The organism is Mesorhizobium norvegicum, from assembly GCF_004919685.1.
In the GTDB taxonomy this organism is placed as follows: domain Bacteria; phylum Pseudomonadota; class Alphaproteobacteria; order Rhizobiales; family Rhizobiaceae; genus Mesorhizobium; species Mesorhizobium norvegicum.
The window spans coordinates 1-57,671 of the sequence record NZ_SMYZ01000038.1 but is presented as its reverse complement, the minus strand read 5'-3'; the positions used below and the strand labels follow the sequence as shown (position 1 = coordinate 57,671).

Genomic DNA, 57,671 nt, shown 5'->3' with positions numbered 1-57,671 from the left:
CGACAGGCTGCCGGACTTCACGTGGAGATGACCGAGATCAAAGCTCCAACCATAGGTCTGACGGCCACCGTGCTTGCGAACGAGACGGTAAAGCCAGCGCTCCAGGCCGCCCGTTAGCCCGAAATATTGGCGGTCGATCGTTAGAATAAGTGCATCGTCGATGACGCCGGCATAGAACCAGTCCGGCAGGATGAGCTCGATGCCAAGTGGGCGCCCGCTGACGTCCATTCGCTCCTTCCATTCGTTGATCCAGGAGAATCGATGTCGCCGCCGCTCGGACGACTGGCGGATAGAAGTGGCAACCGTCGTCGATTGCAGGCGGTCCAGCGCGGCCTTCAGTCGGTCGTAGCTATGGGCGGAATCGCCCCGCTCGATGAAGGCAAGGATCTCATACGGCGTGGCCGCCATCAGACGCGACGTGCGAAGGCCTTTGTCACGTGCATCGACAATTTGACTGGCCGCCCAAATCAGGATGTCGGCGTCCCAGATCGTTGCCATGCCATGTTCGGTCGTCGCCTCGACGCGGATCGAAACCTCGCCCATGCGAAAGTCGATCGGTGTCACGCGGCGGGATTTGGCGAGTGAGAAAAACGGCCACGACATCAGGTCTTGCGCATCGCGTGGCGTGATCACACTGGAGCGCGCGCGGAACAGATCAAGCTGCCCCTGATCGGTCGAGCGAAGCTGCATTCTCTTTGCCCCGCAGTATCAGGAGACGCGATGGCGCCGGCCGGCATAGGCCGGCGCGCGGGCGGCATGCGGCTTGGCAGGCGGAACAAAGGTCGCGTTGACATCGCTCGTGGACATGCGCGCACCAAGCTCGATCCAGGCGTGCAGGTCGTCAATGTCATAGAGGACGCGACCACCGACCTTTCGGTATTTTGGTCCGGTGCCGTACGTCCGGTGCTTTTCCAGCGTGCGAGCGCAAAGGCCGACGATTGGTGCCGCCTCCTTCGTTCGCAGGTATTTTTGGGGCGCGTCCGCGGGACCCTTCGACATCGCTCGATCTCCGTTCGGTTTTGCTGTCGTCCTGGCCTGCCGGGACGCGCGAAACGGACGATGGTCGAATTGAAGAAAAGCGAGGGAGGGCAAACATCGGGGGATGTGTTTTCGCTGCCCATGCGAGAAGGGTTTCAGCGATCTGATTTTCGGCTGCGGCTGTGCGGATAGACGAGAAGGTCGCGGTAGCCGCCGGCCACAAGGCGATCCGCCCTTCGCAGGATCGCCCTAACCTTGTGCCGGAGATGATGATCGCGCCAGTCTCGAGGCGCGATCGGCTCTCGTGACAACAGCACCTGCGCGATCTCGCGGTAGGTGGCCCCTACGCGGCGGGCGTCATGAGCGCGCAGATTGAGAGTGTGCCTCGCCTTCGTCTGCTTCGGCAACGCGCCATAGACAGGACCGGGAGATCGGCCGTTCAGTTCACGCCAGAACCTACGCGCTGCGTCGAGCCGCGACTCGAAGGCGTCGTCGAGCGGCAGGACGATCGCGTTGAATTCGGTCGCGCCGTTGCCGAGGTCTGTGACGAGATTATTTGTCGCGGTCGATGCCGGCCAAAGAATATGCAGCTCGTCGTCGGCGGCGGCGCCGCTGAGTCTGGAAAGTTTAACAGTCTGATGCGAAGGGCTGACTAACGATCGGATTTGCGTGGCTCGCAACACGCGCGGCGAGGCCTGTTCCGTCCAGACGATGTTCTCAGCTAACGGAAGCCGGTCACCGGTGACTCTGAAATCGCGCGCCCCAACGAGCGATGAAGTCGGGTGGACCAACAAGTTCTACGGCACCTGGGAGATGTGACGAAAGCTGACCGCACTCGGCGACGAACTCGTCGTTCCGGATCAGATATTCGGCAGCGAACTCTGCAGGCTCGTAGCCTTGCATGTGCGCGTAGGCTGCCGGATCGGTCCAATCGCCTCGCAATGCGCCAAGTCCTCTCCCGGTACCCGCATCAGGCTGCGAGTTTCGGAATGAGCATCCCTGCCGATACGCAAATCGGGTAGTTGGAGAGTCGGCAAACCGCTGTGCTGATTCAGCAAAGCATGGCTTAGGACCTCAGTGTGGCGCGCCGCCTGCAAGGAGATATCGATAGCCGCTCGTGGTCATCCAGCGGGCGCGGGCAAGATGCGTCTGCCATGATCGGAACGCCCGCTCTGGTTCCTGGTCAGGATCTATGTGGAGGACGATCCTGGCCACCTCGCGCCAATCCGCATCTTCAGCCGCCGCGTCGAGCAGGCGGATGTAGGTGAGCAGCCGCTCCTCATCATAGCCGGTCAGGACCGGGGCATTCGGCGCGACGTCGGCGACATCGGGATCGAGCAGCGGCTTAAGCATCGTATCGAATCGCTAATGTTTTGGCGGCGATCCCGAAGGAACTATTATCCAGGTCGAGTTCTGATCATAACGAATAGGAACGATCATTCCTAGAACGATAGTTCCCTTTCTGATCCCTAATCCGCCATGGATCTCAAGGAGATCATGGCGGTCAACATGCGTCGTCTGCGCCATGACCAGAACGTGACGCAGGAGGAACTGGCCGCCCGCTCTGGACTGAGCATGCGCTACGTTGGGTCGATCGAGCGCGCCCGGGTTTCGGCAAGCGTTAGCGTTCTTGGTAGGATCGCAAAGGCGCTAAATGTGGACCCATGCGAGTTGATCAGAAAAACGACACGGTGAACTGATTGGCGGAATGGCGCACCGGGCCCGAAGTGCACCAGTCGCGAACATGACAGCAGTTGCATCGCGAGCCGGGCGGAGCCCGGCGAGCGGCCGCCGTGTTCAAAGACGGTGGCATGCGCCGACCCCGATCACCTGGTCGCAAGATATTCTTATGCTATGACGGTTTCGTTGATACGGCGGACCTGATAGGCCGCGCGGCGAGACGTTCGCTGCGCGGCCTTTCGTTTGCTCACGCCGCCCGTTCCAACAAGGCCTTCGCCCTGCCTTCCAGTTCAAGCCGGCTATCCTGATGCGCCTTGCTGCGGGCGTGTGCCGTCATGCCCTGCACGAAATCGAAGATGCTTTCGGGCGGGCGGCCTTCCTCCTGCAAAACTGCCTCGATGATCTTGCCTGTTTCGCTCTTGGAGAAACCGCGCTTGCGCAGGAAGTTTTCGCGCTCTTCGTCGCTACGGGCGACGATCTTCTCACGCGCGGCTTTAATGCCGGCGATGAACGGCGCGGCGCTTGAGTTGGCAAAGCTCGTCAAAGCGGGCGCTGCTTCGTACGCAAAACGCTGCGCGGCAAACTTCGAATGGCGGATCGTGATTTCCTCGAAGCCTTCCACGCCCCATAGATTTCGGTTCATGCACACGCCACGGAGATAGAAACTCGCGATGCCCAGCGTCTTGCTGCCGACTTCCGAATTCCAGCAATAGAAGCCACGAAAATACAAATCCGGTTCGCCATTCGGGAGCCTTCCGGCTTCGATCGGATGTGTATCGTCCACCAGAAACAGGAACACGTCGCGGTCGCTGGCGTAAAGCGTGGTGGTGTCCTTGGTGACATCAACGAAAGGATTGTGGGTCATGGTCGCCCAATCCAGAACGCCCGGCACTTTCCACATGGTGTCGCCGGTGCCCTTGCCCGCGATTTTCATCACGGCGGCGACAAGCTCATAATCCCAGATACGTCCATAATCCGGACCCGTGACGGCGCGAAGCTCAACGCGTCCGTCCTCCGTCTCGAGGGTCTTCATCAGCTCCGCCCGATGGCTCAAAAGGCCATGCTGCAAATTGATGCCTGCCAGCGGCGCGGGCAGCTGGCGCATGTAGGTCGCCGGCGCGCTGACAAGGCTGCAAAGCTGGCCGAAACTCCAATGCGTTGGCGCGATTGGCTGCTCCTGTCCGGGGACGAAAAGCGACAGCCGCTCTGCATTGTCGCGGGTAGCTTCCACGCGCACGGCGCGACTCTCGACGGTGCGGGTGGTGGCGCGGTCCGCTCGCTGCTTTACGGCATCATAAAGCTCGGTGAGGCTCAGAAAGCGCTCGTCATCGGGACGCGAAAACCATTCCGAGGAAACTCGTCCGATCCTCTCGCCGCGCGAGATATCGACGCGAAAGCCGCTGGAAATCGCCTGCTCCTGGCGGCTGCTCTCGCCATCGATGATCGTGGTCATGTTCATTTCGCTCACTCCTTTTCATCAATGCCGAAGGCATGTCCCCCGGCATGCCTTCCGGGGGCGCGAGAGCGCGCGGGAGTGATGGGGGCCAGTGCCGGCGCGCGGAGCCGGGTTGCATGGTCGAGCGAAGCGGATTGAAAACAATTAGCCAATTGCTGTGGCGGGCCGCTTTGCGAGCCAGCGGCCCTGCTCTGCACAGCCGGAACTGGCGGGGAAGCGAGGGGAAGCTCCTCGCTTCCCATGGGATCGGCAAGGGCATCCGCAGCCGATAGGGACGATAAAAGCGAAGCTTACTCTTATAATGTCGCGTAAGAGACGTGGATTTTACGAAGAAACGTACTATTTGCCTCGTGGGCAGGCTGGGAAAATCAAACGTCGCTCAATTCATCCGATGAAAAAAGGAAATTATATGACCACTGCTCTCGAACAAGACAACCAACTGGATACCGTGTCGATAACGGCTGACATTGTCGCCGCCTATGTATCGAACAATCCAGTACCGGTTGGCGAGTTGCCGAAGCTGATCGGCGACATCCATGCCGCTCTGAACGGCATCGGAACGCCCGCGGTAGAATCGGTGGTCAAGCAGGACCCGGCAGTATCGATCAAGAAGTCGGTGACGCCGGACTTCATCATCTGTCTGGAAGATGGAAAGAAATTCAAATCACTCAAGCGTCATCTTCAGCACTTTAACCTGACCCCCGATCAATATCGGCAGAAGTGGAACCTGCCGGCCGACTATCCGATGGTCGCGCCGAACTATGCGGCGACCCGGTCGGCCTTGGCGAAATCGATTGGACTCGGGCGCAAAGCGCCCGTGGCCACATCCTCCGTTGCAGGAAAGTCGAAACCCGCCGTACGAGCGGCGGCGGCAAGAACAACTGCTGCTGCAATCAAGTCCCCGGTGAAGAAGCCGCGCAAGACGACTGCCAAGGCTTAACCTGGCACGTCTGACAAAAGGTCGGGCGTCGGCGGACATGGACATGACGAAGCCCCGCCTCGCGGCGGGGCTTCGTGTCAAGTCGGATCACTCTGCGGTGCGGCGGGACCAGATGAGCGAGAAGTCGCCCTCGGTGTCGGTCTCGACTAGGCTCGCATAGATCGGAGCGGGGAAGCTGGGATCGTCGAGCTTGACGGAGTGGTAGTCGCGTCCCTCGCGCGAGGTCTTCTTCCATGCCGCCCCGAACTCGGTGGTGCCGGCGAAGATGCGGAAGTCGGGACCCTTTTCATTTTCGCCGTCGGCCGGGGCGAACGTCACCGTCTTAACGTTGAGGTTGAGGGTCTTGACCGAGCCGGAGAAGCCGTGCGCGGTGCGGGAGAAAGTGCCGATCGTAGCCATTGTGGTGTTCCTTTGTGTCTTCTCGGGCCGCGCCAATCGCGGCCTCGATGGTGGTCGTGAGACCGGAGACGATCGGTCTGCATCCCGAAGGGGCTGAAACGAAGTGAAAGACGGCGGCGCGAGGCTTTCTTGGACCGCGAGGAATGGACGCGCAGCGGACAGGGGAAGAAAACGCATCGACGTCGTTGCGGCAAGACGATCGAGACTGAGCGCAGCGAAGGCGGTCTTCGGTCAGACCCAATCCATTCGAGGACGCCGTGGGCGTGGCTTGGAAAGAATACGCGGAAGGAACGCCACAGTGGCTAAGGTCAGTCACGGCCATTGTCTCTTGCGCCGCTGCGCTTCTCTATTTCGGTCAAAGACGCTTCCTCACGCGCCAGCGCGGTGTTGGTCCTATTCCAACCGGTGAAGAAGGGACGTCCGATTTCCCTAATCTTTGGGCTGAATCGTCATCGCGTTCGGGGCAGCTCCGAAGGCGACCAATTGATTGCTGAGGGCAGCGGCTTCCAAGCCGCCAAATGCCGTGACGATTTCCTGTCTCACGTCGATTCGATGCAAGTCTGATTTGAGATCGAAGGCGAGGATAGCTGCGTCACACCTGATCCTCCACCGCATGGCCGAATGATGCCGCTGCGGTCACGCCTCACGCACGGTGAGGCATTGCTGGGAAAGGGTCGCCTCCATACCGGCGTCTGATGCCGAGGTGATGCGCTGCGTGACTTATCGCGATAAGTGTGGTGGAAATTCCCGGTTCGAGCGTTGGTTTGCACCGGATTCCGTTCCTTGACGCGATGACAGTGTGGAATTGCCTGTGCCATAAGGCCAATCGTTGAACCAACTCAGAAGGGATGGAAACAATGGCTGTAAACACGATCGATATTGCCGAACGCCTTGCAGACGCTCACGGCCTGTCGAAAACCCAAGCGAAATCCGTGGTCGAGGATGTGTTGAAGGGCATTGCGGAAGCCGCTGCTAAGGGCGAGGAAATCAGCCTCAATGGCTTCGGCAAGTTCAAGGTACAGAACAAACCAGCACGTGATGGCCGCAATCCGTCGACTGGCGCCACGATCAAGATCGCCGCATCGAAGAAGATCGTCTTCCAGCCGGCAAAGGCTCTCAAGGACTCGGTGAACGGCTGATCATTTAATGACGATACATCTCGTCTGATGGTAACGCGCTGTCCTGTTGGGCGATGGTGTCTCATGCCAAGATCATCTGCTTCTCATTGCTGCCGTTCTTAGGTCGAGGTCCCCGGCCGCGCCAATGGCGCGGCCGGAAAATTCTCCAACAGAAAGCTGGCCGGAACCGCGCGGCGGCTCCGGCCGTCGCGCTTATTCGGCGGCGATGGTGAAGGGTTCGCCCCCCTCGGCCAGGGCGCTGCTGTCGGCGAGCGCAGCGTTCGTCGTGTCCGGCTCGGGGGCTTCCGGCTCCAGTTCAGCAACGTCCGCCGATCTGGCGTCCGCACCTTCCTCGTCTTGCCCCTCAGCGAACACCGCAGGTTCCGGGGTCCGCAAGACTGCAGGCAGCCATCCAGTCCCGGCGAGCAACTGCTCGGCGGCTTCCGCCATTGGCTGCTTGTTCAGGTCCGACAGCCTCTCTGCCGCCTCTTCACTGGCAGCATCGCGCACGGCGTCGAGGATATGTGCCTTGGTGATGCGCCCGAGGTACGTCCGGACGGTCGGCGTCCAATGTGCCGCCATATCGAGGTTGACGGCTGTCGCCAGCCTGTCCGCTGTCTCGTGGGCGCGAGGCTTGCGCTCCCAAGGCTGCTTTACGGCATTGACGGTAAGCGAGGCGCAATGGGCGAACAACGCCATGACGCTGGCATGGTCGAGTGAGGCGATGAAGCCCCACAGGTCAGCCACATCGCGAGGCATGTCCGCAGCCCACTCCGTATGTCGATCTGCCAGTGCCTTGCCTGCCGCCGTATCCTCGATGCCGTCCGCGTGACCGGCGAGATAGACGCTGGTTGGGCGGATTTCGAGGCAGTGGGCCTCAGCACCCTGATAGAAGGTCTGCGCGGCAAGCGTATGGGTCACCGCGACAAGGGCGATTTCCGGCTGTTCGCCAAGCGCAAGGCGAAGCCCAAGCGTCCGATGAGCGGTCAAGTCGCGAATGAGAAGGTCCGACAACGGCTTGCCGTCATCCTCCGCTTCTTCGTCGCTGCCACCATCGGAATCCGGACCGCTGCCATCTTCGATGATCTCGCCATCGTCGTTGACGTCCTCGCCGTGTGGCCGCGTTTCCGCTTCCGGTCCCGCCTGCTCATCCTCGGCGCGGATGAAGCCACGTTCGATGCGCGCCGCTCCGTCATGGGAAAGCACGACGAACACGCCACCACGCGAAACAATATCAGGATCGTAGGCGTGGCGAAGAGCGTCGATGCGCTCGATCTCGGCCTCAAGCTTCCCGAAACGCTGATCGACATCGTTCGGCAGTTCCTCGGCGCTATCCCATTCTTCGGTCAGCCGGTTGAACTCCTCGGATGCCGTCGCGTAGGCGGCTTGATCTTCCGCCGACAAATCCACCGGCTGCGGGTAAGTGCGGCGCAAGCCGTTTGCGTGGGGGAAGTCGATATGGACATCCGCCCATTTCCAGCCCTCGGCCTGCCTGACAGTTTCGGCGATGCCTTGCAGCTTCGCGATCACCAACTGGTCGAGCAACGCGGCATCCTCGTAGAAGCCACCACGATCCTCGGTGAACAGATCGCGCAGGATACCGCCACCGGCTTCCATGTAGGCCTTCGCGCCGACGAAGATGGCTCGCCGGTCGCTCGCTGCAATGTGCGTCCGCGTCAGTTCCCGGCGGATGACGTAGGGATCGCGATTGTAGGTGAGGTTTTCGAAAACCTGCTCCTGCCGGGTGTGATCGTCGGTGATGGCAAAGGCCATCAACTGGTCGAGCGTCAGCCCAGCCTCGCGATAGACCTGCATCAGCTTGGGGCTGACCGCGCCCAGCCGCAAGCGCTGCCGCACGACATGCGCGGTGATGCCGAAGCGGGCGGCGATTTCCTCCGCACCCCATCCCTTTTTCTCGTGAAGGTCGCGGAACGCTTCAAACTGATCGGCGGGATGCATCGCCTCGCGGGTGATGTTTTCGTCCAGGCTGATCTCATGCGCATCATTGACCGTGTCGATGACGCAGCGGATAGGCTCGGTCTTCTTGATCTGCTTGCGCTTCACGCGCAGCAATTGCGCCAGCCGGCGGCCTTCGCCGATGCTGACGAAGTAGAAGCCGGTTTCTGCGCCCTCGCCGTCAAGCTCCGGCTCAACCACAGGGTATTGCAGCATGCCCTTGGCGGCGATGCTGGCCGCATAGGCCTCGATGATCGCCTCGCTGTGCGGCGTCATGCGTGCATTGCGGGGCGACTTCTTCAGCTTGTTCAGCGGAATGAAAACGACCGTGCCGCTCACGCTGGCGGTTCCGGTCTTCGCGCACCTGTCATTGGTCGTCATGATTCTGATCCTTTCCCGTTAGATGCCGAAGGCATGCCCCTCGGCATGCCTTCCGGGGGCGCGTGAGCGCGCGGCAGAGAGGGGGGCTAATGCCGGCGAGCGGAGCTGGGCTGCGCGTCGAGCGAGGCAGGTCGGATCAGTTTAGAGCGCGACGGTTTCTGCGCCGCCTTGCGAGCGGGCAGCCCCGCTCTGCGCAGGCGGCGTTTGCGGGGGAGAGATGGCAAGACCATCTTTCCCATCTACCTCGGACAGGTTCCCGTTCAAACTGTCGGTTTCAATCTGTATTTGCACAGCTTGAGACGGTATGCGGTGCTGCTATGCCTTCGGAGCCAGATAAGCGATGCCGGAATTCTATCCTCCGCGCCGACAACATCGTGTGGTCTGCCGCGGCGTCTGACACCATCTGCATCTATTCAAGGACGCCGCTTGACTTAAGCGGCCCGAGGAGCTTCGCTTCTTTGCTCCTGGCTTTCCTACGACGTGGCGAAATGGTCGAAACATCGATGCATACGACGATAGGCTGTGGCCCATCTGGCGACAGGGAACGGATCTCGGTCGCCTTTTCGTTTAGATGTTTCAATACGGTCTCGAGGGATGCAAACCTAGAATGCCCAGGTAGAATCCATCCTTGCGATTTTGGTTTCTGGTGCACCAAGAGCAAAATGCCGTGTCGCGCTCCATCGTGACGAAGATATTGCCCGCACAGCTGAGTTTCGAGCGCAGCTTCCATCTCGGGAGCGCTCATGCCGTCGATGACTTTAATTTCGATCGGAAGCGTAACGCCGCTGATACGGCTCGTCAGTGTGATATCCGGTTCTTTTTCGTCTGCAACGTGGCTTTCGCGCACAACCGTATAGGCATTCCCTTGCAAGCTTTCGAACCGGTCGGCAAACCACCGTTGTACGGCATTTTCGTCAGGAAGCGCCTGGACCGTGTCTGCTTGCGAGAATCTGTCATGGCGAAGATCATGGTCGATGCGCTCCGCGCGCCGGCGGGCGAGAAGCTGCAGGTCCGCCGTTGTCGAGGGCGGGCGGTCGAACGCCGTCTCGAACATCACTACGTCCTCGGGCCGCCATGCCGCCAGGATGGCATCATTTTCGGCGTGGCGCCGCGCGAGCGTGTGCAGTCTGTCCGGTGGTATGGCAAAGCCCTCTTTCCGCGACAGGCGCATCAACGCGGCATGGGTGGCCTCGCCGGGCGTGCTCTCCAGCCGGTTAAACACGGTATTTCGAGCGTCTTGGGCACTGTCGCGCCAATCAGGGGAGAAGACCTCGCCGCTAGGTCTCCTAATGTCGTTCTCAGGGCGAATGCCATCGAAAGCGAGTAAAACCAATTCCTCGAGCTTAGGGAAAGATATGTGGTGAGCGACTCCCGTATCCTGGTGGTAGCGATCACCGTACAGTCGAGGCAGTAGGACACTGCACATCATCATGCGCGATTGTTCGTCGAATTGATCAAACCTTTCGCGCAGCACGTCTATGGCCAGGTCCGCATTAATCGCCGCGAGAATCGAGAGCATGTACGCCACTGTCTTCGGATCTTGCGCCGCGGCTGCTCGGCTCCGCACTAAATCGGAGAGGGAAGTCGTGTCGACAGGTAGGCCGCGGATGATGACATCCAATACCTTGGGCAGCAGAGGTGTGGGAAAGGTCGCCTCGTCGGACATTGCGTGTTCAAGATCAGGCACCACCAATCGAGCAAGCTTGGCGTCGCTATAGGCTAGGCGGTCCAGAATCCCATGTTCCGACGGGTCGCCCATCGCAAGTTGTGAATTCACTTCGGCCACAAGAACCTTGCGCACGATCGCGGGTTTTGCCTCGGCGACCCGCACTAGGTAGTCAGGGAAACCGTTCAATTCCAGGATGGCATAACGCGCGGCTTTCGCAGCACGGTCGTCGTCGATTGACTGCGCCCAATTTGAGGTTCGCGCGGCTTCGAGCGCCATGCCTGCCAAGCCCATACTCTCGAAGCTGAAAATCTTCCGCTGCTCTTCAGGCGGTCGTTCGCTCGGCAGCAGGGGCTTCCAGGCGTTGGCGAAATTGATCAATACCGTGGCAAACTTCTCCGTAACCTCAGCCCCAAAGATCGGTTCGACCGACGAGAGATCGTCGATCGCGTAACGAGATCGGCCTCGGATCCGCGAGGACAGAAACCGCCAAAGATCAACTAGCCGGCTGTCAGCCGTAGTGTCGGTGGTTGGATGAAGCATATCCAAGATCGTTGGGTCCGAGCGCAGTTCCTCGATGAATTTTATCCAACTGCCGTCTCGCTTTTCGCGTGCGATCTTGTTCTTTTCCTCCGTTGCTCGGAGCCGTTCCATCGTAGCCAAACGCTCTGGAGGCTCGGGCGACGGCGATTGCCATGCTGCAAGAAGCTCCCCAAGGCTGGAGTCCTCCTTCCCAATCTTCTCTAAGGCTCCAGCTACCGTCGGATCTTGGCCCTGGTCGCGCCAGATCGCGTGGAGAGCATTAAACGCCAGCCGACGGTCACGCTCTTCTGTCTTTCCTGTAGCGTCGTCAGCCAACCAGCTTACGTCATCACTGGACAATTGGCCTTGCCACCCAAACATCGCCAAATGCCCAATCGAGATGTCGTTGTTTCTGATCCAAGGGTGATCGCGAAGCACATGCACGGCACGCCAAAATGACTGACGGCGCCGGCCAGGCGTGCTGCAGATTGCTCGCTCAAGCTCCAGTTCTTCTGGATCGCGCCCGCGATACGAGGAATCGTTATGCAGTCGCAGCACAAGATCGACGACAATATTCGGAACGCTATCGGGATGCATCTGTAACAGGCGTGCAGCCGCTGTTACGGCCGCCGAAGCGAATGCGCTGGCAAAGACGGATTCCTCGTGTTCGTCGTTGATCGGGCCTATGCGCTGCAGAACGGCAGCCAGGAAAGCAGACAGATCGGTCTCGCTCGGCAGCGCCTCGCCCAGCTTTTGCCCCAACGGATAGAGCGTCGCCATACCCCCTTCGTCGGTGACACCGATTGCATCGATGACCTCAAAGAAACGCTCGACCGAAAGCCACTTTGGAAAGAGAACATCAAGGGCGCCAAGCACTACCGTCCGCGCCAATGCTCCTGCCTGATCGACGATGTAGTCGGCATATGTGATGGCATCTGCAGCTGTTCCCACCGCAAGCAGCGCTCTGCCCGCCAAAAGTTGTGATGTGGTGTCGGTCGCTGTATCGAATGCCTGCGTGCGAGCGATATCCAAGCCGCCGGCCTGCTTGCCCAGCCAAATCAATCTTAGAAGTAGGTGACGTGCGTCGCGACCGCCTCCATATCTGGTCCACCAGGCAGGGATCAAAGGATCAAAGGCCGGGTGCGCCAGTCGGCGAACTGAATCTTGCTCGAGCCAGACGTTTCGCCGGTCGACATGTTCTCCATCCTGTAGAGCGCCTTCGATTGCCTTGCTGCGTGTGGCAACTGGCAGTGCCCCAGGATCGCCAAGCGTCAAGAGTGCAAGTGGGTTTCTTGCTATGAGCTTCTCCGCCACTCTTGGGTTCCAGATTGACAGCCATGCCGCTGTGGCGAGCATGTCGGGACGGGCGAGTTGAAATCCATAAATATCAGCGAAAAGCAGGTCATCTATCTGCTGCGGAGGACAATTGGCGGCAAGACGGCCGGCAAGCCATCGTCCGGTAAAATAGCTCCGGACCGTTCCCTCGTTGTCGTTGTGCAGCCGCACGCGCCCCAAGGTAGCAGGGTCGAACACCGGTCTGCCAAGCAACCGCATCATCGCGTCGGGTTGCCAATCTGGGAGAAGCCGATCAAGAGCCAAGGCATTGTCGGCCGTTGTCGTGCTGAAGCCTTCTGCAGGAACGCGCAAGGCATCCTTGCCGCACAGAAGAAGACCCGCCCCAATGCGTTCGAGCGCACTCTTGGCCGCTGCCGTGCTAAGTGTGTCGTTTCGTTTTCTCGCCGGCTTGGGGTCTATAAGCCGCGCATCGATACTCGCCTCCAGCATCGCCGCAAGTGTCCCGAACCGACCATGATCGTGCCAATAGTCCACCATCCATTCGAGATCGAGCGGACGGCTTGCAAAATGCCAAAGGTTGCCGTCGTCGAGCGCTGTCATGAAAGAATCGAGGTCGCCAATGCCGGCGCTTTTGGCAAAGAGCCGAATGCGTGCCTCATCGAGCCCGATCATTAAGAAGACTGACACGTCGTCTTCGTGCTCGGGCGGCTTCTCGGGCGCCTTGTGTTGGAGCGTGGCGCGGATTTCATCTTGATAGCTGGGTTCAGGCGGCGGCGGCATGCGCGGGATCGAAAGCCACTCATCCATCGAATGGCGATCCGCGATGAAATCCCAGTCGGTAAAGCGACCGGAAATGACCACGCGGGCACGGTCCTCGAATCCTGTGATAGCTTTGGAGAACTTACGTAGGGCGGTTTCGAATCCCACACCCTCATCTTTCGCTTCGTCGACGGAATCGATGAAAAACCAACAAATCGATCCTGCTTCCGCCTTCCAGGTTTCGAACCTTCGAAGATCATCGGCGCCCAGAGCGTCCTCAAGGCCGCTTCGGCCGAGATCTTGTACCGTGGCATAACAGGCAAATTCGTCAGATTTCACCGCAGCCTGCCACTGCGATTTGAGCTCGTAGCTTTTGCCGCTGCCGGCTTCCGCCAGAAGGACTACTCGGTTTCGTTTCTTGAGGTCCGGCCAGCTCAAGGGGCCGCCGAGACGAGGGTCGAATAGAAGTGACGGTGTTTTCGCCTCCTCACGCGAGACGATACGAAATCTACGGTCTAGATCGACAAAATTACCCCTCATGGCGCAACGATAAGTGCTGCAGTATAACCTGCAAGCTCTAATACTGCGCTTCGAAGGAGGCGAGGCACATCCACCACTGTTTGGAACGGGAGCACCCATAGATGACTGCGGAAGAGCAGGTAATCCACATCAGCGTCCACGACGGAGAGACCAACATCCATGTAACCGTGACCGGGCGGGAAAACCCACTCGGCTACTATTATTGGGGCGATGGGGATAGAGAGGCAGAAATCGCCAAAGCGCGGGCCGATGCAAAAGAGTGGGCCCTATATTATGACGCAGCGATTGTGGAACATTACAGGTAGATGGGCGGCCTTGCGGTTGACGTTCATTGGGAGCGATTGGTTCTCCCGTCCGTTCGCGGATTCATCGACAGCGAGGATTCACTGCAGAACATTATTGCGGGGGATAACGCCAAGCTGGCGCGGGACGTTAGCTATGAGACCCTGCGTCTCGGTATGGTAGGGGCTATTTTCCTCTACCATTTCGCCGAGGTTGCATTAGAGCGCGGAGCTCTCGCGACTATCAAGCCGCTAGCTACGGACAAAGCAGCTGCGCGCCATCTGATATCAAACGCTACGGTGGCGGCCAATGGCGACCCGAGACCTGACGATCACAAGGTTCTGGGCGAAGTCGCGGATGCCATCAAGCACGCCGAGTTGAACTCGCCGACCATCCTGCACGTGCCTAAAAGAAACCGTGTCATCGAGATTTCCCACGCCGCCCCTTCGATTTTTGCGGAAGGGCTGTCGACAGGCGTGCCGCAGATTGTCATTGCCACGCACGCGGGCACTCGGTCGCTTAGTGCCATCATGGGCAATGTTGGTCGAGGATGGACAAACTTGCTCGGCCTTGAGCCCGTCTAATCGACGCCACTTGCAGCAACGGCCAGCGAAATAGCGAAGCCTCGCCTTCCGCACGTTAGGTAGCTTCGTAGTTAAATTCGGCCAAATTGTTCATTCCTTCTTCGACGCAGACAAGTGCCTTGGCCTTTGCCTCCTCGAGGGAGTCGAGCCAGCGGCCGAACGGCGGACTGTAATCCTTGGGACTTGGCCCATGGCTGCAGACAAGAACCCAGCGACCGCGCGTCTGGGGCGAAATATAGACGTACCAGTCCTCGACCTGCGCCCAATAGGCGCCGTGCGGATTCCGCTCCCATTTGAGATCGGGGTAGCGCGCCTTCAGACGGCGATGCTGGCGCAATAGCATGTTCACAATGACCATCATCTCGCCCGAGACGCGGGTTTCTCCCGACACCATCCGTTGGATACCCCGGATCGTCGCCGACCCTTCGCGATAGTCGCGGTTCTTATCCATGAAGGTTGCAAGGTCGCCCGGTGTGAGCATCAGTTCCTTGAGCGCAGCGTTGAATTTTTGCGTCAGCTCTTCCGGGGTCGGCTTACGATCGAAAATGTCTTCGGGTGCTTGCAGTCCGGTCATCAGAATTTCCTGTCGTCAAATGCGCGACATAATGTCGTATATTTCACGACCTTATGTCAATGCCTTAGCGCCCTCGCCTCCGGCGACGTGGTGCTCGTGAGATTCATGACGGTTTGTTGGACGACATGCCTATGCAAATGATGGCTCAGGCCGCTCTCACTTTTGCAATATCTCTGATGGAGCCGATGCGAACCGTAATCTCGTCAGCCTCCAATTTACCAATGTCGGCGTTGCGCTCATAAAGCCTGTTCACGATAACCTGATTGAGTTCGTAACCTCCCCGCTTGGCAAAGACATATTGTATTCCTGCTCCGCAGCGTAGGTATCGCGCTTCAAAAAAGGAAGGTGTGTCGGGTTCTTGATATCGACCCCTTCGGCCACGGCGGCATCAGTTCGGTAGTAGGTAATCCGATCCGCTCGCAACAATGGTCGATCGAGCCGGGTAAGACGGCTTCGGCGCAATAAGGCGCCAGCGATGCGGTCGTGCAATGCCTGCTCATCGGCAATTTCTATGCAGGCTCCCCCGAATTTTCGCAAACCGGCACCAGAAGCCATAGAGAGGCAAAAGCAGAAAATAAGCTCCGGCCGTTTCAGCTCGTTGTGGTAGGCGAAGCGGCCAACAATCTTCTGCCCCGTCGTCACGTTAGTGATGGTTACATCGCTATTCGGCGCGTCCACATGCATGCCCTCGTAGGCATCGACGCGCGGGTCGCCTTCGATCTTCATGAAGTACGGCAGGTTACGAAACAGGAGGTTCCCATCAAGGACGCTGCTGGCATACTGCTCTGGTAGAAATTTGAACAGTCTCAGGTTGGCAGTTCCTTGTGTTCTCCGCCAGGGCAAATGCCCGATGCTTCTGCACCACAGCGAGCCAGTCGGCTGGCCGATAGTTAGTAAGATTGATGTCGGCTTGTCTAAAAAACTGGCTCACCGCCCCCGAATCTCAGAACGGGCTTCCGAACTGGTTCTCCCATTGCGTCAGTCTCGCACAGGCCTTCTGAAACGTCCTTTCGTCTTTGACGTATTGCAGCGGGGCTCCGATATCGTCTTCGCGTGCCTTCAGAAACGCAATCGCGTCCGCGGGGGAAAGTCGCGCTTCCGCCAGCTCGCGGATCTTGTCCTGATAGGCTGCTTTCTCGGCCGCGGCCTCGGCTTCCCTACGGCGCTGCCTAACGAAGACCGAGAGAGCCTCCCGCGCGCGGGTCAATCCAGACTCGCTGTCTTCCGCTAGTTCCACTGGCGTCATACCGTTCATGTCCGCTCGTTTGGTGTGCAGGAATGCGCTTCGATCCTCGCCGTTCAATTCCGTTTCCGCATCGACGCATAAACGATCACGCCGCGAGTGACGAAGTCGACTTGCTTCCAGCAGCTGCCGTTGGCGCCGTACTTCGCCCTGTTCTTCCATCTTGGCTTTGCGGCGGGAGATCGCATTGCCGATAGGCAGCCCTGCGCTCCCATAGAAAAGAGGACCGTTTCCTTCCAGCATCGCCACAATGGTTTCGATTTCGCCGATGATCTTGGGCGCCTCGACCTCTGAGCGCAGTGCCTTGTCATAGGTCAAACCGGATTCCTGGTGGATCGATTGCAGCCACCGCTCGACTGTTGTGCCTGCGCGTTCGTCTTCGGGAAGCTCGCCAAGTATCCACCCTACCCGCTGCACGGTCTCCTGAATCAAAGCGGTTCTTTGGTTTTCAGCCAGGGTCCTCGCGTTCCATGGTTTGGCGAACGCCGGGGCGAGCACGACACCGAAGCCTTGCCGGATAAGGACACCCTCGCCGAGCAGATATTTCAGATAATTGTCGACCGCTTTCCAAGCCGGGGCGAAGCGGGCATCGATCGTGGTGACGTCGTCTGCCACCTCGCCGGACACACGCAGAAAGGCATTTTGGACCAGCCGGCGTTTTTCCAAATGGTTGACGATTGGTATGGGTTTGCACTGGGCGTTGCCGAGGCAGCGATCATGAAAGACCTCGGCCAGGATGATGGCTTGCCATACGGCCGGCGGTTCGGAAAAACAGGCGAAGCCCGGAACGTCGCGGCCGACAAACTTTGCAAGACCGATCGCTTGAAGCTCGACCTCGCGTGGGGCGACGAAGTCTCGGCCGACCAGTTTCGCCAAGGCCTGTCTGTATGCTCCTGCCGTTTGCTCGACCCGGCTTCGGTACTTGGCCGTCGCGGCTGCCTGGCGCCTGCCCCGTTCTTGCTGCCATTCGAGCTCATCCGCGTCTTGCTTGGCCCGCGCAGCTTCGATGCCTGGATGATAAAGCCACCGACGCGTTGCGGTTTTCAGTACCGCTTCGTTGATCGCATTCCTTAGCGAGTCACGCGGAAGCTTCGACAGATCGATTTCGACGGCGGGGATCTTGTGTTCCCTGAGGCGCTGTATCTTGGCGGCGTCCGCGAAATGGGTGACGGCAACCTCGACGAACAAGTCATACCCAAGAGCCCGCACATAGAGGTCCGGAATGATCTTCTTCGGGTCTGTGTATTCGAGTCGGAGGAATTCTGTTTGCACCTCCTGTGCAGGCTTCGTCACAACGCGCTTGTTTTCGAGCCCAGGCCGCTGGGGCAGCACCATCGTCGGACTGCTGCGAAACACGTCCTTCGCCAGCAAATGCAAAACCGTCTCCGGACCACCGCCACAGGCCTCGCAATCGTGGTGGGCGAAATGCGCCACCCGGTAATCCTCCTTCAGCCGGGCCACTAATTGCCTGTCGCAGGTCGGGCAGACACAGCCGCAAGCAAGCCCACGCGCAACCTCGCCTATATGGGCGAATGTCCCGTCGGGGCGCTTTCCGTAGACGAGTTGCGCTCGATCGGTGCCAAAGGACTTGTGCGTTTGCTCGTGATCACCCCCACCGGCCATATCCTAGAAGTCCGCCCCCATCTCTGACAATGACAGGATCATCCCATCCATCGCCTCGTTCCACCAGTCGTGCTGAATAGCTTGATCGGCTCACGCTGATTGCTCGCGGTTGTTGATACCAAAGTGACCCACAGAAGGCCGCGTCGTCCACTGAGCGACGCCGGTCGATTGATGTTTGAACTCTGTAGGCGCTCCAACGCCTATTTCCGTGCGGAACGAAAAACACCCGCCGCAATTATCGATGCAAACCAAGCGTTGGCCTTTGCATGCCTAAGGTCCATGAAACATGGCAAGTCGAGCCGCATGGCCGTTTGGAAACGGTCGCTGATGGGCTCATGACGGTCAGCGGCGAGATCCAGATGCCGCCCGGCCATTTTCCGCGGAGAATGACGGTGATCGGCCTGACGGGAAACCGTACGGCGATCTGGAGCTGCATCCCCCTGGCAGAACCGGAAATGCGGAAGATCGAAGGGATCGGCGATCCAGCCTTTCTCATCGTGCCAGGGGCCAGGCACCGGCTCGACATCAAGCCTTGGAAGCTCCGCTATCCCCAGGCGAAAATCGTCTGCCCACTAGGCGCGCGGGAAGCCGTGGAGAAAGTCGTCAAAGTCGATTCGACTGCGAATATCTTTGATGACCCTTCCGTTTGGATGGAGACTGTACCGGGTGCGGTGGAAAAGGAGGCGGCGCTGTTCGTGCGCCGCGACGGCGGTACAACCCTTATCGTCAACGACATCCTCGCCAATGTGCGCCACCCCCATGGGATTGGCGCGCATATCATGGCGCGTGTGCTTGGCTTTGGCGTCGACCGGCCGAGCATGCCGCGCGTCGGCAGGTGGTTTTTTGTGAAGGACGGCAGGGCGCAGGGTGCGGCTTTCCGCAAATGGTCCGATGAGCCGGACCTTGAACGCATCATTGTAAGTCACGGCGATGTTATCACCGACAAGCCGCGCAAAGTGCTCGAGCGGGTTGCGCAGGATTTCGGGGCATAGCAGAAAATTTCTAGACGGTGGCGCTGCGGCCAGGCCGCGCTATTTTGCGTACTCTGCAATAGACCGAACCTATGGGGCAGCTATGTGCAATGACTACGAGCAGCATATCGCCTGGGCCGAATATTGCCGGATGATACAATCGCTGGCCCTCGACATTCCCACTCATCAGACGGAACTGGATTTGCCGCAGGCGGATGACATCCGCATCAGTGACCCCGCCCCGATCATGCGCGCCGCCGGCGACACGATCGAACTCACTCGGATGACCTTTGCCTTTCCGCCTTCCGGGCCCAAAGGCGGGCCGGTCTTCAACTTCCGCTCGGATGGACGGAGTTTCGCCAACAGCAAGCGTTGCCTTATTCCGGCATCGGCTTTCTTCGAATTCACCGGAAAGAAGTCGCCAAAGGCGAAGCATCGTTTTACGCTCAACGGCGCCCCGTTCATGACGATCGCCGGGCTGTGGCGCGATGGCGAAGGCAACAAGCCGCCCACGTTCGCCATGCTGACGACAGAGCCAGGGCCGGATGTGGCGCCCATCCACAATCGCCAGATTGTGGTGCTGCGCCCGGAGGACTGGGCAGCATGGATCCATCTCACGAAACCCGAGGCAGAGCTTTTGAAGGCCCTTCCGGCCGGGTCGTTAGCGGTAGAAACAGTGCGAGAAGGAAGCGACTGACTCCAACGCCCGGCGCGCTTTGCACCAACGCCGCACTCGTCGACTAAGGGGGAATGCTGGTCAGTTTGATGGGGTCTGAATGTTTCGAAGTGATTGCCGGCTATTGACGGATTTCGCGACGGCGGTAGGTCAAGTAAGGTAATTCGAGAGCGCCTCGACACTTCAATAGCAGTATTCAGAAATGCCGAGGGATCGTCGGCATCGACTTGAACCACAAGTCCATTGCGTTGCGCCGAGAATGCAATACAGCTTGCGCCATACAGTATCGCCAATAAGAAAACACCGGCCGTCTAGGCGCGAGGTTGGCCATATTGCGAAGAGTGCTTTGGGGGCGAGTAGGGTGCCGACTGCGAGTGAGATTTCTGTTCGAGAGGTGCTCGAGAAGCTCGACGGGCCGTTTGCCAAGGTGGCCGAAGCCGTCGCCAGTGGCGAATTCGCCCTTTGGATTGGTTCAGGCATATCGCGGAAGGCACCGAACCTCGGTAACCTGATTGACTCGGCCGTGAACTACTTGCGTGTACGGGCACTCGATCCCGCCACGGCGGCCAAGTTCCTCCCAAAACTGCGAGAGGCGCTGGTGCTTGGCGAGGCAAATCTCGCCGAGCTGGAAATGCAGTACCCAACACCCTTTGAAGATTGGCCACAGCACGCCGCGATACAAAACAGGCTGTGGAACAAGTACTCGAGATTGCTCGACATCCGTATCAAGGGCGAGCCGGCCGATTTTATGCTCTGGGAGGCGGTTGATATCCGAGCGGCTTTTGCCCATCCAGCCGCGCCCGCGGCGGAGCACCTTTGCGTTGCTATTCTTGTGTTGGAAGGCGCTGTTCGCGAGATGGCGTCGGCAAATTGGGACGGCTTCATCGAGGCTGCCATCGTGCTCCTGAGCGGCGGCGCCAACGGCGTGCTCCAGGTAGTGGTCGATCCCAACCAGTTGAGGAGTGCGGGCGGCACTGCACGATTGCTGAAGTTCCACGGCTGCATCGTCTATGCGGCCAAGGAGAAAGACCCGTTCAGAGCCTATCTGACCGGCAGCCACACACAGATCGTCGAGTGGCCGAACAATCCGCTCTTCGCGGCCATGGTCGACACAGTGCGAGGCATCGCGACGACACATAAATCCCTAGTGATGGGCCTTTCGATCCAAGACGCGAACCTCCAGGGGGTCTTCTCCGCTGCCAAAAAAGCGAACCCGTGGCCGTGGCCTCCGGATCCAAACGCTCCCGGCCACGTGTTCTGCGAAGACCAAATCAAGGAAGGCCAGCAGGACGTTCTGAAAATCGTCTACGGTGACGCCTACAATGACAACATGGACGCGATTCAGGCATCCTCGCACCTCCAGGCGTGGGCAGAGCAGGTATTGATTGCGCTCGTGATCCAGGTCATCGAGAAGAAACTTATCCTTCTGATGACCAAGAGCCTGCAGGCGGCGGGAAGAGATGGTTCGGTCGCCGGCCTTGCTTCGCTGCTGACGGGACTCCGGAATGACGTGGCGGAGATGGCTCTTGTGGATCCGGACGACGAAAGCCGGACGAACTTCGTTTACAAGGCAATCGCGGTTTGGTCGCGGCTTCTTGGGATTTTTCGAACTGGGTCGCTTCCCACCAACCCCGATGGATACGAACCGATCAGTTCGTCAGGGCTCCAGCAACTGGCTTTGGATGCTAATGCCGTATCCGCTGGGCTTGGCAATTTCGCTGCCGCTCTTTCCATGCTTCAGCATGGGAGAGCGTCGGGCCTTTGGTCACTGCAACTCCCCGGTGCGGGAGCACTAGCCGACGGAGCGATTGGGGCCAAAGGTCTATGGGACGGCGCGGATCTGAGGCCAATATTTGTCGTCAAGGGCGCGGCTGAGGCCCTTAGTCTCGAGAAGGCTGGCGCTTTCGCAAACAACAACGCAATAGTACTCCATGCCGACGACACTTGGAATCAAGTGATGGGATCGGGCTTAGGCTCCCGCCGCGTACGCGGGGCTCCTGGTCGGAATGGTCGTGTAATCACACGGCACCTGAGCATCCAAAGTCTCGTCGATCGCTGCCCGGATGTTGAAACGATGAAGACGGAGTTCGTTTCAGAGGTGTCCCTATGAACTCGCCTCTCGTTGTCGCGATAGGGAACCGGCTGCGCACGGCAGGCTACGATGACGTAGCTACGCCGTTCAGGGTTGCTTCCGTGAGCTTTGATTTCACCAAGGCGATGCGCGGCAGCGAAGGGCGTGGGCTTGACCTGGTCATCGTTGTCGATACCACCACCGGGTCGTTTGGTGATACTGACTCAACGCAAGTAAGGAGACGCATCGAGGCGCTTAGCCGAGCCTTGGATGTAGCCAGATCGAGCCTTGTGCTGACGGTGGTGCTGGCAGGAGCGGCGCTCGCGGGAGATATTGAGGCGCTTTCAGAGACTTGTCGCGTTCTTATCGTTGAACCGATTAGCGTCGACTTAGATGGCAATCCGCAGGATGATAAGGCCAGGCGCCAACTCGAGGATCGCATCCGTTTGCTTTTACCCTTGGAGATTCCTCCGAGGGACGATGGGCAGGGTAATGAACCTACAGCAATTGAATCGCTAGTCGCTGGTGTGCCGGACGACGTCAACAAGGACTTTCTAAAGGCGCTAATGGCGAGTTCGCGTCTAGGAGACGAAGCGGTTACTCAGGAGCTCGCAGCCTTTATAGGTAGCCGCTTGTATGTTGAAGGCGACGAATGAAATACGCTCAACTGTGCAGCATAGACGTTGCTAACTTTCGTAGCATTCGCGGCCATATTCACGCACCGTTGGACGCAAAAGTGGTCCTTGTGCATGGCGAGAACGGCGCCGGGAAGACGAGCTTACTTTCCGCCATCGAGCTTGCGCTGACGGGAAGGGTTGACGCCCTCCGCCGTGCCGATCCTGACTATCAGCTGCAATTGCTACATAAGAGAGCCTTGAGCGGTTATGCGGAGGTATCTGTATCCACCGAAGAAGGTATCGAGAGGTTCCGAACCGAACTGGCCGAGGGCAAAGTATCTCCCGGCAGAGTGTTAGATGACGAAATTGCTGAGTTCTTCGGAGAGCGAGCGTATCTTCCGCAATCGCTCCTGGGCCAGTTGCTGCAAATCTACCAAGACGCGGGATCGGACTCGGCGTCTCCGCTCGCTCGTTTTGTCAGCAGCCTGCTCGGGCTCGATCGACTGGATGCGCTCGAGGCGGGGCTGAAGCCACTGGCCGATGTTCGAAACGTGCGCAAAGTAATTGATGGTTGGTCTACGGTCGAAATCGAAAAGGGCAGGTTGGAGCCCTTGATCAAGGACCAATGGGACGCGCGAAAATCGTTAGAGCATGGAGTTCTGGCGAAGCGCGGTGAGCTCCGCGTCGCTATCGAGGCACTTGGTATCGTGCCAAACCCAGAAATCCCGGAACAAGTCTCGATCCTTGCGACTGATCGCGAGGAAGACGATGCGGCGCTGGCTCGGCTGACCGACCAGCTCCGTGTTCTCGCGTCCATTCGTCGGGACATGGCGGACCAGTCTGACAGTGATGCCAGTATGGTCGAGAGCGAACTTTCTGATGGCGCTGAACGGTCGACTGCGGCTCTGCGTGCTTGGCAGGAATCGTATGGCGATCGTTCGTCTGACCTCCGAGCGCGCGTCGAGACACTGATACCCCACGTGGCGTTTTCTCCGGATCTGAATCTCTTCCGCGCGGAGGCCCTTCGTCTTCTGGCTGGGGAGCTGGCGCAATCCGCAGATAAGGCAAGTCGCGGACGGGTGGATGCAAGACAGCTTGCTGAGGCGCAGGACCAGCTAGTAGTCGCGAACGAGCAATTGATGACAATCGACCGAGAGCTGTCGGCGATTGCGTCCAACTCTGGATCTTTGAGCGCCGCCCTGGCAGAGATTTCGAGCTTCATTATTGATGATGTTTGTCCAGTCTGCGACCGCAACTACGCGGAACTCGATCACGGCGCATTGTCGGATCATGTTCATGCAAAAACGCGATCGCTGTCGAGTTCGGCTGACCGCCTCATTGCGTTGGGTCGCTCTCGCAGCGACCAGCAGGCATCTATTGAACGTCTTCAACAGTCGATTGGCGGCCTAGCGTCCCGTCAGATTGACGAGGAATCATTGGCAGCAATTGATAGGCGGACTACAGAGGTTGTCGATGTCCAACGGGCGCTAGATGCCCTGGGACCGGCGCTGGAATCAGGGCAACGCCTCATAGAGGCCGACGTTGCCGCACGGCAAAGGCTTACGAAGACTCAACAGAGCAGCGGTCGGCGGCTTGCAATCCGAGGAAATTTGAACGAGCTAGCAAACAGCATCAGTCAGATTCTTCCAGGTGAAGGAGAGACCATAGAGGCCTTCGCTGACCGCATTGAACTAGCGCTTACCAAAGAACGTGATCGACTGACAGTGCGCATCCGCAACCGGGCCGCGGCGCTGGAGGCGATAACCGCAATTCGGACCGCCAAGTCGCAAATGGAGCAAATCGATTCCGTCGTCTCTGGATACCAAGCCGCATGGGATCGGAACGAAGCTGCCTTGCAACGAGCACAGGCACTGCGAAGTGATGGCTTGAAGATTCGGGATGCCGTTGATGCGGTCCGGTCGAGTATTATCCGGCGAGAGTTCAACGATCGTCTCAATCGTCTATGGCGGGACCTTTTTGTTCGGTTGGCGCCGGGCGAGGAGTTTGTTCCTGCGTTTCGTATTCCCGAGGCTAGTACGCAACGCCTTCAGCCTAAGCTATACACGCCCCACAGAGATCTTGGCGACGACGTGGCCGGTGGCACTCCCGGAGCAATGCTCAGTGCTGGTAACCTCAACACCGCTGCACTGACGCTTTTTATCGCCTTACATCTATCTGTGCCAGTACAGCTTCCTTGGCTGATACTCGACGATCCAGTCCAATCGATGGACGACATCCACATTGCACACTTCGCTGCCTTGCTTCGAACGCTTTCGAAAGAGCATTCCCGGCAGGTGATGATTGCTGTGCATGATCGGCAGTTGTTCGAGTACCTGCGTCTGGAACTGAGTCCAGCGTTTTCTGACGACAGCCTTATCACATTAGAACTAAATCGCTCCAGTCGGCGCGATAGTCAGTGCATTGCTACGCGACACGGTTTTCGAGAGGAAACGGCATTGCGCGTGGCATAACTCTCGCGATGCCAGCGTCCGATTCTGGCGTAGAGCGGCATAGGCAGGTGTCCCACATGACTCAGTCCCGGTCATTCCTCCTGCAAGCCGATTCCTCCTCAGACTTATTTGAAATCCCGCGTCTTCACCTTGATCTGGTCGATGTGCAGATAGGGATCAATGATATTCCGCGGTCTCGGTCCCTTCGGCAGCCCGCGTGGGTCGGGCGTTGGACTGCCGTGGTGGAATTCGTCGCCACGGCCATGCGGCAGCGGAAAGGCGGCATCCCGATCACCGACGCTTGCAAGTTCAGCGGAGAGATCGCTCAGCCGATGGGCGACGAGATGGACCACCTCACCTTCGCGCTGGATGCGCCCATAGACGCCGATCATGCCGGCGCCGAGCACGACCCTGCGATATTTCTCGAAGACCTTCACCCAAACCACCAGATTGGCAATGCCGGTCTCGTCCTCAAGCGTGATGAACATCACGCCCTTGGCCGAGCCGGGGCGTTGACGGACCAGCACGAGGCCAGCCGCCTCAAGCCATTGTCCGTCGCGCGCCTGCATTGCTTCTCGACAAGAGACGATGCGCTTGCGGCGCAGGTCAGCGCGCAGGAAGGAAACAGGATGTTCGCGCAGGGTCAGCCCGACATGCCCGTAGTCTTCAACGACCTCACCGCCTGATGTCATGGCACGCAATGTGACTGCGGGCTCATGAATCTCCGGCACCGTCTGTTGCGCGCGAGCCGAGGCCGCCGCAAACAGCGGCAGCGGCTCGTCGAGCAATGCCTTGATCGCCCATAGTGCCTCACGCCTCGCCAGCGATAAGGACGGTTGGAACGCGTCGGCCTGGGCGAGCTCAACCAGAGAGGCAGCGGGAACACCGGCCCGGTGCCAGAGGTCAGCCACCGACGCGAAGGGCTGGTCGGCACGTGTGGTGACGATCGTTGCCGCGTTGGCATTGGCCAGGCCGCGGACCATTCGCAGGCCGAGGCGAACGGCGAACCCACTCTCGTCATCCACGGGCTCGAGTGTGCAATCCCAACGTGAAGCGTTGACGCAGACAGGGCGCACTTCGACACCATGGTCACGGGCATCGCGAACGATCTGCGCCGGTGCGTAGAAGCCCATCGGCTGAGCATTGAGAAGGGCCGCGCAGAAGACATCGGGGTGATGGCATTTCAGCCAGGAGGAGGCGTAGGCGATCAGCGCGAAGCTCGCCGCATGGCTTTCGGGAAAGCCATAGCTTCCGAAGCCTTCCAGCTGCTTGAAGGTCTTTTCGGCGAATTCGCGTTCATAGCCGTTCTTCACCATGCCCCCGATCAGCTTGGCACCGAAGCTGGAGACGCCGCCCGTGTGTTTGAAGGTAGCCATGGCACGGCGAAGCTGATCGGCCTCACCGGGTGTGAAGCCTGCGCATTCGATCGCCACCCGCATCGCCTGCTCCTGAAACAGCGGCACGCCCAGTGTCTTTCCGAGCACCTTTTCGAGCTCGGGCTTAGGATAGACGACGTCCTCCTTGCCTTCGCGCCGGCGCAGATATGGGTGCACCATGTCGCCTTGGATCGGCCCCGGCCGCACGATCGCGACCTCGATGACGAGGTCATAGAAGGTCCGCGGCTTGATGCGTGGCAGCATCGACATCTGGGCGCGGGATTCGATCTGGAAGGTGCCGAGCGTATCAGCCTTGCGGATCATCGCGTAGGTGCGCGGATCCTCGGCCGGGATGCTGGCGAGATCGAGAGTGATCTCCTTGTGTTTGGACAGGAGATCGAAGCCCCGTTTCATGCAGGACAACATGCCAAGCGCCAGCACGTCGACCTTCATGAACTTCAGTGCGTCGATGTCGTCCTTGTCCCATTCGATGACCTGACGATCCTTCATCGCAGCGGGTTCAATGGGAACCAGATCATCGAGCCTGTCGCGCGTCAGCACGAAGCCACCGGGATGTTGCGACAGATGGCGCGGCGCGCCGATCAATTGCCTGGCCAGGTCGAGCGCCAGCCGCAGGCGGCGATCGCCGAGATTGAGGTTCAACTCCTCGGCATGTTTCGGCTGGACGCCTTCGTCCGACCAGCCCCACACCTGCGACGACAGCATCTTGATCAAATCTTCGGGCAGACCCAGAGCCTTGCCGACATCGCGCAAGGCGCCTTTGGAGCGGTAGCGGATGACGGTTGAGCACAAGGCCGCGTGTTCGCGGCCATAGGTGTCGAACACCCATTGCATGACGATTTCGCGCCGCTCATGTTCGAAATCGACATCGATGTCGGGCGGCTCGCGGCGCTCTTCCGAAACGAAGCGTTCGAACAGAAGATCATTGCGGTCGGGGTCGATCGAGGTGATGCCAAGCACATAGCAGACGGCGCTGTTTGCCGCCGATCCCCTGCCCTGGCAGAGAATGTCCTGGCTGCCGGCAAAGCGCACGATCGAATTGACCGTCAGAAAATACGGCGCGTATTGCAGCTTCTCGATGAGCTGCAATTCATGCTTGAGCGTGCCAACGACCTTGTCCGGCACGCCTTCGGGAAAACGCTCGGTTGCGCCTTCCCAAGTGAGTTTCTCCAAGGCCTGCTGCGGTGTCAGGCCCGGCAGCATCCGCTCCTCGGGATATTGATAGGCAAGCTCGTCCAATGAGAACCGGCAACGCTCGGCGATCTCAAGCGTCCGAGTGAGCGCCTCGGGGTAGCGACCAAAAAGCCGTGCCATTTCATCGGGCGATTTCAGGTAGCGGTCGGCGTGCCGCTCGCGCCGAAACCCGGCGTCATCGATCGTGACATTGTGCCGGATGCAGGTGACGACGTCCTGCAGGATGCGTCGTGACGGCTCGTGGAACAGAACATCATTGGTAACGACTGTTGGCACGCCGGCCTGTCCGGCAAGGTTGGACAGATCGTGCAGCCGCAGCGCATCGTTCGGACGCCGCCGCAGCGTCAGCGCCATGTAAGCCCGATCGCCAAAAGCCTCGCGCAGCCGCCGAAGCCACATCGAGCATGTGTCGTCGGCCTGGTCGGGAATGAACACCGCAATGAGGCCGTCGCCATAAGCGACAAGGTCGGCCCAATGCAGCACGCATTTCGCCTTGCCCCCACGCTTCTTGCCCAGAGACAGCAAGCGACAAAGGCGTGAGTAGGCCGCGCGGTCGCTCGGATAGACCAGGATCGAAATCTCTTCCGCCAGATCCAGCCGGCAGCCGACGATCAGCCTGACGCCGGTCGCCTTTGCCGCCTCGTGCGCCCGGACGATGCCGGCCAGGCTGTTGCGGTCGCAGATGCCGAGTGCTGGTATGCCCATGAGGGCTGCTTGCGCAAACAATTCATCGCAGGAACTGGCGCCGCGCAGGAACGAAAAATGCGAGGTGCATTGCAGTTCGACGTAACGTGCAGTCATCCGAAGATGCCGTGCAAGAACCAGCGATGCGAACCGGTCGCGGCATCCTCGCCGTCGCCGGCGCGATAGATCCAGAACCGCTCGCCGGCTTCATCTTCGACCTGAAAATAGTCGCGCACGGCGGCAAGCTCGGCATCACGCTTCCACCATTCGCCAAAGACCCGCTCGGGGCCATCGGCGCGCTTGACCCGTCGACGGATGCCTCTCCAGGTAAAGCTGGCCGGCGGATGATCCGGCAGCAACGCTATCGCCTCGATCAGCTCCGGCACGGTAAACAGACGCGCCGGGCGCGGCCAATGATCTGGCCATGCCTCGCCGGTTTCGGCCGAGGCGGGCGCCACACGCCGGAACGATCGCTCGGGCACGTCGCTTGCCACCGGCGCAAACCGATAGAGCCTCTCCTCGCCGACACGATTGCTGAGGATGTCGATCAGATCAGAGATGTCAGCGTCGCTTTGCTCGATGAGAGACGAAGTGGCCTGCCTGGGTGTGAGCGGTTCGGGCAGAGGCGCCGACAAGCGCATCAACTCGATGCCGAAGCCCGGATCGATCGTCTCGATCTTGTCGCAGATAAGTCGCGTCAGCCGCTTCACATCGCGCACCGGCAAGGCCGTGCCGACGCGGATGGCTTCGACGCGGTTGTCGACGCGGCAGAGCAGCAGGTCGAGCTTTCGCGCACCGAGGCCTTTGGCCTCCAACTCGATACACAGCGCCTGAACAAGCTTGCCGACGTAACGCGCGATTGTCTCGGCCGCACCGATGGGTTCGCCAAAGGCACGTTTCACCTCGACCACATCGGCTGGCCGCACTGGCTCTATCGGTTCCGCAAGCTGTCCAGATGCCTGGTCAAGCCGGCGGCCGAGTTCCGGTCCGAAGCGCAGCGTCAGTGGCGCACGAGGCTGCTTCAGGAGTTCCTCCACCCCGTCGAAGCCCAGAACCCGCAACCCGCTGACGGTTGCGGAGGGCAGCCGCAGAGACAGAATAGGTAGAGGAAGAATGGCGCCGAGCGTTGCATTGACGGCGACCATGCTGACGGTCTGCTTGCCGTATCGCGCAACAGCGTGAGCGGCACCCCAGCTATCCGCAATCGCTGCCCGCGCCGAGAAGCCGACCTGGCCGAGGCGTTCGACCATATCGGCCAGCATCAATTGCTCACCGCCGTGAAGGTGATCGGCGCCAGTGGTATCCATGACCAATCCATCCGGAGGATCCGCTGCCACCATCGGCGCGTATCGCCGCAATGCCCATAGCGCCAGCCGCTCCAATGCCTCCGCGTCGGCATCGGGTTCGGCATCCATGACCGCCAGCCCCTTGACGAGGGCCTGTGCCTTCGTCGCCGGCATTCCGACTCGCAGGCCCGCTTCCAATGCCGCGCGATCGACTGCGGTCACGAAGCGGCGATTGCCTTGCCGCCCGACCAGCACCAAGGGCCTATCCGGTGGCGGCGAGACGTCGCCCAATTTCCTTCTGAGCCGGTCGGTCGACCAGCTTGGAAGGAAGAGCGAGACGACCCTTTGCATCACAAGCCTCCACTTCGATATCGAGCGTTTCCCCTCCACGAGATCTGATCAATTCGAGTTGCCATCGTGCCCTGCCAATGCCGGGCACCGGCAGCGGCCGCGATGGCAGCACGGAAACCCGCCAGCGAGTGATAGACGCCGTCGGCTGTCCGAAATCCGCAGCTTCGGTCTGCCGGCGCCACCGACGGATGGCGATGCCCATCGCGCCGGAGCCTTCAGACGCAAGCTGCAAGCGGCGCGAGGCCGTCATCGACAGACGGGCAACCTCGGCAACCACGGCCCCAAGTCCGACGTGCCGCAGGCCTTCCTCGAAGCAGGCGAGCAAGGATTTGTCGTCACCGGCTTCGACATAGATCACCCGGTCAGGGTGAAGTCCGACCTGTGCGATTGCCGGCGCAAACAGATCCTGGCGCGTCACACACCACAGCACCTTGCCTTGCGTCCTGGCCGCAATGCCTGCAGCAAAAAGCGATGCAGCAGCGCCATCGATTGCACCATTGCCGCCACCGGCCACCTCATGAAGAGCACCAAGCGCCACACCGCCCCCGGGCAGATGGCTGTCGATGGAAGCGACGCCGAAGGGAAGCACCGCTCGTTCGCGCGTGTTCCCGCCTTCGAGACGCGCAATGCGATCTCGGAGATCGGAAATGGCAGCGTTTGGCGTCGATGCACTCATCTGTCCCCTGAACGCGAAATGCTTGCGGCGTGTTCCTCATTTGTTCTCTTCCTAATGAAGAGTCAATGGCATGGTGAGGTGGCGCTGCGGAAGAAATGTTTGTCGCGACCGCCTGCCTGGTGACACCGATAGAGCCACTTGCCGACAGGACAATACGGTAGAAGGCCATGATGCCCCGCTGGACGTCGCGCCGGCGACTGCCGGCGCCCAAAGGGAAAACGGCGTATAAACCGCAGTCCTGCGCGCGTCCGCAAATGCGGACATTGCCGCGCGCCGGACGGAGGAAATTCGCCCCCGCCGCGGGCGGTTAACAGGACAGCCGTAGGAGCGTCAGCATAGCGCCGGCCGCAGGACGGGACGCGGGACCGACTGTCCCCGTCCGCGGTGGTCCGCATTTGATCGGCCACAGTGCAGTTGCCTAGGGAATTGAGCATGGCGCATCGACCGTTGCCAAATGAGCCATCCCGTTGAAAAAATCGACCTAAATCCTCGGTTGCCAAGAGCCTATTGACTCCAATGTTCTTATTTTGTTCACTGTCGGCAAGAATGGCACAGGAGGCGAACCATGGAACTTCGCTTGAACATTGAAGGTGCAACGCCCGAGGAACTAGCACGCGGTGTGGCGGCAGCCGAAGCGGTCTTCGCGCGGGCCGGGATTACGGCTTTGCAAGGCGCGGAGGGTTTGTTTGCGTTGGAAGGGTGGGACATTAAAGGCTTTCCGGAAGACGACCAGCCAACCGAGGACGAGGATCAGGCTGCTTCAATCTGGATGGAAGCCGACCAGGCTGCGACGACTGCCTGTTGTGCGGGCTGGCCGGAGGACAAAGTTCCGCGCCATCAGATCATGGAACTGATCGACGTTCCCCGAACGAGATTGCAAGCGGAGGCGCTTCCGGACACGTGGCCGGCGCGCCAGCAGCTCTATCCTGACGTCGTCAAACGGCTGGAGGTTACAGCTGGCCCGGACCGCCAGATCGATTTCGATATTGCCTTCGTTCTGGGTTGGGTTCCCGAGCGGCCAACGCTGGATCGGGTAGAGCCGCTTTCGGAAGCTGGCGACCGTATCCCCTTCTTCACAAGCGACCTTGCCCAGGTTGAAGAAATGGCTCGCAAGGCGCTCAAGGACTGGACGATTGAAATTGACCGGGATCCCTATGATGCCCACGTTTTCGACCCTGCAGCCGCCGATGACGGTGACGAATTGCGCATGGCCGCGTGGCGCGATTTCGACGGCTCCCTGCTTATGGAGAAGCCGCCGGCAAATCCTGCAATCGCACTGACCCTGGCGATGATGCGCGGCCAGTCGATGCATTTCGAATAGTGGTCAAACGCAGTCAGTCGGAGGAGGTCTCCTTCAGGCCTACGCCGACAATTTCATCGCAATTCACAACAGCGACGATGAAAGGCGCTCAACGAGATGAGCGACGAGATGCGCTCACCGCACCACGCCGCGCGACACGATAGGAGGAAGCATGGCACGATGCACTTTGACGCAGAAGCCAAGGTCGAGCCGCATTCAGAAGCCGCAAAGCTGCTCGCCCGCTACGACAGCCCGCTTAAGACCGTGAAGGCGCTCAGGGGTACAACCGTGAGCTTGAGACTCGGATTTCTCGCCAAAGCCCACAGGCATCCGGGAATAGGCTCCTTCGGCTACGACGATACGCGGCCCGCTCCAGGATGACAGTGGTGGCTCTATGCAAGAATTTATCGAGTTCATAAACAGCAACTCAGATTTGGTGGTGTCCAACCCGACCGCCTTTGCCACGTTTGCCGTGTTGTTTGGCGGCGGGGGATTTGCAGTTGGACGTTATTTCCTGACTGAGCGCATTGCCAATCTGGAAAGCCGGATTGCCAGGCGTGACGAGGAGATCACGGACCTGAAGGCCAAGCAGAAAGCACCAGAGTCTGACGTCCCAGTGCCTCTATTCGAGATGACTGAGGTTCTTCCCCCTCCACCGCTCAACTTCAACGGCCTGTTGGTGCAGCGGAAAGACAACCTCCGTGTCTGATAATTTGCTGCCTCAGCCGCGATGGACCGGCCTCAAACCTGATCGCCATCGCTTACGCGCCGGTGGATTCCTCGCGGCCCCGTCGGAGCTCATGCGACGAGGCTCAATGGTATCTCAGGAATTGTCCGTGGGGCGGCAAGCTGGACCGCGATGGTGACGGTGGCGTACGAAACGTTGTGCTAGGGGGATTCCAAGAAGAGCGAGGGACATGACGACAAGTTTGCAATCGCGTTGTCTCCTTGGACAGATCAGGCAATCCAGTCGCCGAGAACGTCCAACGGCGCTGATTTGGCCCCGTACAGAGGAACTTGGCCAGAAGCATCGCGCCGCGAACCTGGTTGATCCGGTCTGGGGCGCGGCGACTTTTTTTCGAAGGCGTCCTGCCAGGCGAGAGCCGTAGTCAGCGAGTCAAGCGCGGATCGTGTGTTCGCAGCCGTTGAGAGGCAGCGACTAGCGGTCCGTGCGATGGGCTAACGACACCGCTTACTCAGAGGACCCCCTACGCCACAAGCGCCAAAACGATTGTCCTAACCGCGCTGGAGGTAGATCGGGGTTGGCTTGGACGATGAGAAAATCAAGCGAGGCCCCTACTCCACGATCTTCCAATAAGAATCCTTGCGGATCACCTTGCCGTCGCGAAACGTGTAGAAGTCGCAGCCCCAGACTTCCTTTTTCACGCCCTCGCGGGTGGTACCGGTGAGGGTCCATTTCGACACGCCGGTGTTGGCAGCCTCGTCCGCAAAGTGCTCGCCATTGCCATAGTGAACATCGGGCAAGCCTTCGAAGCGTGTCGCCAGCGCGTCTCTTACGTTGCGCTTGCCCGCGCAACGCGTTCCCCAAGGCTCGGCCCCCCTCGGCATCTCCAGGACGCAGTCGTCGGCAAAGAACGCCATGATGCGATCGAGATCGTGCGCGTTGAAGGCTTCGCATAGCTCCGTCAGTGTCGCTCGGATGTCCATGCGCCGGCGCCTCCTCCAATCGGAATTAGGTCACTGGCAGCCGACCCGGTCAAGTGCCCAAGCCCTCAAAACTGCTGGCCATGACCGCGATAAAAAGCGCAGCTTCGGCCCCTCACGTCTTCTTCGCGAAGGCCCAGACCATCAGGGGGTATTCCTCGTCATTGCTGAGGTCCCGCCACAGGCCGTAGGCACGCACCGGCCCGCCGATGTGGGCCCTGGCGCAGGCTTTATTGCCCCAGCCGTGCACCTTGACGTTGGCTTCCGCGAAGCCGCCCTCGACATCAGCTGCTTGAGGCCGGCGGGCGTCCACCGGTTGTAGTCATGCGGCCTGGCGTGGACGCGAAACAGGAAGGGTGTCGCCACCATTGCCCAGCCGCCAGGCCTGGTCATGGCGTGGATGTTCTGCACCGCCGCCTGCGGCCGCTGAACGTGCTCCAGCACCTGGTCGGCGATGACGATGGAATGTTGCTCGTCGGTGCGGTCCTTGCAGATGTCGAAGGCGGGGAAATCGACGCTGCGGTAGTTGGGGCACATCGCCCGCCAATAGCGGTTCCAGCCGGGCGAGATCTCGATCACGTCGGAAGCCTTGCGGTTGCCGGCTTCGAGAAAGAGGTTGAACGCTTCGATCTGGCGGATGCGCAGCCAGTTGCGGGAGTCATAGCCGAGCAGCCGTTTGGCCACCTGTTTGCCGCGGTTTTTCAGGATGCCGGCAAGGCTCACAGTCATAACGACCTCCAGAACCCGCCGTCTTAGCTTGTAGCACCGTGATATGGGCAAAAGATGACTATGGAGCGCCCCCTCCGGTGGCGCCGACGAGAAAGAATGCACGCCCACCGGTTCCCAGGCTGCTCCGCCGTGCGGCGAAGCTCCCGTCCCCTTGTCCCACAAGGGGGACAGCGGATGATCAGAGTACCCTCTGCTTAGTAGTCGCCGTTATAGTACCGGTCGTCGCAGGGCGCCGTGTAGATGCGGCCGCGGCGGTCTTGATAGCGGCACATCTGTTCGCCGCGACGCTGCGGCGTGGTGGAACTGCCGACAACCGCGCCCAGCAAGGCGCCCGCGCCGGCACCGATGAGCGTGCTTTCGGTGTTGCCGCCGATGGCCTGGCCGACGAGGGCACCGCCGGCGCCGCCGATCAGCGCGCCGGTCCCGGCCCGCTGCTGGCCTTCGGTCTGCGCGCAACCTGCCAGTGCTGCGGTCATCAGCACGGCGGCGATGGCTTTGTGAAAGTTCATGTGCGGTCTCCCTTGAAGGCCTGAAATCCCTATGGCTTGCCACGTGCGGCCGCAATGCGGCGGAACGGGGGCACGAGGCCTCACGATAAAAGACAAGGTTTCTCGGGCGTTGATAGAAACCCTGCCCGCAATTTTTCGACCCTCTCGTTGCATGGCAACAAAGCCTCATTCGATACAAAGTGTCGGTCAATGTGTAACGGGATTGAAGCGTCATGCCGCTAGGCTGGCCGGTTCAAGCGGACGTTCAATCTGCCTTTTAGGCGCTGAATGATGGAACAGGCCCACACGGCCCGTCGACCTGCTGAGAACGCACAACGCGTGCGCGCAGCTCAGTACGTGCGAATGTCCACTGACCGTCAGAGCTTCTCGATCGACAATCAGAAGGATGCAATCCGGGCATTCGCGGCTGCGATGAACTACGCATACGAGGACGCTGGTCGCAGCGGCTTGAACCTTGAAGGTCGCGCCGGCTTGCAAAGGCTGTTGGCGGACGTCGAGACGAAGAACGCGGATTTCGAAATCATCATCGTCTACGACGTGAGTCGCTGGGGGCGATTCCCGAACCCTGATGAGAGTGCGTCGTACGAGTACCGGTGTCGCGTTGCCGGAGTGCGAATTGAATACTGTGGCGAACAGTTTGCGAACGATGGCAGCATCGGATCAGACCTGCTCAAGGCAATAAAGCGCACCATGGCGGCCGAGCACAGTCGGGTGTTGTCGGTCAAGGTGTTTGCCGGCCAGTGCAGGCTCATTCAAATGGGATACCGGCAAGGAGGGTCGTCCGGCCTGGGCTTGAGGCGCCGGCTTATTGACCAGCATGGGCGCACAAAGACCATGCTCGCTCTCAAAGAGTACAAGAGCCTTCAGACGGATAGGGTCATCCTCGTGCCTGGACCACCCGATGAAATTGCGACGGTGCGCTGGATCTATAATGAATACGTGAAAGCTGGTCGGACCGAGCTTCAAATTGCGCGGTCGTTGAATGCCAAGGGAGTGGTCACCGATCTCAATCGATCGTGGAAACGCGAATCCATTCATCAGATACTCAGCAACGAAAAATACGTGGGCAACAACGTCTGGAATCGGCAGTCTTTCAAGCTCAAGCAAAGGAAGGTGACCAATGACACTGCCCGATTGGTGCGCGCCGATGGCGTCTTTGAAGCGATTGTCGACCGCAAACTTTTCGAACGGGCTCAAGCCATAGCCGATGCCCGCTCTTCTAAAATGAGCAACGATCAGATGTTGGTTGTGCTCGCCGGACTTCTGCAGAGGCGTGGTAAGCTCTCGGGCCCGATCATTGACGCGGCGGCTGACTGCCCGCCAAGCAGCCGCTACAGGAAAGAATTCGGCAGTCTGCTGCGAGCCTACAAGCTCGTTGGATACGATCCGTCTCAGAACTATCGGTTTCTTGATATCAGAAGGCGACTTCGTGAGATCTTCGAAGAAGTCGTCCAAACGATAATCGCAACCATTGAGGGGGCGGGCGGGTCTGCGGTGCGTCAGAGCGGTCTCGGCGTGCTTCGCGTCAACGATGAATTCACGGTATCCATTGCAATGGGTCGCTGTCGCAACACGCCATACGGCTATCCTCATTGGTTGGCCCCTGCGCAACGGGGTCCCGCTGCGGACGTGAAAGTGGCCATTCGCATGAGCCCTGATAACCAGACGATCCTGGATTATCTGATTGCGCCAGAAAATGAGATTGGCGGAAAACCCTTAAACCGCGCCTTGAACAAGAGACTGGAGTTCAACACGTTCTTCTTCAAATCGCTGGATCCGCTGTTCGCCTTGGCCGAACGCAACGCCATCACGGCCGCTCGCTGATGGACACCACCAACAGACCAATCTCGCTCCTGCGCCTGGACGCGATCAAAATTACCAACCCGCGCACGCGAGGCAAAAAATCCTTCCAGGATATTGTCGACAGCATCAAGAGCGTCGGCCTGAAGCGTCCTATCACCGTGACGAAAAGAGATGTCGATGAAAGCGCTTTCACGCACGATCTGGTGTGCGGCCAGGGGCGGATCGAGGCCTTCAGGCTGCTTGGCCAGATCGAGATTCCCGCGTTTGTGATAGAGGCAACCAAGGCCGAGGCGCTGGTCAAAGGGTTGGTGGAAAATTGTGCTCGCCGGTATCACACCGCTTATGACCTTCTTCGCGATATCGGTCGGCTGAAAGAAAGCGACTATTCCGACGCCGAAATCGCAGCAAAGATCGGGCTTTCGACCGAATATGTCAGAGGGGTTGCGCGCCTGCTGTCGCAAGGCGAACAGCGCCTTCTGCGGGCAGTCGACTCCGGCCAGATCCCGCTGTCGGTCGCAGTCGATATTTCCACCGCCGACGAGCCCGGGATCCAGGCGGTTCTTCAGCTTGCCTACAAGAAGAACCAGCTTCGTGGTCATAAGCTTGTGATAGCGCGTCGCTTGATTGAGAACCGCCGCAGGCGGGGGAAAGGCCTGGGAACGTTCCTGCCAGATCGCACGAAGACTCCTTCAGCGTCAGCGTTGATCAAGGCTTTCAAAGCAGACACGGACAGAAAACGCATTCTGGTCCGGAAAGCCGATGCAACGCGAAACCGCCTGCTGTTTGTGACCCACGCCTTGCGGCAGCTCATGGCAGAAGAGGCATTCCAGGACCTCCTTGCGGCGGAAGGACTGGACACCCTCCCACGAAACCTGGCGGCCCGGATCAGCAGAGTTGAGCTCGCGTGACCACAAAGCATCCTACAATACCGGACATAAAACCCGCTTTTGAGCGCGATACAATTCGCCTTCGGCTAGAAGACATCCAGCCGCTTCACCTGTTCGCCGAAAGCGCCAGGGAAACGCCGAAATACCAACAGGTCAGGTCGTCCGTTCGCGAGATCGGACTCGTTGAACTGCCCGTGGTCGCAAGGGACAAGGACACGCCGGGAAAGTACCTCTTGGTCGACGGCCACATGCGTCTCGAGATCTTGCGCGAGATAGGCGCCACCGAGGTTGATTGTTTGGTCGCCAACGATGACGAGGCATTCACTTATAACAAACGGGTGAGCCGGCTCGCGACAATCCAGGAACACCTCATGATCCTGAAGGCCATCGACAGCGGCGTCCCAGAAGAGACGATCGCGAGAACCCTGAATGTCAACATCGCCCAAATCAGGCTCAAAAAACATCTGCTGAAAGGGATCTGTCCGGAAGCGGCCGACATGCTCAAGGACCGCTTCGTTCCGACCAACACGTTCATCGAACTGCGAAAGCTGGCCGCCGTGCGTCAGATCGAGGCGGCGCAACTGATGATCGCCATGAACAAGTTCTCGATCAACTACGCAAAATCCCTGGTCGGCGCGACCCCGCAGTCACAGCTTGCCGATACATCGCAGCCGAAAAAGCTAGCCGGTCTGAGCGACGCCCAAATCGCATTGATGGAGAACGAATCAACCAAACTCGATAAAGACTACCGGCTTATCGAGGAGAGCTACGGATCTGACCATCTGGATCTTGTGGTCGCCACTGGGTATCTCAGCCGGCTGCTGGAGAACGCCCGCGTTGTTCGATATCTCGCGCAGAGTTTCCCAGAGATTCTTTCCGAATTTCAGAAAATGACCGCGCCAAATCGAGTCCCGACTTAGCCCTGCAGGGATCCCCGTGCCCCCTGATTGTGAAGCAAACAGCATCGCTTCGCACGACGACTCCGATCTCTTCGCGCTGATGTCGCCGGTCTTGGCAGGGCTCCAGCTGAAGGCGGACACTTGCAGGTTAATATCCAAGCAAATGCCGCAGCCCGATGATCGGCAGATAGACGCTCCACACAAGGCAAATAACAACTGCCAAGACGACTGCTGCAAACGGAGCCCATTCTTGCCAAACCTTCAGGGCTCGCGAGGATGGGGTATCCAAGGAAGTGTTCATCATTTTACGCCACACTTTGTTCGAAAAGGCCGAAACAGTAGACACGAGTTCATGCATCGCACGGTTAGACTGTTGCCAGAAATGGCGCCCGGCAGCAAGATGATGCTTGCTGTCTTCCTAACCGTAGTGATCATATGTGCTGTCGGCGGCTTGGCTTACTCCAGCGGCCACCGAGCCGGTCGTGTTTCTCAGTTGAAAGACCAAGTGGCGTCGTATAACAGGCGCATGGGTCTAGACGAAAACTCGAACCCTCTGGGCCAAGTGATTCTGTGTCAAGAGCTTGGCGGCCTGCTTGACGATTGTCAGAAACTCGGTCGGTGAGCTCGCGCGAACTCGGATCCGCCAGCGTTGCAGCGTAATCGCCTTCTACATTGCACCCCAAAAACCAGGGCGTTGGCGAGAGCCGAGGCCCTTTGATTGCTGTCGATGGCGAGGTCGAACAGCGCGAGATCTCGCAATCGACGTTCGCGATCGGCGGCTCAGATGACCGCAGTATCGCGGTTGAGTTGCTTTGGTAGCCTGAGCCTACGAGCAAAAACGGGAAAGTCCCCTACAAAAATCGCGCGCTAGTTGATCATACCGCTCGACCAGCCATCTGGATGATGCAATCTCCGCGCTCAACGAGAGCAGGGTGACGTAAGCACACAACGATCCCGTCGTTGATGGCGTATTGGGGCGAAGGCGGAATTGAATGGTCATCGAGGCTGAGAACCTCACCAATGGATTGACCCGATCTCACCTCGGCGCCAAGCGAGACAGAGGGCGCAAAAACGCCTGATGCGGTAGCATACAAGTTGTCGTCACGGTCCCGAACGATGAGCTTCTTTGTTAGATCGGGTTTGGATACGGGAATCACGTCCGCATCGATAACTTGGAGGGCAGCCAAGGCCCGTAAGGTGCCCTCATAACAGATCCTCAGACCATCTTGGTTGACCGATCCACCACCTCCGAATTCGCTCGATATATAGACGATGCCGTTACGCTCTGCGCAACTCTTGCCCATTCGAGGCTCGTCGAAAAACTTCCAGACCAACGCGAGCGGGGCACCAAATGCGTCTAGGATAAAACCCGCCTTGCGATTGATCTCTTCGTCCTGAAACTCGTGTGTCGCGATAAGAGGTAGATAATTTAAGGACGTACCCCCTGAATGAAAGTCGAACCAAGTGTCTGAAATCGGAGCGAGCACGGTCTCTATAAAATAGGCAATCTGCTCTGAAGGTGTTCCATCCGGATCGCCGGGAAACACCCGGTTGAGGTTCTGCCCGTCCAGGGGTGATGTTCTTGTGCTGGCGAGTGCCGCGGGCAGGTTGGTGCTGGGAATGATAATGAGGCGACCGTGAATGGTTGCCGGGTCGATTTCACGGCTCAGCCGGCCGAGCGCTATCTGCCCTTCGTACTCGTCTCCGTGCACTCCGCCGGTCAGGAGAATGGTCGGTCCCCTTCCGTTCGCGATTATGCAGACGGGAATTGCGATGGTGCCGTATGCCGAACGATGGACCGAATGCGGCAGGTGAAAGTGGCCAAAATGCTTTCCCTGCCGCTCGAAGTCGAGCCGGGTCCATATTCGAGAATTCGACTGCATACTGATGCCCTTATACTGTCTTAGGAAATATCGGATCTTACTACTTTGAGATATCGCGGTGAACCGTTTCCGGTGTCGAAATCACCGTGATCAGAGTAACGGCTGCCGCGATGGCCGCATAGATCGCTGGAGCGTTGGGCGATGCTGTGTAGAAGCGCAGCCAGGTGACAACGTAGCCTGCGGTACCGCCGAAGAGCGCAGCCGCCAGACCGTAACTGACCGACAACGCCGTGTAGCGCGTTCGCCGAGGCATGAGCTCGGTGATGGCGGCGGTGAAGGGCCCGGCATAGACCGCAATCGATACGGACACGATAATCAGCGCCAGCAGAATCAATGGTGTCGATCCCGTGGCGACCAGCGCAAAAACCGGGATTGGGCAGACAGTCAGCAAAACCGCCCCGGCCAGCATCAGCGGCTTGCGCCCCACTTTATCAGACAGGAAGCCAAAAAAACCGATCAGCGGGATCTGGACCGCAAGCGAGAGTGAATAAAGCCATTGCGCGGTGCCAGCGGACAAGCCTGTTACCGCGGGGATATAAGATTGCATGTTGACGTAGGCATACGTGACGATCGTAAGACCGCACACCAATCCCACACCACGTAAGACAAGCCTCCACATGTCGCGAAAGGTTTCGGAGATTGGGCTGTCAGGAATCTCTCCCGCCATGATTGCCTGTTGCATGATCGGGGTGTCGGTGCTTCGAACGCGAAGGAACAGGCCAACCAGCGCGGCACAGGCTCCTATTAGGAAGGGGATCCGCCAACCCCAAAGCTTCATCTGGTCGCCGCTGAGAACAGCAATGAGACTTGCGACGATTGCAGCTCCAAGCAGATTGCCGAGGATAATCGCCATGTAGTGGATGGCCCCGTACGTGCCTCGTCGCTTGTCGGGCGCCCCCTCGATAAGGAAAGCAGCGCCACCGGCGAATTCACCTCCGGCAGAAAACCCCTGGGCACATCTAGCGACCACCAAAAGCACTGGAGCTAGAAGGCCTACCGACGTGTAGTTTGGAGCGATCGCAATCAACAGCGAAGATGCTCCCATGAGTATGATGGTCGCAGCCAGGGCGTGTTTGCGGCCCTTTCGATCGCCCATATGTCCGAAAAAGGAGCGCGCCTAGGGGACGAAAGAAAAAGCCAACCCCGAATACCGCTAGCGCGCTGAGCAGGGAGATGTGCGAGTTCTCGGATGGGAAAAATTCGGTAGCAATCCAGGCGGCGACCGCAGCGTAAACCGAGTAGTCAAACCATTCGAGCGTTGTGCCAACTACGGCCGATGTAATCGCAAGAGGTTGTCTTCCGGATCGCCGACGGATACCCGCACTATCGCTCGTTCCCACACTGCTTGACATGCCAAATGACCTCCCAAAAATAGGGATCTAACAGACTTCGTCTGTTCCCCGATTTCTATTAACCCGCGTTGCCGTAACTTCATGTCCCTTGATCGCTGCCGACATAAACCGATATTGTATTCAAGGCCTGTCGTACGATTGCGCCAGAAGTGACCGCCAATCGGTACGCCGTGTCTCAAAAAACCGACGTATGTGAAATTTCCAAGCATCGCCTAGCGATGCAGAAAGACTCGGTGAAGTCTCGATCATCCGAAGGCAACGACACTGGCACCCTTTCGAAATGAACGCTGGGGCCAGCCGGCGCTTCGGCCGCGATAGATATCGCGGCGGAAGAAGTGTGAGTTGGCGACTTCGGCTTTGCGCGCTCGTCTTCTCTGCTCTAGCGGATCGGTTCGAACTGATAGACCTTCGCGATGATCCGCCAGTCGTCACCGATTCGTACGAGAGAGAGGAAATCCGTAAACAGTTTGGGACCGATGGCGCATTGCGCCGTGGCTGAGGCGGTGTTCACGCTACCGAATTCGATCGAGACGATCCGGTCGACCCGCGCCTCCTTCCGGCTGGCGGGTGACTCCCGCTTGGCAATGGCATCCAGCCACGTCGGGATATCCACCGTTACGAGATTCCCCTCATTCACGGTCGCAAGCTGGGCGCCTGGATGAAACACCTCGCCAAGCAAGGATGTGTCGCAGTTGTAGAGGCCGTCGAAGTACCGGCCCAGTACCTTGGCGACGCCGGCGAAGCTTTGACCTAAGTCCGTCATTCTTTTTTCTCCTTGAGCAGTGGGAATGGCAAACGGGCCCAGTCGGCCGAAGGCCGAAGCGCTCCGCCCGCCCGGTTCAGACTCTTTCAGGGGGTCCTGCCTTCCAGCTTGTTTCGAAGCTCAGACGCAGTAACCTTCCCTTCGACCGCGTCCGCAACCGCCATTCCGGTCATCGCGCCAAACTTGAACCCGTGGCCCGAACAGGTGGAGACGACCCAGGATCGTCTATGGCCGCGCACGAAGAAGCTGCGGTCGGCCGTGTTCGTGTAATAGCAAGCTCTCCCGCCAACGATCCCATATTCATCGAAGCTGTAAAGCGCATCGCGCGCGATAGCGGTGACGATCGCTATTTCGGCAGGGCTCGCTTCGCGGGTCATGTCCGCGTCGCCTTCGAACGGTAGATCGAATGTCATTTTCATGCGTGTGCCGCGAAGCGGTGGCGTGACGTAGAAATTGTCCTCGACGGTCCAATCCGAGAATGCAGGCGAACTCGCCCATTCCGCCGCCAAACGATCCGGCGGCTCGGCATAGAGCATGATCTGCCGGGACGGCTGGAGTTCGTCGCCATTCGGAACCAGTTCGCCCGTCCATGAGCCCGCCGCGACAATGACCTGATCGAACTGTTGCCAGGCGCCGAGGACACGAATGCGGCCGTCGTCGTGGTCGACTTCCTCGACCTTAGCGTAAGGTCGCAATGCTACGCCCTTCGCAGATAGCCAGCGGGCCAGCGAGACCAGTATCCGTTCGGCGAGCAGGATGCCCGATTGCGGAAAGAGCACGGCGTGGTCGGTTAGCCGAAGCCGAAGATGCGGAAAGCGTCTTACGAAATCGACTGAGTCGATCTCGTTATACGCCAACCCATTGTCACGGGCGAACGCTACCGAAAGCGCTAAATCCTCATTGCCAGCATCCGCCACATAGAGGACCCCTGTCTCGATGTAGAGCGACTCTTGCAGGACATTCCACAAGACATCCCACGCCTTGGTCACGCCAAGGGAGAGCTTGGAATATCCGCCCATTTTTCCATAGGCGAAGCGATAATACCGCTGCTCGTCATAGGACGACGCCATGGGGTTTGGAATGGGTCCGCGCTCGAAGACGGTCACATCGTGACCCCGGCTCCGAAGCGCCCAAGCTGTCGATAAGCCTACGATTCCTGCACCTGCAACTGCTATTCGCATCGTGTGTTCTGCCTTCGATTTACGTAGCTATTCCAGACAAGACCGCCGTTAGAACCGTCCCGCCGCATTTCATCTGAACGGTTCGAACCCGGCACTGAGTCGCTGTGAGGGTTGACCGCGGCCATCCCGCAAGTCTTGCCCGATGGGAAGGAGGATGCCGGGGGCCGGCATCCTCCCTGTCGCTGACCCTGGTTTCGACCTAGCGGACGCCGAGAACTTCAAATTTGCCGTTCTTGACCTCCTCCACGCGGTAGGCGCCTGGTATATCGCCCTTGTCGTCGAACTCGACACCGGTTGCGCCTTCGTAGTTGACATCGCCGCCGTCTTTCAGGATCTGAAGGGCCTTGGCGAGGTCGCCCGGATAGATTTTCTCGCCGGGTGCGTTCGTGACCTTGCGGATGTTGTCCTTGACCGCCTTGCGGTCGGGCGAGCCCGCAGCCTGTGTGGCAAGGGCAAGAATTGCGGCGGCATCATAGGATTCCGGCCGGAAGCCGCCGTCGCCATCGAAGCCCGCCGCCTTGGCAAGCTCGACGAACTTCTTGGAAGCATCCGACGAACTGCCGGGCTGGGTGCCGAAAGACCCTTCCAGTCCGGCGCCGATCTTGTCGATCAACACCTGGCTGATCATGCCGTCGGCCAGCACGAAAGTCTTGAACGCACCGGTGTCCAGTGACGTCTGGATAATGGCGGCGCCGCCCTGATCGAACCGACCGAATACGACCAGCACCTCCGCGCCGCTTGCGCCCAGTGCGCCGACCTCGGCTGAATAGTCGCCACGCCCATCCTCGTGCGCGGCGTTCAACGATACCTTTCCGCCTTTGGCGACATAAGCGGCCTCAAACGAAGTGCTCAAGCCCTTGCCGTAGTCGTCATTGACATAGCTGACGGCGACGTTCTTGATACCCCGCTCCAACACCAGGTCGGCCAGCACTTCACCCTGGCGCGCGTCGGAGGGTACGTCGCGGAAGCTGTAGTCGCCGTCGTCGAGGTCGGTGATCGCCGGAGACGTGGCGGACGGTGAAATCATCGGAACGCCGATGGTTCCAGTCACGTTCTTGGTGATGGCCACCATGATGCCTGAGCAGGTCGGCCCCATGATCCCCACGACCCTTTCGCTGTTGACGAGGCGTTCCGCTGCCGCAGTTGCCGAGCCGGCGTCCTCACAGGTGTCATCGGCGCGCACCGAAACGATCTTCGATCCGCTCAGAAAAAGACCGGAATCAGAAACTTCCTTAAATGCCAACTCCGCAGCGAGCGCCATGTTCGGCGCAATGGATTCTGCAGGCCCGGTAAACCCGAGCAGCACTCCCATTTTTATGTCCTCGGCAGAGGCTGGAACCGATCCAGTAAATGCAATTGCGCCGGCGAGTAAAAGAGCTTTCTTGTTCATTTTTTCATTCCCCTACGCTTCGTGATTGACGGTTGCGGCGTGGCCGCTCCGGTAGAAAGCCCTGCGGGTGGAAGCGCAGCACCAACAGAAGGATTGTGCCCATCATCAGCACGCGGAAATATTGAGCCTGCTCCAACAGGTGCGTGCGGATTGGCGAGGTGTCGTTCATCCAGAAGGTCGTCATTTTGACGAGCCAGTATCCGATGGGCTCCGATTGAACCCACACGAACCAGATGAGGAAGGCGCCGAAGACCGAGCCGACATTGCTGCCCGAACCGCCGACGATCACCATGACCCAGATGAGGAAGGTGTAGCGAAGCGGGATGTAGGCGGCCGGTGTCAATTGGCCATCAAGGGTGACAAGCATCGCGCCGGCGATGCCGACGACTGCCGATCCCAGCATCAGGATTTGCAGGTGGCGCCAAGCCACATCCTTGCCCATCGCGCCTGCCGCGATCTCATTGTCACGGATGGCGCGGATCATGCGCCCCCAGGGAGACTTCAGGGCAAAAACGCACAAAGCGAGCAAGCCCGCCAGCACGGCGGCAAACAGGCCGGCAAATGCAAGCTTGACGATGATCGACGAGGCTTCGGCCACGAGGAGCCGCAGTGCAGCGGTTTGCTCCGTGGCAGAAAGCGCCTCGAGATAGGACCGGTTCATCCAGGTCACCAGGTCGATGAGCCAGGTCTGCTGCTGCAGCAGGCGACCGTCGGGGACTGGCTGCGGCAGGCCTGTCGCGTTCTTCACCCCACGCGTCAGCCAATTCTCGTTCTTGACCATGGCGACGATGATCTCGGATATGCCGAGGGTCGCGATGGCCAAGTAGTCCGACCGCAGGCCGAGCGCCACCTTACCAATCAGGAACGCAACTCCGGCGCCAGCCAAACCCGCCAGCGGCCAGGAGAACAAGATCGGCAGGCCGAGGCCGCCCATGAATCCGCTGGCGGCGGGGTCATAGGCCTCGATCGCCTGGCGCGCCGGCACGAAGAATTGTCGAAAGAGCACGAAGCTGACGACAAGCATGGGTGCCGGCAAAGTGTATTTGAGGACGCCTTTGAGGCATCGGAACAATATCGCAGCGGCGACAACCCCGATTGCCAGCACGACAAAAGACAGGGCGATGCCCGCGCCGCCCTGCTCTATCGCCCCCCAAACCGGCGCGTGTCCGACCAGCAAGGCGACGACGCCGCCAATCGCCGCGAAGCCCATAATGCCCGCGTTGAATAGCCCGGCGTAGCCCCACTGGATATTGACGCCAAGCGCCATGATGGCGGAGATCAGGCACAGATTGAGTGTCGCCAGCGCCACGGACCATGACTGGAAGAAGCCAACCAGCAAAAACAGGATGGTCAAAACGCCGTACAGTTGGACTGCGCGCTTCATGATGACGACTTGGCTTTCAGGATGCCAGTCGGCGCAATAATGAGAATGACGACCAGAATGACAAAGGAGATAGAGAACTTGTAGTCTGTTGGCACGAGCTGCAGGAGACTGTCGCCCATGTCCGAACCAGGCAGGAAATACAGCACGACCTTGCGATAGGCATAGGTGAGCGCAATCTCGGAAAAGGCGACGATGAACCCGCCGATGATCGCGCCGACCGGCCTGCCGAAGCCGCCGACAATCGCGGCCGCGAAGATCGGCAGCAGTATCTGGAAATAGGTGAACGGCCTGAAACTCTTGTCTAGGCCATAGAGCACGCCAGCAACCGTCATCAGCGTCGCGGCGATGATCCAGGTCGTCCGGATCACGACCTTGGGGCTGACGCCGCACAGCAGCGCCAGTGTCTCGTTGTCGGAAAACGCACGCATGGCCGCGCCGGTGCGTGTACGCTGGAGGAACAGAAACAGGGCTAGAACCGCCAGCACCGCGACGGCGAGCGTCAGGGCCTGGGAAGTCCTGATCGTCACGCCTTCAAGAAGCCCCGTGGCATCCTTGAACTGCTGCGCGGTCACTAGAAACCGTTCGCCATCCGCGAAATTCCGCTCATTGGGCCCGATGACGATACGGACGACGCCGTTCAGGATGAACATCACGCCCATGGATGCCATCATGAACACGACTGGAGCCGCCTTCTGCCGCCGGTAGTGCGCGTAGACCAGCCGGTCGGCGGCAAGGCAGAACAAGATCGTGCCGGCAATGCCGAGCGGCAGCGCAGCCAGCGCAGTCGGCAGAAAGCCGAGGGAGAACCCCGCGCTCTGCAACGCCCATGTTCCGAGGATGGTCAGCATGGTGCCGAAGGCCATCGTGTCGCCGTGGGCGAAGTTGGAGAACCGCAGCACGCCGAAGATGAGATTCACGCCTAGCGCCCCGAGCGCGAGCTGCGCGCCATAGGACGTTGCCGGCACGACGACGAAATTCAGGAACAGGACGAGTCCGTTGAGTAAATTATCCACCGAGAAAACTCCGTCGGACTTCGTGATCTGCGAGGAGATCCTGGCCGCTGCCCGTGAACCGGTTCTCGCCGAGCACCAGCACGTAACCGACGTCGGCGATCTCCAGCGCCTGGCGGGCATTCTGTTCGACCATGAGCACTGCGAGTCCGCGCTCTTTCAGCGCCACGATCTGCCGCAGCAGATCCGCGGCGACATTGGGCGAAACGCCTGCGGTCGGTTCGTCGAGCATGAGCACCGTAGGTTGGCTCATCAGGGCGCGCCCCACCGCCAGTTGCTGCCGCTGTCCGCCGGAAAGGGTCCGGCCAAGATCGCCACGCTTGGTCCTGAGGATCGGGAACGTCTCGAAGACCTCCTCGATGCTTGCGCCGATGTCGTCACGGCGCAGATAGGCCCCCATTTTCAGGTTCTCCAGCACCGTCATCGTCGGGAAAATATTGTCGGTCTGTGGGACAAAGGCGATGCCTCTGTTCACCCGCGATTGCGGGTCCATGCCGCCAAGGGATTTGCCGTCGAGGGCAACGTCGCCGGTGGTCAGCGGCACGATCCCCAGCAGCGCTTTCATGGCGGTGGACTTGCCGGCGCCGTTCGGTCCGACGATCACGACCACCTGGCCGCGGTCGACCGAAATGGAGCAGCCGTTGAGAATCTGCACGCCATTGTAGCCGCCGCACATCTTGCTGCCATTCAGGTAGCTCATGCGGCCGGCCTCGATACGGAGGCGCCTAGATAGGATTCGATCACCCTAGGATCGTCCATCACGTGCTGCGCCGTGCCTTGCGTCAACACGCGTCCCTCCGCCATGACAACAACCCGGTCGCAGAGGCGCGAAATGAAGCCCATGTCGTGCTCGATCATGCAGAATGTGTAGCCGCGCTCCTCGTTGAGCCGGCGTATCGCGTCCTCGATCGAGCCGAGCAGGGTACGGTTGACGCCAGCGCCCACCTCATCCAGCAGGACCAGCCGTGCCTCGGTCATCATGGTTCTTCCAAGCTCGACCAGCTTCTTTTGCCCGCCGGACAGATTGCCGGCCGGTTCGTCGCGAAGATGCGTGAGATTCAGGAACTCGATCACTTCCATCGCGCGGTCACGGAGCGCAGCTTCCTGCGCGCGGATGAGGTGACGCCCCAGCCATGTGTCGATGATCCGCTCGCCCGACTGCTGGCCCGGAACGACCATGAAGTTTTCGAGCACGGTCAATGTCGGGAATTCATGCGCGATCTGGAATGTGCGCACCACGCCCTTCGCGAAGAGGACGTGCGGCGGAAGGCCCGAGACATCTTCACCTTCCAGCAGGATTCGTCCGGACTGGGGGCGATAAAGACCGGCGATCGTGTTGAACATCGTGGTCTTGCCGGCGCCATTCGGGCCGATGAGGCCAGTGATCGAACCTTTGTCGATGTTGAATGAAGCGCCGTTGATCGCCTTCAGTCCGCCAAAGCTCTTCTGGATATTCTCCACGGCGACAAGCGGCCCGCGCGCCAGGGGGAGCGCGTCGCCGGATCTCCTCTCGCGGTACATCGAATTCAAGATGACAACTCCCTCGCCGGCTTTGCCTTTGGCTCCTTATCGGCCAGTCAAATTTCGAGGAGATCACGCTTCGGTTGTCGTCAATATTGATCATTAAATGAAATCAGAAATTGCTTTGGCCACTGCTTATGAAATCTGATGCCAAGTGGTCGATATGACATTCGGCAAGCGCTTGCCGGTACTTCATCCCGGACCGATGCATAGCCGTCGGGTTCCGATCCACGTTTCGGCGCTGAAGGCCAAGTTTTGTCGATTCTGAAGCAGGCAAACCAGCGGCGGCGGCCCACTTGAAATATTTGAACATCAAGGCGATGGCCTAACCATCAAGACCGGGTGCGGGAGAAGCAGGAATCACGGATATCGGAAATTCTCGGCCATCACGTTTGGCAAACCGTCACCGCGAAACGACTCGCTGAGATCGGTACGTCCAAGACGTTCTAGCTTCCGATGATCTTTGAAACGCTTAGGATGGCGTCTTCTATGCCCCGGCGCAGCTCATGAAGCGCGCCACTGATTTGCACTTGGCGACAAAATCCCAACAAACACCAGAGTTGATGTTGAGCGCGCTCCCCCGCCAATACGACAGATGCCTGATCGGAAAGGCGGCGGAGGATAACATCGTGGCCATCGGCAATTTCTTTGAGCAAGCTCTTGTCGTTACAGGCTTGCATCAGGCGCAGGTGGAAACTCAAAGCCAGCTCAACGCGGGAACGGGCTGTTGATGTCAGTTCACATTGAACCAGGATACGCTCGGCATTGATGATGTCGTCCGCGTTCAGCAAAGGAATTGCAAGCTCGAGCGCCCTCGGTTCGTACAACAGTCGCCGCTTCAGGGAGTTCATTAGCCCCTTGTCGTTGACGGCCATTGGTCAATTGCTCGCAGGTCGCCGAAATTTTTGATGATTTGCGCCGGCGGACGCAGCGGACTGGGCGAGCGTCGACAAGGGGTTTGAAGTCGGCTCGACGTTTTCGATGCAAGAAAAGCATACCGATCAGCGTGGTCGACACGTCGATGCGCCTGCCGCAAAACCGGGATTTCGTCCGCGCTTCTTGCACTGCTCAGAAGGGCAGCAAGTGGATCTTGGCTACCAGCTTGCCGAGATGTATTGGGTTTCCATAAATTCCAGCATACCTTCATGCCCCCCTTCGCGGCCCAGCCCAGATTGCTTGACGCCGCCAAACGGGGCGGCTGGATCGGAGACAAGCCCCCGATTGAGCCCGACCATTCCAAATTCCAGTCGTTCGCAAACCTGCAGCGCACGCTTCATGTTTTCGGAAAACACATAGGCGACCAATCCGTATTCAGTGTCATTTGCTCGACGAATGACGTCGTCTTGATCCCTGAAGGTCTGCACCGCCGCCACAGGCCCAAATATCTCGTCGTGGACGCATGCCGCGTCCTCCGGCACGTTCGACAGCACGGTTGGCGGATAGAAGAAGCCCTTGCCCTCGGGCACGACGCCACCGGTTTCGATCTTTGCCCCGCGCGACACTGCGTCTTCCACGAAGCGGGCGACCTTGTCCCGAGTGCTGGCATTGACCAACGGGCCGACATCGATTCCATCCTGGCTGCCATCGCCAACCTTGAGGCTCGCCATCTCGGCCGTAAGCCTTCGGGTGAATTCGATTTCAATGTCTTCGTGGACGTAAATGCGGTTGGCGGCCGTACAGGCCTCGCCCAAATTGCGCATCTTGGCTTTCATCGTGCCTTCAATGGCCAGATCGAGGTCTGCGTCTTCCAAAACGATCAGTGGCGCATTGCCGCCCAGTTCCATGGCTGGTTTCAAAACCTGATCGGCGGCAGAACGAAGAAGCTTGCGCCCGACGGCGGTCGAGCCAGTGAAACTCACGACGCGAACCCGCTTGTCGTGCAGCAGATGGTCGACCAGTTCTGCCGACTGCGTCGTTGGAAGCACGTTGACGAGGCCCGCTGGAACACCGGCCTCTTCCAGCAGCGGCATCAAGGCGAGCATTGTGAGCGGGGTCTCGGCTGCCGGCTTGATGATGACAGCACAGCCGGCGGCCAAAGCCGGCGCGATCTTGCGCGTGCCCATGGCAGCTGGATAATTCCACGGCGTGACAAGGACTGCAATCCCAGCGGGCTTGTGCTGGACAAGTATGCGAGCTCCCGACTCTGGAGCATGCTTTACGAGGCCGTCGACGCGAACCGCTTCCTCGGAAAACCACCTGAAGAACTCCGCCGCGTATTTTGCCTCGGCCAGCGCGTCGCCTTTGGCCTTGCCGTTTTCCACCGTGATCAAACGTGCGAACTCGTCCAGCCGCGCCGACATCAACGCCCAGGCATTGCGCAAGACCTCGGACCGATGTCGCGGGGTCTGTTTCGCCCATACCGCCATTGCGGCCTCGGCCGCATCCAGCGCCGCTTCCGCATCAGCGATGTCCGCCGACGCCACCGAGGCAAGAATCGTCTCGTCACAAGGATTGATCACATCAAAGCGAGCAGCAGAAGCGCCTGAGCGCCAGGTTCCGTTGATGTATAAATCTTTGTATTTCATTACCTATTCCGTCCTGAACGCGCTATATCCACAGCCAGTTCATTCTGCTTTCAAGGTCTTTTCCGCGTTACCCGAGAAGCCGACATCGCATGCGCGTCCGCCTTGCGTCTTCCCGGCAAGCGGCCCCATCGGCTGACCGTGTTCAAGAATTTCCGCCAGATAGTCTTCCGCATTCGACTGCGGTTTGTATCCGAGCCATGCAACATGCGAATTGTCGACGCGTGAGCGGGTGTTGTTGGACACGCCGTACACGACGTAGAAGTGGTGATCCGGTGCGTTGATGCATTGCTCGAAAAGATGGACGGCATCCTCATGGCTCAGCCATGTCGAGAGCATCCGCGTGTCCGTTGGCGTCTCTTCGAACGAAGCGACGCGCACGCATGCAACCGATAGCCCATACTTGTCGGCATAGAGGCTGGCGAGCGCTTCTCCATATGCCTTGGAGACGCCGTAATAGCCGCTTGGGCGCAGGCGCACGTTCGCATCAATGGTCTTCTCTATCGGATGAAAGCCCACTGCCTGGACGGAACTGCAGAAAGCCACGCGCTTTACGCCGGCGCGCCGCGCCGCCTCGAAGACAGTGTAAGTCAGCGCGTAGTTAAGTGGAAAAATGGTCTCCCACGGCGCTTCCTCGGGATATGCGGCCAGATGGACGACAACGTCGACGCCCTGCATTGCTTCGACCATTTCCGGCATGTTGGTCGCATCGGCGTTCCAAATCTCTTCGCTCTCCGTCGCCGTACCGAGATTGGCGATGTCGAGCAGGCGCAAAACGCGATCAGGTTTCGCCAGGCCATTCCTCAACACTCGTCCAAGACGCCCGGCCGCGCCGGTGATCAGAACTCTCTGCAAGACAAACTCCCTTCAAATTCTTTAAGATCGGCAAGGTGCGATCTAACCCGCGTAACGGGTCATCGGCACTCCGGCCACTCCAGCCTCATAAGCAAAGACGTTCCCTGACAGTGGCTGCTGTCGAAGGTCTTCCGCCGTCAGATCCTCGCGCGCCGTGGTGATGAAAAGGGTCGACATGTTCGCGCCGCCAAAGGTGCAGGAGGTTACGTTTTGCGCGGGAATATCCAAGGACAGCAAAACATCGCCCGCCGGGGAGTAACGCGTTATCCTTGAACCGGCGAAATGAGCACTCCACAGGCAACCTTCCACGTCGACGGTGGCGCCGTCGGGACGCCCATGGCCCTTTGGCACCGTAGCAAAAACCCGTTCGTTGCTCATCGTTCCCGACTGCACATCGTAATCGAAAGCAAGGATGTTCAGCGTCGGCGTATCGGTGAAATACATCGTCCGGCCATCCGCACTCCAAGCAAATCCATTGCTGGTCTTGATGCCGCCGCGAACTTTGGTGACGCTCCTGTCGGCGTCCACGCGGTACATTGATGCGATCGGCCGCCTCTGCGACGGGTCGGAGACCTCGTGAATGCTGCCGCACCAGAATCGGCCAGCCGGATCGCATTTGCCGTCGTTCATGCGGTTGCCTGGGAAAGGCTCTTCGGGTGTCGCGAAATGTTCGCAGGCTTCAGTCTCGAGATCGTAGATCGCGAACCCGTCACGCGTACCGGCGATGATGCTTCTACCACCCTTCCTGAGCGCGATTGAACCAAACTCGAAAGGCGTTTTCCAGGTCTTCACCGCTGCGGTGACCGGATCGTAGCGATGCAAGACCTTCTCGGTGATATCGACCCAATACAGGCACTGCTGATCGACATCCCAGACCGGACACTCGCCCAAAGTGTTTTCCACGACGGCAACGCACTTAAGTTCTCTCGGCATGTCTTGTTCCAGTATTAGATGCGCGTGATCTTGTGTATCCGCTGGAGAGCGGTCTCGACGTCCGCGGTCGACAAATCGCGATGCGTGACGAAGCGCAACCTCTTGCCTTTCGGCGACAGGACAAAAACCCCGGCTTCAGCCAAGCGAGAATGGAACGCACGCGGATCGCCGAATTCGTCCGGTGCGTAAGCCATGACGATGTTGGTCTCGACGGCGGCGGTGTCGACGTCGAGACCAACTTCCTTGAGCCCGTTCGCGAGACGCTTCGCATTGGCATGGTCGATCGCCAGATCGTCGATGTTCTCGCGTAGCGCCATCAGGCCGGCCGCAGCAAGGACGCCGGCCTGCCGCATTCCGCCGCCGACCATCTGGCGCCAGTGCCGCGCCTCTTCGACGAATGCGCGACTGCCGGCGACGATCGAGCCGCCCGGTGCTCCGAGACCTTTCGAAAGGCAAAACGTTACGCTGTCGACGGGATTAGCGAGGTCGGCAGGCTTTCGGGAAAGAGCGACCGCCGCGTTGAAAAAACGCGCACCGTCCATATGGAACACCAGCCCACGGGCCGAAGCGAAACTCCTGAGCTCGTTGAGATAGTCGACGTCCAGGCAGCGTCCGCCCTCGCCATTATGGGTGTTCTCGACACAAATCAGCTTGAGCGTCGGATTGAGGACCGAAGGTCTCTGATTGCTCGCCTGCACAGGTGCGAAGGTATTCAGCAGTTCCAGCGGGTACCGGCCATCTGGCGTCGGCATCGGGTGGGAGGTTAGCCCGCACACCGCCGCCAGATGACCGGTTTCGTTGATGTGTATGTGCGAAGTGTTGCTGACGATCGTGGCCGCTCCATGCGGCACCTGTGCTCTGATCGAAACCAGATTGCCCATCGTACCGCTGAGCACGAACAGCGCCGCCTCCTTGCCCAAAAGCTCCGCCGCATATTCTTCCAGGGCACGGATCGTCGGATCTTCACGGTAGTAGTCGTCGCCGACTTCGGCATCGGCCATGCGCGCCTGCATCGCCTTGCTTGGCACCGTCAAAGTGTCACTTCTGAAATCCAATCGCGTCGTCATCCGGCTCTTCCAAGATATTCACACTAGGTGAAGATATCGGGATGAAGTGCGGTTTTCCGACACAAGTTGACCGTTGAATGAAATTGGATATGGTTTCTGTCTACCTATTTGACAGAAAATTTCACTCATGAATTGGAAGCAAAAATGTCGACGCGCCGCGCAGACCTGGACCAAATCGACCGAAAGATATTGAACCGGCTGCAGCGCGACAGCAGGATCACCAACGCCGACCTCGCCACGGAGGTCGGCACCTCGCCAGCATCATGTCTGCGCAGGGTCCGGCGCCTGCGCGAAACCGGCTACATCGAAAGGGAGATCGTGCTGGTCAATCCCGACAAGGTCGGCTCCAGATTGGTCACAATCACGGAAGCGAGGCTGAACAGCCTCGATCGGAAGGGCCGTGACGAAGCGATCCGCCTGATCAAAAACATTCCCGAGGTGATTATCTTGTATAACGTCACCGGCAGCCGTGATCTGCTGTTCGTCTCCGTTTTCACGGATATGGCCGATTTCGAACGAACCATTGCCGAGCCGCTGTCGATCGTTCCGCAGATCCACTCGATCAACAGCTACTTTGCGATCAAGACCATTAAGTTCGAGCCCCACATCCATTTCGACGAAACGCGTTAAGACGCATCCGGTTGGTAGTCGCAGAGCTTCCAGGATTCATCAAACCTCGGCCGGCGGCCGATGACGATCGTCGTCAGCCCTGAACCGCACTTCGACGACGGCGCTGCGCAATGATTGGTTGCCGTGTGATGATCGGAGTTCTTCGTCAGCTTGACCGGCGCACCATTTGTCACGACCGCGCTCACCGCCGCACGCGCGGCTCGACCCTGCAACCATAGCCAAAAGCGCCGCTGCGCGATCAATGGCGAGGTACCTTCCATCGCGCTTGAAATCCAGCCGTCGATTTCGGCACGATTTTGTTTGTTTCTTCCAAAAGTCCTGCCAATTTGAAACATACTGCGCCATTGAGTTTGCAACCATTTCCCTGTCGGCGACAATTAGGGGACGAGAACGCCGCGTCATTGGGAAAGGGGCAAGCCCTTGAACACGATTGATCCAACAATCAAGATAGTCGGGGTCGACAAATTCTACCGCCACTACAGGGTGCGCCATCGAATGCGTCGCTCGACATCCGCAATGGCGAGCGTGTTGCCATTTGCGGACCTTCCGGTTCTGGCCACTCTTACCCGCTGCATAGACCGGCTTGAGAAGCATGATGCCGGCAGCATCGTGGGGTCGAATTGACAGAGGACACGAAGGACGGCCAGGCCGTGCGCAGGAAATGGCAATGGTGTTTCAGATGGCGATCCCAGCGTCGGTATCAAGCAATTGCACAATATGCGGGCCGGTCGGTCCTCGTCCGGAACGGTGAAATAATCGCCAGCAACGGGCGAATGATCGCGGACCCGAACAACCCATCCTACGGGCCCTATCCGCCTTAACGCCTCTGACCACGCCTGCTGCGGCGCAATGCGCCCTCGGTTACAAAACTCGAAAAGCGAGAAGCACATGAACGCCCGCGCAACCCCAGGCTCTGACGGCGAAAACGGCGCCATCGCTCCCGATTTCGTAGAGAGATCGTATTGGTGGGATGCCATGACGGACCATGGCGACCGGCCGACACCGGTTTTCCAGCGGTCTGCGGACGTCGCCATCATTGGGGCAGGCGTGACCGGACTGAATGCCGCGCTCGAGTTGGCCAGAGGCGGCAAGAGTGTCGCCATTTTCGACGCGGGCGTTGCCGGCTACGGAGCCAGTTCGAGAAATACAGGCTTTCTGGGGCGCTTCCTGAAGAAGTCTCTCGCAGAACTGGTGGAAGTCTACGGGGTAGAAAAAGCCACCGCCTATTATGCCGAATTGTTTGAAGCCCTCAATGTCAGCATGGTGGAGGTGATCGAGCGCGAGAGGATAGATTGCGACTTCAGCCTGGCTGGCCGGGTCGTCCTGGCACGTTCGCCATCCCAGCTGCGCGGTGTGGTCGACGAATTCAAGCTGCGCGAGAGGCATCTGGGCGAAAATATCCAAGTGCTGGACAAGACGCAGCTCCAGCAACAGATCAAATGCTCCGACATCTTTTGTGGCGGGGTGCTGGTCCCGGACATGGCCACGATCCATCCCGGAAAGTATCACGCCGGTCTCTTGGCGGCTGCGACAAAGCTCGGGGTTCTGGCATACGGCAACGCACCGGTTTCCGGCATCAGCAAATCGACGGCTGGCTTTGATGTCGAAACGCCGTTGGGCACGCTTCGGGCGAAGGACGTGATCGTCGCCACCAACGGATATACTGGCAAGGACTTGAACTGGTTTGCCCGGCGCCTCGTTCCGTTTCAGGGGTTCGCGATCGCGACCGAAGAAGTGGATCGCCAGAGGCTCTCACGGCTTCTGCCAACCAACCGAAGCTATACCGACGCCGATTTCGACACGACGGCGATCCGTCTGACCCCCGACGGCAAACGCATCATCATGTCCGGCCGCACGGGCAAGGCCATGCCCATCCGCGCCAAGGCGAGCCAACTTCGAAAGGATCTGCTTTCCGTCTTTCCCGAGTTGGGCGATGTTAGGGTCAGCTATGCCTGGAGCGGCTTCTGCGCCGCGCCGCTCGACGCCATGCCGAAGATCGGCCAGCGCCCGGACGGCGTCTGGTATGCCACCGGCTTTACCTTCATGGGCATGCCGCAGGGATCGTATTTCGGCAGGAAGGCAGGACTCCAGTTGCTTGGGAGGCCCGAAGGCGCCACCGCCTTCTCCAGCGTGCCTTTTCGGTCCTCGCCCTTCTACACCGGCACTCCTTGGTTCCTGCGCCCGCTCATGGCCGCGATGCGGGTTAAGGACTACCTCAGCAACCGCAGTCAAGCCGACACACAGGCAAGCGTATCAAATTCCACGCCTCCTGGCTTTTTCTGACAAGTCCCATACTGGCGGGCATTATCTGCTAACGGCGATGTTGCTCAGCGCGATTCCGGCGCGAGGTGCTATCAGATACCCGGTCAAAGCACCGATTTCAGAAACGCAGCCGTCTCCGGCTGAACTGGATTGCTTATGACCTGTCCGGGCGGGCCGATTTCATGAATCTTGCCCTTATGAAAGAAAGCGACCCGCTTCGACACTTCGCAAATGCGATCTCGTGGGTAACGACGATCATCGTCATACCTTCCGAGGAGAGAAGGCGAAGCGTGTCGAGCACCTCACCGACGAGTTGTGGGTCGAGCGCCGACGTCACCTCGTCGAACAGCATGTAATCTGGAGGGCATCGTAAAGTTATCGACGAACGGGCGCAGAGATCGCCGTGAAGTTGGGTTTCAGGTGGCCGCGACCCTGGAGATTTGGCGCCACGTCGCCATGGCGGTGCATCGCAGATCGCGGTGGTCGGACGATGAGAGGTTGTGGCGGGGAAAGTTGAACAGATTGGCGACGGGATCGTGGATGGAGACGAGACGTTGAAGCTGTCGCGTCGACTTGAAGCGTTTCATGATCCTCTCCCGTCGTCGGATCGGCTGGTGCGAATTCTCCGCCCGATTGTTCAACCCCTTATGCGAACGATGCTCAACACCCGGCATGATCTGTTGTTTTGCTGCATCGTATGACCGAAGCTTGTCGGTGATCATGACGCGCGGAGGTCGCCCTTGTGCCTTCAGCAGT

The 57,671-nt window shown here is 59.2% G+C and carries 51 protein-coding genes and 2 pseudogenes (1 of these 53 running past the window's edge); 18 read left to right on the top strand and 35 right to left on the bottom strand.

Annotated features, from left to right (window positions below; translation table 11 throughout):
- The 5 genes from FCU66_RS15065 to FCU66_RS15050 form a co-directional block, all read right to left on the bottom strand.
- Window positions 1-690 carry the 5' portion of a replication initiator protein A gene (locus tag FCU66_RS15065; RefSeq protein ID WP_136616931.1) on the bottom strand. It extends 195 nt beyond the left edge of the window, so only the first 690 of its 885 coding nucleotides appear in the window; the start codon lies at window positions 688-690; its stop codon lies beyond the left edge, outside the window.
- A gap of 18 nt (window positions 691-708) precedes the next feature.
- On the bottom strand, window positions 709-999 hold the full coding sequence (locus FCU66_RS15060; protein WP_136616932.1) for a helix-turn-helix transcriptional regulator: 291 nt from the start codon (window positions 997-999) through the stop codon (window positions 709-711).
- Window positions 1,000-1,133: 134 nt separating this feature from the next.
- Window positions 1,134-1,772: a DUF2285 domain-containing protein gene (locus tag FCU66_RS15055; RefSeq protein WP_136616933.1), complete on the bottom strand. Its 639-nt coding sequence runs from the start codon at window positions 1,770-1,772 to the stop codon at window positions 1,134-1,136.
- Window positions 1,714-1,881, bottom strand: coding sequence for a transcriptional regulator domain-containing protein (locus FCU66_RS42810; RefSeq protein ID WP_425462855.1), 168 nt, complete (start codon window positions 1,879-1,881; stop codon window positions 1,714-1,716). The genes FCU66_RS15055 and FCU66_RS42810 overlap by 59 nt, the downstream gene beginning before the upstream one ends.
- A gap of 171 nt (window positions 1,882-2,052) precedes the next feature.
- The gene (locus FCU66_RS15050; RefSeq protein WP_136616934.1) at window positions 2,053-2,331 is read right to left on the bottom strand and encodes a DNA -binding domain-containing protein; all 279 of its coding nucleotides are present in this window, start codon (window positions 2,329-2,331) and stop codon (window positions 2,053-2,055) included.
- 126 nt (window positions 2,332-2,457) lie between these two features.
- Here FCU66_RS15050 and FCU66_RS15045 point away from each other — a divergent pair, with 126 nt between their 5' ends.
- Window positions 2,458-2,673, top strand: coding sequence for a helix-turn-helix domain-containing protein (locus FCU66_RS15045; RefSeq protein ID WP_136616935.1), 216 nt, complete (start codon window positions 2,458-2,460; stop codon window positions 2,671-2,673).
- Between the two features lie 232 nt (window positions 2,674-2,905).
- Here the strand turns inward: FCU66_RS15045 and FCU66_RS15040 are convergent, their stop codons facing one another.
- Window positions 2,906-4,111 (bottom strand): DUF932 domain-containing protein, encoded by a 1,206-nt coding sequence (locus FCU66_RS15040; protein WP_136616936.1) that lies wholly within the window; start codon window positions 4,109-4,111, stop codon window positions 2,906-2,908.
- Between the two features lie 412 nt (window positions 4,112-4,523).
- Here FCU66_RS15040 and FCU66_RS15035 point away from each other — a divergent pair, with 412 nt between their 5' ends.
- On the top strand, window positions 4,524-5,054 hold the full coding sequence (locus tag FCU66_RS15035; protein ID WP_136616937.1) for a Ros/MucR family transcriptional regulator: 531 nt from the start codon (window positions 4,524-4,526) through the stop codon (window positions 5,052-5,054).
- Window positions 5,055-5,141: 87 nt separating this feature from the next.
- Here FCU66_RS15035 and FCU66_RS15030 read toward each other — a convergent pair whose 3' ends face one another.
- Complete coding sequence (locus FCU66_RS15030) at window positions 5,142-5,453, bottom strand: DUF736 domain-containing protein (RefSeq protein ID WP_136616938.1); 312 nt, start codon at window positions 5,451-5,453, stop codon at window positions 5,142-5,144.
- 857 nt (window positions 5,454-6,310) lie between these two features.
- Here FCU66_RS15030 and FCU66_RS15025 point away from each other — a divergent pair.
- Entirely contained in the window at window positions 6,311-6,592 is a 282-nt protein-coding gene (locus tag FCU66_RS15025) for an HU family DNA-binding protein (protein WP_095089546.1), read from the top strand.
- A gap of 192 nt (window positions 6,593-6,784) precedes the next feature.
- Here FCU66_RS15025 and FCU66_RS15020 read toward each other — a convergent pair whose 3' ends face one another.
- Both FCU66_RS15020 and FCU66_RS15015 read right to left on the bottom strand, forming a co-directional pair.
- On the bottom strand, window positions 6,785-8,908 hold the full coding sequence (locus FCU66_RS15020; protein WP_136616939.1) for a ParB/RepB/Spo0J family partition protein: 2,124 nt from the start codon (window positions 8,906-8,908) through the stop codon (window positions 6,785-6,787).
- 409 nt (window positions 8,909-9,317) lie between these two features.
- The gene (locus FCU66_RS15015; RefSeq protein WP_136616940.1) at window positions 9,318-13,589 is read right to left on the bottom strand and encodes a hypothetical protein; all 4,272 of its coding nucleotides are present in this window, start codon (window positions 13,587-13,589) and stop codon (window positions 9,318-9,320) included.
- 203 nt (window positions 13,590-13,792) lie between these two features.
- On the opposite strand from FCU66_RS15015, the gene FCU66_RS15010 reads away from it, so the two are divergent.
- Window positions 13,793-13,996 carry a hypothetical protein gene (locus FCU66_RS15010; RefSeq protein WP_136616941.1) on the top strand — a complete coding sequence of 68 codons (204 nt, stop codon included), beginning with the start codon at window positions 13,793-13,795 and terminating at the stop codon, window positions 13,994-13,996.
- Window positions 13,997-14,557: a hypothetical protein gene (locus FCU66_RS15005; protein ID WP_136616942.1), complete on the top strand. Its 561-nt coding sequence runs from the start codon at window positions 13,997-13,999 to the stop codon at window positions 14,555-14,557.
- Window positions 14,558-14,612: 55 nt separating this feature from the next.
- On the opposite strand, the gene FCU66_RS15000 is transcribed toward FCU66_RS15005, so the two are convergent.
- From FCU66_RS15000 to FCU66_RS14990, 3 genes are all read right to left on the bottom strand, one after another.
- Window positions 14,613-15,131: a hypothetical protein gene (locus FCU66_RS15000; protein ID WP_136616943.1), complete on the bottom strand. Its 519-nt coding sequence runs from the start codon at window positions 15,129-15,131 to the stop codon at window positions 14,613-14,615.
- A gap of 249 nt (window positions 15,132-15,380) precedes the next feature.
- Window positions 15,381-15,857: a hypothetical protein gene (locus tag FCU66_RS14995; RefSeq protein ID WP_136616944.1), complete on the bottom strand. Its 477-nt coding sequence runs from the start codon at window positions 15,855-15,857 to the stop codon at window positions 15,381-15,383.
- A gap of 217 nt (window positions 15,858-16,074) precedes the next feature.
- Window positions 16,075-17,808: a hypothetical protein gene (locus FCU66_RS14990; RefSeq protein WP_136616945.1), complete on the bottom strand. Its 1,734-nt coding sequence runs from the start codon at window positions 17,806-17,808 to the stop codon at window positions 16,075-16,077.
- 524 nt (window positions 17,809-18,332) lie between these two features.
- On the opposite strand from FCU66_RS14990, the gene FCU66_RS14985 reads away from it, so the two are divergent.
- The 5 genes from FCU66_RS14985 to FCU66_RS14965 all read left to right on the top strand — a co-directional run bounded on the left by FCU66_RS14985 (window position 18,333) and on the right by FCU66_RS14965 (window position 24,803).
- Window positions 18,333-18,989: a hypothetical protein gene (locus tag FCU66_RS14985; RefSeq protein ID WP_136616946.1), complete on the top strand. Its 657-nt coding sequence runs from the start codon at window positions 18,333-18,335 to the stop codon at window positions 18,987-18,989.
- Between the two features lie 82 nt (window positions 18,990-19,071).
- Window positions 19,072-19,665, top strand: a complete 594-nt coding sequence (locus tag FCU66_RS14980; protein ID WP_136616947.1) for an SOS response-associated peptidase — start codon at window positions 19,072-19,074, stop codon at window positions 19,663-19,665.
- Between the two features lie 340 nt (window positions 19,666-20,005).
- Window positions 20,006-21,754: a hypothetical protein gene (locus FCU66_RS14975; protein ID WP_168992255.1), complete on the top strand. Its 1,749-nt coding sequence runs from the start codon at window positions 20,006-20,008 to the stop codon at window positions 21,752-21,754.
- Between the two features lie 83 nt (window positions 21,755-21,837).
- Window positions 21,838-22,371 carry a hypothetical protein gene (locus FCU66_RS14970; protein ID WP_136616949.1) on the top strand — a complete coding sequence of 178 codons (534 nt, stop codon included), beginning with the start codon at window positions 21,838-21,840 and terminating at the stop codon, window positions 22,369-22,371.
- A complete protein-coding gene (locus FCU66_RS14965; RefSeq protein WP_136616950.1) occupies window positions 22,368-24,803 on the top strand; it encodes an AAA family ATPase in 2,436 nt (811 codons plus the stop codon). Before FCU66_RS14970 ends, FCU66_RS14965 begins: the two co-directional genes overlap by 4 nt.
- Before the next feature lie 104 nt (window positions 24,804-24,907).
- Here FCU66_RS14965 and FCU66_RS14960 read toward each other — a convergent pair whose 3' ends face one another.
- From FCU66_RS14960 to FCU66_RS14950, 3 genes are read right to left on the bottom strand one after another with little or no spacing between them, the layout of a single operon-like run.
- Window positions 24,908-28,174, bottom strand: a complete 3,267-nt coding sequence (locus FCU66_RS14960) for an error-prone DNA polymerase (protein WP_136616951.1) — start codon at window positions 28,172-28,174, stop codon at window positions 24,908-24,910.
- Window positions 28,171-29,694 carry a DUF6504 family protein gene (locus tag FCU66_RS14955; protein ID WP_136616952.1) on the bottom strand — a complete coding sequence of 508 codons (1,524 nt, stop codon included), beginning with the start codon at window positions 29,692-29,694 and terminating at the stop codon, window positions 28,171-28,173. Before FCU66_RS14955 ends, FCU66_RS14960 begins: the two co-directional genes overlap by 4 nt.
- On the bottom strand, window positions 29,606-30,370 hold the full coding sequence (locus FCU66_RS14950; RefSeq protein ID WP_136616953.1) for an ImuA family protein: 765 nt from the start codon (window positions 30,368-30,370) through the stop codon (window positions 29,606-29,608). The genes FCU66_RS14955 and FCU66_RS14950 overlap by 89 nt, the downstream gene beginning before the upstream one ends.
- 619 nt (window positions 30,371-30,989) lie before the next feature.
- Here FCU66_RS14950 and FCU66_RS14945 point away from each other — a divergent pair.
- From FCU66_RS14945 to FCU66_RS14935, 3 genes are all read left to right on the top strand, one after another.
- Window positions 30,990-31,691 (top strand): hypothetical protein, encoded by a 702-nt coding sequence (locus tag FCU66_RS14945; RefSeq protein WP_246093908.1) that lies wholly within the window; start codon window positions 30,990-30,992, stop codon window positions 31,689-31,691.
- Between the two features lie 96 nt (window positions 31,692-31,787).
- Window positions 31,788-32,051, top strand: coding sequence for a hypothetical protein (locus FCU66_RS14940; RefSeq protein ID WP_246093907.1), 264 nt, complete (start codon window positions 31,788-31,790; stop codon window positions 32,049-32,051).
- A gap of 13 nt (window positions 32,052-32,064) precedes the next feature.
- On the top strand, window positions 32,065-32,379 hold the full coding sequence (locus tag FCU66_RS14935; protein ID WP_168991787.1) for a hypothetical protein: 315 nt from the start codon (window positions 32,065-32,067) through the stop codon (window positions 32,377-32,379).
- 587 nt (window positions 32,380-32,966) lie between these two features.
- On the opposite strand, the gene FCU66_RS14925 is transcribed toward FCU66_RS14935, so the two are convergent.
- The 3 genes and pseudogenes from FCU66_RS14925 to FCU66_RS14915 all read right to left on the bottom strand — a co-directional run bounded on the left by FCU66_RS14925 (window position 32,967) and on the right by FCU66_RS14915 (window position 34,573).
- Window positions 32,967-33,338 carry a nuclear transport factor 2 family protein gene (locus FCU66_RS14925; RefSeq protein ID WP_136616955.1) on the bottom strand — a complete coding sequence of 124 codons (372 nt, stop codon included), beginning with the start codon at window positions 33,336-33,338 and terminating at the stop codon, window positions 32,967-32,969.
- A 112-nt stretch (window positions 33,339-33,450) separates the two neighbouring features.
- Window positions 33,451-34,064, bottom strand: a pseudogene (locus FCU66_RS14920) (class I SAM-dependent methyltransferase).
- A gap of 194 nt (window positions 34,065-34,258) precedes the next feature.
- Window positions 34,259-34,573, bottom strand: a complete 315-nt coding sequence (locus FCU66_RS14915; protein WP_027040217.1) for a YMGG-like glycine zipper-containing protein — start codon at window positions 34,571-34,573, stop codon at window positions 34,259-34,261.
- Window positions 34,574-34,843: 270 nt separating this feature from the next.
- Between FCU66_RS14915 and FCU66_RS14910 the strand changes: the two genes are divergently transcribed.
- The 3 genes from FCU66_RS14910 to FCU66_RS14900 are packed head-to-tail and all read left to right on the top strand — an operon-like array spanning window position 34,844 to window position 38,183.
- A complete protein-coding gene (locus tag FCU66_RS14910; protein ID WP_168991788.1) occupies window positions 34,844-36,397 on the top strand; it encodes a recombinase family protein in 1,554 nt (517 codons plus the stop codon).
- On the top strand, window positions 36,397-37,284 hold the full coding sequence (locus FCU66_RS14905) for a ParB/RepB/Spo0J family partition protein (protein ID WP_136616957.1): 888 nt from the start codon (window positions 36,397-36,399) through the stop codon (window positions 37,282-37,284). Before FCU66_RS14910 ends, FCU66_RS14905 begins: the two co-directional genes overlap by 1 nt.
- Entirely contained in the window at window positions 37,281-38,183 is a 903-nt protein-coding gene (locus tag FCU66_RS14900; protein ID WP_246093905.1) for a plasmid partitioning protein RepB C-terminal domain-containing protein, read from the top strand. The genes FCU66_RS14905 and FCU66_RS14900 overlap by 4 nt, the downstream gene beginning before the upstream one ends.
- Window positions 38,184-39,037: 854 nt before the next feature.
- On the opposite strand, the gene FCU66_RS14895 is transcribed toward FCU66_RS14900, so the two are convergent.
- The 14 genes from FCU66_RS14895 to FCU66_RS14830 form a co-directional block, all read right to left on the bottom strand.
- Window positions 39,038-40,045: a succinylglutamate desuccinylase/aspartoacylase family protein gene (locus tag FCU66_RS14895; RefSeq protein ID WP_136616958.1), complete on the bottom strand. Its 1,008-nt coding sequence runs from the start codon at window positions 40,043-40,045 to the stop codon at window positions 39,038-39,040.
- A 40-nt stretch (window positions 40,046-40,085) separates the two neighbouring features.
- Window positions 40,086-41,141: an MFS transporter gene (locus FCU66_RS14890; RefSeq protein ID WP_136616959.1), complete on the bottom strand. Its 1,056-nt coding sequence runs from the start codon at window positions 41,139-41,141 to the stop codon at window positions 40,086-40,088.
- Window positions 41,142-41,776: 635 nt separating this feature from the next.
- Window positions 41,777-42,160, bottom strand: coding sequence for a nuclear transport factor 2 family protein (locus FCU66_RS14885; protein ID WP_136616960.1), 384 nt, complete (start codon window positions 42,158-42,160; stop codon window positions 41,777-41,779).
- An 86-nt stretch (window positions 42,161-42,246) separates the two neighbouring features.
- Entirely contained in the window at window positions 42,247-43,341 is a 1,095-nt protein-coding gene (locus tag FCU66_RS14880) for an NAD(P)/FAD-dependent oxidoreductase (protein ID WP_136616961.1), read from the bottom strand.
- Window positions 43,342-43,540: 199 nt separating this feature from the next.
- Entirely contained in the window at window positions 43,541-44,731 is a 1,191-nt protein-coding gene (locus tag FCU66_RS14875; RefSeq protein WP_136616962.1) for an ABC transporter substrate-binding protein, read from the bottom strand.
- A 4-nt stretch (window positions 44,732-44,735) separates the two neighbouring features.
- On the bottom strand, window positions 44,736-46,115 hold the full coding sequence (locus tag FCU66_RS14870; protein WP_136616963.1) for a branched-chain amino acid ABC transporter permease: 1,380 nt from the start codon (window positions 46,113-46,115) through the stop codon (window positions 44,736-44,738).
- Window positions 46,112-47,128: a branched-chain amino acid ABC transporter permease gene (locus FCU66_RS14865; RefSeq protein ID WP_168991789.1), complete on the bottom strand. Its 1,017-nt coding sequence runs from the start codon at window positions 47,126-47,128 to the stop codon at window positions 46,112-46,114. Before FCU66_RS14865 ends, FCU66_RS14870 begins: the two co-directional genes overlap by 4 nt.
- Window positions 47,121-47,801 (bottom strand): ABC transporter ATP-binding protein, encoded by a 681-nt coding sequence (locus FCU66_RS41665; RefSeq protein ID WP_246093904.1) that lies wholly within the window; start codon window positions 47,799-47,801, stop codon window positions 47,121-47,123. The genes FCU66_RS14865 and FCU66_RS41665 overlap by 8 nt, the downstream gene beginning before the upstream one ends.
- 20 nt (window positions 47,802-47,821) lie before the next feature.
- Window positions 47,822-48,646, bottom strand: coding sequence for an ABC transporter ATP-binding protein (locus tag FCU66_RS14855; RefSeq protein WP_136616987.1), 825 nt, complete (start codon window positions 48,644-48,646; stop codon window positions 47,822-47,824).
- A gap of 446 nt (window positions 48,647-49,092) precedes the next feature.
- Window positions 49,093-49,521 carry an FCD domain-containing protein gene (locus tag FCU66_RS14850; protein WP_136616966.1) on the bottom strand — a complete coding sequence of 143 codons (429 nt, stop codon included), beginning with the start codon at window positions 49,519-49,521 and terminating at the stop codon, window positions 49,093-49,095.
- A 219-nt stretch (window positions 49,522-49,740) separates the two neighbouring features.
- Window positions 49,741-51,171: an NAD-dependent succinate-semialdehyde dehydrogenase gene (locus FCU66_RS14845; protein WP_136616967.1), complete on the bottom strand. Its 1,431-nt coding sequence runs from the start codon at window positions 51,169-51,171 to the stop codon at window positions 49,741-49,743.
- A gap of 39 nt (window positions 51,172-51,210) precedes the next feature.
- Window positions 51,211-52,023, bottom strand: a complete 813-nt coding sequence (locus FCU66_RS14840; protein ID WP_136616968.1) for an NAD-dependent epimerase/dehydratase family protein — start codon at window positions 52,021-52,023, stop codon at window positions 51,211-51,213.
- A gap of 42 nt (window positions 52,024-52,065) precedes the next feature.
- Window positions 52,066-52,956, bottom strand: a complete 891-nt coding sequence (locus FCU66_RS14835; protein ID WP_136616969.1) for an SMP-30/gluconolactonase/LRE family protein — start codon at window positions 52,954-52,956, stop codon at window positions 52,066-52,068.
- Between the two features lie 14 nt (window positions 52,957-52,970).
- Window positions 52,971-54,023, bottom strand: coding sequence for a threonine aldolase family protein (locus FCU66_RS14830; RefSeq protein ID WP_136616970.1), 1,053 nt, complete (start codon window positions 54,021-54,023; stop codon window positions 52,971-52,973).
- A gap of 144 nt (window positions 54,024-54,167) precedes the next feature.
- Here FCU66_RS14830 and FCU66_RS14825 point away from each other — a divergent pair, with 144 nt between their 5' ends.
- Entirely contained in the window at window positions 54,168-54,653 is a 486-nt protein-coding gene (locus tag FCU66_RS14825) for an Lrp/AsnC family transcriptional regulator (protein WP_136625419.1), read from the top strand.
- 39 nt (window positions 54,654-54,692) lie between these two features.
- Here the strand turns inward: FCU66_RS14825 and FCU66_RS41140 are convergent, their stop codons facing one another.
- Window positions 54,693-55,247 carry a hypothetical protein gene (locus FCU66_RS41140; protein WP_168992254.1) on the bottom strand — a complete coding sequence of 185 codons (555 nt, stop codon included), beginning with the start codon at window positions 55,245-55,247 and terminating at the stop codon, window positions 54,693-54,695.
- 294 nt (window positions 55,248-55,541) lie between these two features.
- On the opposite strand from FCU66_RS41140, the gene FCU66_RS14810 reads away from it, so the two are divergent.
- Window positions 55,542-56,936 carry an NAD(P)/FAD-dependent oxidoreductase gene (locus tag FCU66_RS14810; protein ID WP_168991790.1) on the top strand — a complete coding sequence of 465 codons (1,395 nt, stop codon included), beginning with the start codon at window positions 55,542-55,544 and terminating at the stop codon, window positions 56,934-56,936.
- Window positions 56,937-57,019: 83 nt separating this feature from the next.
- Here the strand turns inward: FCU66_RS14810 and FCU66_RS41935 are convergent.
- Window positions 57,020-57,288 (bottom strand): annotated as a pseudogene (locus FCU66_RS41935) (ATP-binding cassette domain-containing protein); the annotation flags it as partial.
- Between the two features lie 43 nt (window positions 57,289-57,331).
- A partial coding sequence (locus tag FCU66_RS14800; RefSeq protein WP_136616973.1) for a DDE-type integrase/transposase/recombinase occupies window positions 57,332-57,671 on the bottom strand: 340 nt, incomplete at its 5' end.

Bases quoted from the DNA above. Each gene is read 5' to 3' on its own strand.
- FCU66_RS15040 (WP_136616936.1), bottom strand. From the start codon at position 4,111: ATGACCACGATCATCGATGGCGAGAGCAGCCGCCAGGAGCAGGCGATT.
- FCU66_RS14905 (WP_136616957.1), top strand. From the start codon at position 36,397: ATGGACACCACCAACAGACCAATCTCGCTCCTGCGCCTGGACGCGATC.
- FCU66_RS14835 (WP_136616969.1), bottom strand. From the start codon at position 52,956: ATGCCGAGAGAACTTAAGTGCGTTGCCGTCGTGGAAAACACTTTGGGC.
- FCU66_RS14910 (WP_168991788.1), top strand. From the start codon at position 34,844: ATGGAACAGGCCCACACGGCCCGTCGACCTGCTGAGAACGCACAACGC.
- FCU66_RS15030 (WP_136616938.1), bottom strand. From the start codon at position 5,453: ATGGCTACGATCGGCACTTTCTCCCGCACCGCGCACGGCTTCTCCGGC.
- FCU66_RS14875 (WP_136616962.1), bottom strand. From the start codon at position 44,731: ATGAACAAGAAAGCTCTTTTACTCGCCGGCGCAATTGCATTTACTGGA.
- FCU66_RS14965 (WP_136616950.1), top strand. From the start codon at position 22,368: ATGAAATACGCTCAACTGTGCAGCATAGACGTTGCTAACTTTCGTAGC.
- FCU66_RS41140 (WP_168992254.1), bottom strand. From the start codon at position 55,247: ATGCTTCTCAAGCCGGTCTATGCAGCGGGTAAGAGTGGCCAGAACCGG.
- FCU66_RS15005 (WP_136616942.1), top strand. From the start codon at position 13,997: ATGGGCGGCCTTGCGGTTGACGTTCATTGGGAGCGATTGGTTCTCCCG.
- FCU66_RS42810 (WP_425462855.1), bottom strand. From the start codon at position 1,881: ATGCAAGGCTACGAGCCTGCAGAGTTCGCTGCCGAATATCTGATCCGG.
- FCU66_RS14960 (WP_136616951.1), bottom strand. From the start codon at position 28,174: ATGACTGCACGTTACGTCGAACTGCAATGCACCTCGCATTTTTCGTTC.
- FCU66_RS14955 (WP_136616952.1), bottom strand. From the start codon at position 29,694: ATGCAAAGGGTCGTCTCGCTCTTCCTTCCAAGCTGGTCGACCGACCGG.
- FCU66_RS15050 (WP_136616934.1), bottom strand. From the start codon at position 2,331: ATGCTTAAGCCGCTGCTCGATCCCGATGTCGCCGACGTCGCGCCGAAT.
- FCU66_RS14940 (WP_246093907.1), top strand. From the start codon at position 31,788: ATGAGCGACGAGATGCGCTCACCGCACCACGCCGCGCGACACGATAGG.
- FCU66_RS15010 (WP_136616941.1), top strand. From the start codon at position 13,793: ATGACTGCGGAAGAGCAGGTAATCCACATCAGCGTCCACGACGGAGAG.
- FCU66_RS15020 (WP_136616939.1), bottom strand. From the start codon at position 8,908: ATGACGACCAATGACAGGTGCGCGAAGACCGGAACCGCCAGCGTGAGC.
- FCU66_RS14890 (WP_136616959.1), bottom strand. From the start codon at position 41,141: ATGGGCGATCGAAAGGGCCGCAAACACGCCCTGGCTGCGACCATCATA.
- FCU66_RS15035 (WP_136616937.1), top strand. From the start codon at position 4,524: ATGACCACTGCTCTCGAACAAGACAACCAACTGGATACCGTGTCGATA.
- FCU66_RS15060 (WP_136616932.1), bottom strand. From the start codon at position 999: ATGTCGAAGGGTCCCGCGGACGCGCCCCAAAAATACCTGCGAACGAAG.
- FCU66_RS14845 (WP_136616967.1), bottom strand. From the start codon at position 51,171: ATGAAATACAAAGATTTATACATCAACGGAACCTGGCGCTCAGGCGCT.
- FCU66_RS14825 (WP_136625419.1), top strand. From the start codon at position 54,168: ATGTCGACGCGCCGCGCAGACCTGGACCAAATCGACCGAAAGATATTG.
- FCU66_RS14885 (WP_136616960.1), bottom strand. From the start codon at position 42,160: ATGACGGACTTAGGTCAAAGCTTCGCCGGCGTCGCCAAGGTACTGGGC.
- FCU66_RS14870 (WP_136616963.1), bottom strand. From the start codon at position 46,115: ATGAAGCGCGCAGTCCAACTGTACGGCGTTTTGACCATCCTGTTTTTG.
- FCU66_RS14850 (WP_136616966.1), bottom strand. From the start codon at position 49,521: ATGGCCGTCAACGACAAGGGGCTAATGAACTCCCTGAAGCGGCGACTG.
- FCU66_RS15045 (WP_136616935.1), top strand. From the start codon at position 2,458: ATGGATCTCAAGGAGATCATGGCGGTCAACATGCGTCGTCTGCGCCAT.
- FCU66_RS14950 (WP_136616953.1), bottom strand. From the start codon at position 30,370: ATGAGTGCATCGACGCCAAACGCTGCCATTTCCGATCTCCGAGATCGC.
- FCU66_RS15025 (WP_095089546.1), top strand. From the start codon at position 6,311: ATGGCTGTAAACACGATCGATATTGCCGAACGCCTTGCAGACGCTCAC.
- FCU66_RS14915 (WP_027040217.1), bottom strand. From the start codon at position 34,573: ATGAACTTTCACAAAGCCATCGCCGCCGTGCTGATGACCGCAGCACTG.
- FCU66_RS14895 (WP_136616958.1), bottom strand. From the start codon at position 40,045: ATGCAGTCGAATTCTCGAATATGGACCCGGCTCGACTTCGAGCGGCAG.
- FCU66_RS14980 (WP_136616947.1), top strand. From the start codon at position 19,072: ATGTGCAATGACTACGAGCAGCATATCGCCTGGGCCGAATATTGCCGG.
- FCU66_RS14880 (WP_136616961.1), bottom strand. From the start codon at position 43,341: ATGCGAATAGCAGTTGCAGGTGCAGGAATCGTAGGCTTATCGACAGCT.
- FCU66_RS14995 (WP_136616944.1), bottom strand. From the start codon at position 15,857: ATGAAGATCGAAGGCGACCCGCGCGTCGATGCCTACGAGGGCATGCAT.
- FCU66_RS14935 (WP_168991787.1), top strand. From the start codon at position 32,065: ATGCAAGAATTTATCGAGTTCATAAACAGCAACTCAGATTTGGTGGTG.
- FCU66_RS14830 (WP_136616970.1), bottom strand. From the start codon at position 54,023: ATGACGACGCGATTGGATTTCAGAAGTGACACTTTGACGGTGCCAAGC.
- FCU66_RS41665 (WP_246093904.1), bottom strand. From the start codon at position 47,801: ATGTGCGGCGGCTACAATGGCGTGCAGATTCTCAACGGCTGCTCCATT.
- FCU66_RS14985 (WP_136616946.1), top strand. From the start codon at position 18,333: ATGACGGTCAGCGGCGAGATCCAGATGCCGCCCGGCCATTTTCCGCGG.
- FCU66_RS14925 (WP_136616955.1), bottom strand. From the start codon at position 33,338: ATGGACATCCGAGCGACACTGACGGAGCTATGCGAAGCCTTCAACGCG.
- FCU66_RS15000 (WP_136616943.1), bottom strand. From the start codon at position 15,131: ATGACCGGACTGCAAGCACCCGAAGACATTTTCGATCGTAAGCCGACC.
- FCU66_RS14810 (WP_168991790.1), top strand. From the start codon at position 55,542: ATGAACGCCCGCGCAACCCCAGGCTCTGACGGCGAAAACGGCGCCATC.
- FCU66_RS14855 (WP_136616987.1), bottom strand. From the start codon at position 48,646: ATGTACCGCGAGAGGAGATCCGGCGACGCGCTCCCCCTGGCGCGCGGG.